We start from the raw sequence: 57,671 nt of genomic DNA, 5'->3' as shown, positions 1-57,671 counted from the left end.
TTTATTCCAAAATTTAATAACCAAAAAACAATGAAGAAACTAACCATATTAAGCGGTGCAGGAATTAGTGCCGAAAGCGGAATAAAGACATTCAGAGACGGAGATGGTCTCTGGGAAAATCATAATGTAACAGATGTGGCTAGCCCTGAGGGCTGGAGGAGGGACAGAGCATTGGTTTTGGAGTTTTACAATCAGAGACGCCGCCAGCTTCACGAAGTAGAACCTAATGATGCCCACCGGCTGTTAGCAGAGCTTGAGAAGTATTTCGATGTACAAATCATTACTCAGAATATAGATGATCTTCATGAAAGGGCAGGATCAACCAACATCCTCCACATCCATGGAGAATTGTTTAAGTCATGTTCGAGTCATAACAAAGACCTGATCTATGAGCAAAAAGATGATATTAACGAGGGTGATAAAGCCGAAGACGGATCTCAGTTAAGACCATTTATCGTTTGGTTTGGAGAAGATGTGCCTTTATACAATGTAGCAAGAGAAAAGGTAAAAGAAGCAGATATTTTAATTGTTATCGGAACTTCCTTGCAGGTATATCCGGCAGCAGGTCTGATCCATGAAATTAAAGATGATTGTCTTTTGATCGTTATCAATCCCAATGAAACGGAGTTCGGATACGGTAAAAGAGCTGTAGTGATGAAAGAAAGTGCAACAAGAGGAATGAAATTATTGTTTGATAAGCTTGTAAATATGGCATAATGGAGAATGTGGTAAAATCTGGAATTTTCGGCGTTTGTGTTGGAGATGCGTTAGGGGTTCCTGTTGAATTTAAGAAAAGAGAAGATTTAAGGAAATCACCGGTTACCGGAATGAAAGCGTTCGGAACACATAATCAACCAGCAGGAACTTGGAGTGATGATAGCTCGTTAACGCTTTGTCTTGCAGAAGTGCTTGTGAAAGGATATAATTTAGAAAAAATAGGCCAAGGTTTTGTCAGATGGTATGAACATGGACATTGGACTCCACATGGAAGAGTTTTCGATGTAGGGATTGCAACAAGACAAGCAATTCATAAGATAGGTAGAGGGAACGTTCTTCAACTATGCGGAGGCAGCAGTGAAAAAGATAATGGAAACGGCTCCTTAATGAGGATTTTACCCCTATTGTTTTATATAAAAGGTTTTTCTTTGGAGCAGAGGTTTGAAATTATAAAAGAAGTTTCTTCCATTACCCATGCACATATTCGTTCAGTAATTTCATGTTTTATTTACTTAGAATTTTTATTGGAAATATTACACAGAAAAAATAAACTGGAGGCCTATCAAAATATGTGTATTGTAGTAAATCAATTCTTAGATAATAATCCAATTTGCTCTCAGGCTGAAATGAATCTGTTTGAAAGAATTTTAAATAATAATATTTCGAAATGTGCAGAAGATGAAATTAAAAGCGGAGGATATGTTCTACACAGTTTAGAAGCTTCTTTATGGTGTTTTATGAATTCAGAAAGTTATTCTGAAGCGGTATTGAAAGCGGTTAACTTAGGTGAAGATACCGATACTACAGGGGCTATAACAGGAGGAATTGCTGGAATTTATTATGGTTTTGAAAATATTCCTGAAGACTGGATTTCAGAATTGGTAAGGAAGGAAGATATTGAAAAAATATGTGAAAAGCTGGAGACAAAATATTTTAGTAAGTAATAGAGCAATGAATATTATAAGTGAATATTTTAAAGTATAATTGAAACAACAGGAATTCAAGTAAGATCTGATCATGAAGAATATTATTGCTAAATAAAAAACATAATCATGAACGAAATAGAAAATAAAAGAATAAGTAAATTTTTAAGCCTGATTCTCCGTCATCAGCCAGAAACAATTCATCTGCATTTAGATGAAAATGGTTGGGCGGATGTGGAAGAATTGATTACAAAATCGGCCCGCAAAAGAGTGCATTTTACGATGGAGGAATTAGATGAGGTCGTAGAAACAAATAACAAAAAAAAGGTTTGCTTTTAACGAAGATAAAACGAAAATACGAGCTAACCAGGGACACTCTATTAATATAGATCTGGCATTGATTCCTCAGCAGCCTCCGGAATATCTCTACCATGGAACTGCAGAAAGTAATATCAGATCCATTATGGAAAAAGGGATTGAAAAAAGAAGCAGGCAGCATGTTCATCTGAGTGCAGATAAAGATACTGCTACAAAAGTGGGAATGCGTCACGGAAAACCTGTAATTTTGACCATCCGGACAGGCAAAATGTCTGAAGAAGGAATTCAGTTCTATCTTTCAGACAATGGAGTCTGGCTGACGGATTTTGTTGACACGAAATATATTTCAAAGTAAAAATGAAGAGAAAGTTAGTAATAGGTGATATTCATGGAGGTTTTAAAGCGCTGATCCAGGTTCTTGACCGGGCTCAGGTAAAAAGTGATGATCAATTAATCTTTCTTGGAGATTATGTAGACGGCTGGAGTGAATCTTCCCAGATTATTGCCTTTCTGATTGAACTTTCAAAAAAGCAGGATTGTATTTTTATTAAAGGAAACCATGATGCCTGGTGTGAAGACTGGCTTTCTTTCAGAGAAACTCCTGAAGTATGGCTCAATAATGGAGGGAGAAAGACTATCGAAAGTTATGATGCCTATTCCGAAATAGAAATACAGCAACATTTGGAGTTTTTTCAGCATATGAAAAACTATGATGTAGACGATCAGAACCGTTTATTTATTCATGCCGGATATTCTTCAATGCACGGCCCGGAAAGAGAGGTCTATTCCAGTAATTACCGATGGGATCGGACGCTTTGGGAAACGGCTGTTTGTATGGATAAAAAGCTGAGCAAGAACTCTGAATTATATCCTAAAAGGCTGCTTTTGTATAACGAGATATTTATTGGGCATACCCCTACTATTGACCTGGGAAGCAAAGAACCTCTACACAAAGCCAATGTCTGGAATCTGGATACCGGGGCTGCTTATACAGGATCATTGTCCATTATGGATGCAGACACCAAAGAGTTCTGGCAGAGTGATCCTCTTCCTGCTTTATATCCTGATGAGACAGGGAGGAATGGGTAGCTGCTAATCGAGAAATCAATGATAATCAGAGACATTCTTACTTCTTTAAAAGAAACCCCCGGTCTTTATGATTAACCAAAAGATTCATCAATAATTTCAGTAATTTTATAATCTGAAATTTTATCTTCATGAAACTTAAATTTGTTCTATTATTACTTAGTTCTTCATTGTTTTTTTCACAGCAATCTTTCCAGACGCCTTTTGAAAAAGGAAATGGCAACCAGACCGTTACCTATGATGAGATGAATAACTATTACCAGGATCTGGCTAAAAAATTTAATACAATTCAATACCTTAAAAAAGGGGAAGATGATAACGGAAAGCCCATCTATCTTGTTATCTATAATCCGTTTCCGGAAAAAGATATTGAAAAACTGAGAAAAGAAAAAGCAATCCTTTTTGTTAATAATGGAATCCATCCGGGAGAACCGGACGGAATTGATGCAACCATGATGCTCATTCGGGATCTTGCCACAAAAAAAAATAAAGACTCCACAGAATTTTATCATAGCAGCTATTTCAGCATATAACGTAAGCGGAATGCTGAACAGAGGGTCTTACTCCAGAGCGAATCAAAACGGTCCGGAACAATACGGATTCAGAGGAAATGCCAGGAACTATGATCTGAATAGGGATTTTATTAAAGCCGATTCTAAAAATGCCAGAAGTTTCCAGGAAATATACCAGTGGCTGAAGCCGGATGTCTTTATCGATAACCATGTAAGCAACGGGGCAGATTACCAATATACGTTTACTTATATTTCAACTTTTAAAGAACGTCTGGGAAATGTACTGGGAAATTATTTTTACAATGATTATCAGGCAAAGAACCTGCAGGATTTAAAAAAACTGGGATATGAGAGCACTCCTTATGTGAATATTCACGGGGATGTCCCTGAAATCGGATTTGCTGCCTTTGAAGATTCACCACGATACTCAACGGGATATACTTCTTTATTCAACTCATTGGGCACAGTTCCGGAAACGCATATGCTCAAACCTTACGACAAAAGGGTTGATGCAACGTATAAGTATATGCTTGTTAACCTTCAGAATCTGGATAAAGAGTATAAAAAGATCAAAGACTATCGTATTGAAAACCTAAAGCAATATCAGCCAGGAAAACAATATGGTATCCGCTGGAAGATTGATTCTACAAAATTTTCCACGATGGATTTTAAAGGATATGAAGGAAAATATAAACCCAGTGAAGTATCCGGAAAACCAAGATTGTATTACGACAGGACAAGTCCTTTTACAAAAAATATAAAATTGTTTACGACGGCTGTTCCTACGGGTTACATTACAATTCCAAAATATTATGTCATTCCGCAGTCTCAGTACAGGGTTATTGAAGAATTCAAAAGGAATAAAATAGAAATGAAACCGATTCAAAAGGACAGTGCAATAGCGGTGGAATCCTATAAGATCAATGATTTTAAAACGGTTAAAAATCCATACGAAGGACATTATCTTCATTATGAAACAACGGTTGATAAATCCGATAAAAAAGTGAATTTCCTGAAAGGTGATTATATAGTTTCTACACAGCAGCCGGGAGTTAAATACATTATTGAAACCCTTGAGCCGGAAGCATTGGATTCCTTCTTTAACTGGAATTTCTTTGATGGTATTCTGGCACAAAAGGAATATTTTTCAGCATATATCTTTGAAGATACCGCGGCTGAACTATTAAAAAAAAGACCCTAAACTGAAAAAGGAGTTTGAGGATAAAAAATCATCAGATAAAAAATTTGCAGATGATGGTGCTGCTCAGCTAGACTGGGTTTATAAACATTCTCCTTATTTTGAAGAAAAGACATTCAGGCAATATCCTGTGTATAGGATTTTGTAAAAAGTAAAGGCGTTTCAGATGAAACGCCTTTTTTTTATTTTGGTAAGCCTCTTTTTAAAGCATAGTTGGCTCGTTCAACAGCTTTTTTCTCTTTCCAGTCCATATACCTTTTTTTTGAAATTGGACTTCATGATATCATCAAATTTACGCTGTACCGTAAGATTCCATAAAGAGTGTGCTTTTACTGCCCAGGATTTATCCCAAGCCCTTAAGGAAATAGAGAAACTTCCGTCCAGATACTTCATCCAGTGCCACCATCCTGTAGGCATAAACAAGGTGTCTCCATGTTCAAGGAAGCATTCAATACCTTCCACTCCGTCAAGCGCCGGGAATTTAGTGAAATCAGGATTCTCAATATCGTAATCTTCCAGAGCATACGTAGCATAAGGAATCTGATAAAGTCTTTCTTTCCATTTGTAATCAAAGAGCATGATATGTTTTCTGCCGTTGAAGTGCGTATGGAAGATATGCGCCATATCGATATCAAAATGAAGGAAAGTAACGGAACCTTTTCCTCCAAAGAACATATTCGGATATTTATCAAGGAACCCTCCCATTAATTCTTTGGGAGAAATATAATCTTCAAGAAGTTTTGGAGCAAATTTGATCGGGTCAAAAAGGAAGATTCTAAGATCTGTAGGCTCTTTCTGAATCAAATCGATATAATCTCCAAATTTCATTTTGGCTGCAGATGCATTGATGGGAGCAGACGGGTCAGCCTTTGAGCTGTCATATAAGGGGACTTCTACATCACCTACCGTTTCCTTCATATAATCCATTGTCCATTTTTGATATGCAGGCCATTTTTTTGCCATGTTTTTGATGACAACGGGCCTTCTCGGCTTTAGATATTTTTCGTAGAAATCTTCTTTACTGATATCGTCTACAACATCTATAGGCTTTAAAATAATTCCCATTCTGTAAATTTTATGTTACAAAATTATTAAATTAAATAAATATAATATTGTGTTTAAGTTTTTTTTTAATCTATGATTCAAATCACTATCATAAATATTTAGACCAGATAAAAATAATAAAAAGAAGTGTAATGCAATAGTATTTTATTTATAATGCGTAATAATTAAAGGACTCCACAAAATTTAGAATTCAATACAAATAGTCTTAGTATCCAACAAAAAATTATGGGTTCCGATTGAATCAAAACCTATAATTAAGAATTTTGTAAAATAAGAATATTTACTTAGGCAGGCCTCTGCGTAAGGCTATTTCCGCTCTTTTTATGGCTATTTTTTCCTTCCAGTCCATGTATTTCTTCTTGAAATTGACCTTCATAATATCATCGAATTTACGTTGTACCGTAAGATTCCAGATAGAGTGGGCCTTTACAGCCCAGGATTTATCCCATGCTCTTAAGGAAAGAGAGAAACTTCCGTCCAGATATTTCATCCAGTGCCACCATCCTGTGGGCATAAACAAGGTATCCCCATGTTCCAGAAAGCATTCTATACCTTCGATCCCATTCAGTGCGGGAAATTTGGTAAAATCAGGATTTGAAATGTCATAATCCTCCAATGCATAAGTGGTATAAGGGATCTTATATAATCTTTCTTTCCATTTATTTTCAAAAAGAATAACGTGCTTTCTCCCGTTGAAGTGGGTATGAAAAATATGGGGAAGGTCTATATCGTAATGCAGAAAAGTAACGGACCCTGTTCCTCCGAAAAACATGGAAGGATATTTATCCAGGAAGCCGCCCATTAAATCTTTTGGAGAAATATAATCGTCCAGCAGCTTATTGGCATATTTAATAGGATCAAAGAAAAAAATACGAAGATCGGTAGGTTCTCTTTGGATCAGGTCTATATAATCGCCAAACTTCATTTTTGTAGTAGGGGTATTGATCGGTGCTGAGGGATCAGCTTTGGAACTGTCATATAATGGAACTTCTACGTCTCCTACTGTCTCTTTGATGTGGTCCATTGTCCATTTTTGATATGCAGGCCATTTTTTTGCCATATTTTTGATGACAACAGGCCTTCTCGGCCTTAGGTATTTTTCGTAGAATTCTTCCTTAGTAATGTCATCTACAATGTCAATAGGCTTTAAGACAATTCCCATTTTATAAATTTTATGTTACAAAACTATTAAATAAATATTGATATTAAGTAAATTAAGATTTATTTAACCTATGGCTTTAATCATTTATTTTATTTAGTCAAAATAAAATGAAGCAAAACTTATATCCCTAAAATACACAAACAAAAAAAACCAAAAAAAAATTATCACTAAAAACATAGTGAAAAACAGTGTTTTAACTTATTTGCCTGAAATGCATCTCTATAGATGTGTAACAAAAAACACCGAATAATAACTAATTAAGCAAATAACTAGAATTATGAAAAAGAATATTACTTTATTTCTGATGATTTTTCTTTCTGTGCTTACTTATGCACAAAAGACGATTACAGGAAAAATCACAGATGAAGATGGTGTTCCTATTCCAAGCGCAAGTGTAACGGTGGAAGAACCGGGTAAAGATGCGATCTTAGCTTATGGAATTACCAATTCAAAAGGGGAATATAAAGTAACTTTTACTACAGCAGAGTCTAATGTTGATTTGAAAGTAAAGGCATTTAACCAAAAACCATTAACTAAACAGATAAGCAACAGTGATCAGACGCTAAGTTTTAAAATGCAGTCTGAGGCTACCGAGATTAAGGAAGTTCAACTGAAAACCAAGATGATTACGGCGAGAGGGGATACCATTGCGTATGATCTTAAAGCTTTTGACAGTAAGAGTGACAGGACGCTGGCTGATGTGATGAAAAAGATTCCTGGTATTGAGGTTAATACGGACGGAACGATACTTTATCAGGGGAATGCGATCAATAAATTCTACGTTAATGGGAAAGACCTGATGGAAGGAGGATACGGAACGATTAATAATTCTTTACCAAAGGATGCTGTACAGAAAGTAGAAGTACTTGAAAATCACCAGCCTGTAAAAATCCTTCAGGATAAAGTACCTTCCGACCAGGCGGCAATCAATATTAAATTAAAGAATTCCGTTACCATGACTGGTAGAGGAGAAGTAGGAACAGGATTTGGAGAACCTTGGCTCTGGAATGTGAAACTGACCCCTATGTTCTTTGGACAGAAAAGCCAATGGGTAGTTAATTATAAAACCAATAATATGGGAGAGCAGGTTGAAAATGAAGGAAATATATTGGCTTTTGGAAACAGGTTCGAAGGAAAGAGGATTAATGCCTCACAAAATGACTGGCTCAATGTAGAAAATGCAGACACTCCCAGCCTTCCGGTAAAAAGATACTTATTAAATAATGTCCACTATTTATCCGCTAATTATTTAACCAATATCGATAAAAAGAAAGAATGGGAACTTAAGGCCAATGCCAACTATACAAATAATGCAGTAGAAAGAGAAGCTTACAACAGGAAAGATTATTTCGATGGAAGCTCCAATACAACTAATATTCTTAATAATTTTTATACGGATAAAGCTAAAGGAGAATTGATTTTTACAAAGAATGCAAAAAAAGGATTCTTCAAGAATACAACAAGCTTTTCTCAATACTGGAATGCAGACAGAGGACTGGTAGACAGAACCGACCTTACTTCCGGAAAACAAAGAAATGCAGGGGAAAGCCTTGAATCTCCTACGACATCATTTCAAAACTCCTTAAGTACGATTATACCATGGAAGGAAAAAATGGTGAACCTTTTATCCTATGTAAGCTATCAGACAGACAGGCAAACATTGGAAGTTTCTCCAACATCATATCTGGATATCCCTGGATTCAAAGTGTTACCGAATTCTGATTTTGTTACCCAAAACCTAAGGCTTAAAACTTTTGAGGCAAATCATTCTGCAAATATTGGATTTTCTACAAAGGGATGGACCTTTACTCCTGAAGTAGGATTTAATTTCAAAACAACGGATCTGGTTTCAGACCTGTATAACATTGAAACAATTCCATCCACGAATCCGAATGATCTACCGACACTTCCTACCGCATACAGCAATGACCTGAGATATTCCACAGCAACTCCTTATGGAAGCTTAGGTGTTAATTATAAAAATGATTCCTGGATGCTTTATGCCAACTTCCCGGTCAATTCTAATAATATTAAAGCGGAGGACCCGTTCAGAAATGTTTCTAAAACGATTAATAAAGTTACATTTGAGCCAAGTGTTTTTGCTCAATATACATTTGCTTCATTCTGGAAAGCGTCGGTAAACGCGAATATCAATAATAATTTTGGAGAAATTAATACAGCATATTCAGGATTCTTGATGACTTCTCCAAGTGGAATTAATGCAATGGATCCAAAAAATCCAATTCCTCAGAACAACAATAAATCAGCAGGAACAAGAATTGAATACAGAAACCCGCTGAATAATTTATTCTTTAATGTAAACTACAGGTATTCCGATGCGAAAAGAAACCTGATTTCCAATCCTACAATCAATGGTGCGGGATATACAATAATGAATTACAAAGAACAGGATAATCATGTATTGAATAATGGATACAGTGCAGAAGTTGGAAAGTATTTTCCAAAGTTTAAAACCAATGCCTCCCTTAGCTATAGTAACAACACCGTGAAATCAGACCTGTTTTTAAATAATGATTCCTATACCAACAAGAATAACAGCCAGTCGTACGGAATTAAATTCAATAATACTTATTTCAGCTGGATGAGTATAGATTATAACGCAAGTATTTCCCGAACAAAACAGACCAGTGTTGGAAAGGTTAGTTCTAACGCTACCAGAACAGGCTTCACCCATAATCTTGGACTTTTCTTCTATCCTATAGAAAATCATACGGTCGGGTTCAATTGGGATCAGGTGAATACAAATGCAGCTGAACAGAAGTACCATAACGGATTCTACGATGTGTCCTATCAGTTTACCTGGGCTAAGAAGAAAGTAGATTTCGAACTGAAGTGGATGAATATTGCGAATAAAAAGGTATTTGAAACCTATGATATTAATACGACCAATATTACCTATACGAGATATCAGCTTCGTCCAAGTCAGGTAATGTTTACCGTGAAATTTAACTTCAAATAATAAACTACATAAACAGAAAAAGCCAATCCCTTGGGATTGGCTTTTTCATTTAAACTATATTTTAAAAGCTTTGTACGTCTGCAGACGGACCGTAACTTCCCGGCAAAGGAATATCGTTGAGCCTGTAGTATACTCCCAGCTGAGCTCTGTGGTGGGTAATTTGATTTAAACTGTGGCGGATTGATGCATACTTGGTCCATTTTGCCAATTCATGCCCGTTATGTTTTAAAGCCCAGGTAGAATTCAGGTCATCTTCTTTTGCATTTTCCAATGCGTCGATACCCGATTTATAGTTCTCATCCAGTTTTTTTAATAAATCTTCTTTCGTAGCAGACGTGGTTGGATGTTGTGCGGTTCCAAAATCCAGTTCAGATGTTTTCAGCATGGTGTTGGGCCACTCAAAAACATCAGCAAGATGGTTGGCAAGCGATTTCATTTTCATGCTTTTTTCGTGAGGAGCATACTCATTTTTGTCATCGGGATAGAGGTCAAAAAATTTTCTGGTGGTTTGATACTCACTATCAAGTTCGGATTTTAATTGAGCTAATGTGTCCATATTAATTTTGTTTTTAGGTATTTAAAGTTAAAACTTTTATAGCTGTAAAGGTTTTGACGACATAATAATCTTTAAAAATGAATATGAAAAAAGAAGATGCCACTGAAAATAATTTTTTATATAGCTATTAACCTGGCGGAGCCATATTTCCGGGGTTTACCATAAAGAACTTATAAATAAAGAGAAAAAAGTTGTAACATTTTTGATACAATAGCAACTAATTAGTAAACATTATTACAATGAAAAAGTTGCTTTCAGTATTCTTAATTGCTCTTTTTGCTTTTGCCAATGCTCAGGAGTCTAAAGAAACTGCAAACCGTTTCTTTTACGAACTTACTTTTAAACCTAAAAAAGATTCTACTAAAATAGATAAGGTTATTACGATATTGGATATTACAGATAAAAACAGATCGATTTATCAGGATTATACCATTATCGCACAGGATTCGATCCTGAAGGTGGAAATAGAAGCAATGCAGAAGGCAGGTGTGATGAAAGACCTTTCAAAAACAATCAGACAGCCTAAAATTTCTGCCAGGGTTTATAAATTTTATCCAAGCATGAAAGTGCAGTATGTTGATAAAATTGCCAGTGGATTTACTCCAAGTAATATCGGATATAACGAGGAGCCGAAATTCAACTGGAATATTCTTACCGACAAACAAAAAATAGGAGCTTATAATACACAAAAAGCAACCACAGAATTCGGAGGAAGAAAATGGACAGCATGGTTCAGTACGGATCTGCCTTTCCCTGACGGTCCTTACAAGTTTTCTGGTCTTCCGGGTCTGATTGTCAAGATAGAGGACGATGCAAAAGATTATTCATGGGTGCTTCAGGGAAATAAGAAGGTGAAAGATTACACAGAATATTCATACGTAGAAAACCTGATGCAGGCGAAAGGAGGAAAGGTAAACGAACTAACCAGAGAAAAATTCGAAAAAACGTATAACGATTTCAAAAAAGATCCTTTTGCTACTCTGAGACCGATGATGACACAGGACATGCTTTCCAAGACCATACCGGGAATGGATGGAACTGTAGGTGATATGTTGAAGAAACAGGAAAAACAATACAAAGATTTCTTTAATGCCAATGATAACCCGATTGAGAAGGTTGAAATAACTGACAAAAAGAAAAAATAGACATTCAATTAACTAAATTATATTTTATCAAATGAACCCAAATGTTTTTACAGCATTTGGGTTTATTTTTTTTAAGACTAAGGTTATTTAGATTAAATTTAAATAGCGTACATTTGCATGTACAAAAAGCAGGCTTTGAAAGAGAAGGATTTACATAAATTAAGCGGATTCCCTAAGAACAAAATGGGGAAGATATTGGGTTATGATAATGATCATCTAAAGATGCCAAACAAAATTATAGAAATGGGTCTTTTACCGGAAACCGTTTTCAGGATTTTGTATCAGGCTCCATTTAGTGGTCCCATGTATGTTGAATTTGGAGATGAAAAAAGCCGTATAGCCCTCAGAGAAGAAGAAGGGGATTATATAATTGTACAAGAATGGGATTAATGCAGGAAAATAAGAAAAAAAAGGTACTTTTAGTTGGAAATCCGAATGTAGGAAAATCCACGGTTTTCAATACACTCTGTAATAAAAAACAGAAGACCGGGAATTATGCCGGTGTTACCGTAGCAAGCTATTCCGGACATTACAGCTACAAGGATGAGGAAGTGGAAGTGGTAGATTTACCGGGTTCTTACAGTATATATCCGAGCTCTGAAGATGAAGCTATTTTTTCAAAATTTCTGATCGATGAGCAGCAAAACTATGCCGGAGTTGTTTATATCCTTGAGGCCTTAAGTTTAAAAAGGGGGCTTCTTTTGTTTCAACAGATCCAGGATCTGGGTATTCCTCTTATTTTGGTAGTTAACCAGATCGACCAGGCTCAAAGACGCGGGATTGATATCGATATCCAGCAGTTCTCAAATGCTTTAAATATTAAAATTATCCAAACCAATGCTAAAGAGCAAATTGGAATAGATCAGATAAGGGAAGCTGTTTTTAATAATGATTTTAAAAAAACGGAAAAAACTTCTTTTGAAATTCCGAATGAACATAAAGATTTTATAGCAAAAATTGTGGCTCATAAGGGCTTGGATAGTGATTATGAAGCCTGGATGAGTATATCATCGGGAGTAGAACTCAGCAAAATAGAATCTGTTCATGATATTCTCAATAGTCCGGATGCTAAAAGTCTGGTTCCGAAGAGACTACAGGTTCAGGAGACAGTAAGAAGATACCAGAATGTTGATAAGATATTAGCGAATGTAATCACTAAAAAGCCACAGTTCAAAGAACTGCTTACCGAAAAGCTGGATAAAGTTTTGGTGCATAAGTTCTGGGGATATGTGATTTTCATGCTGATCTTACTTATTATATTCCAAAGCGTATTCTTCCTTGCGGAGTATCCGATGAACTGGATCGAAAGTTTCTTCTCATGGCTGTCCGCATTCACCGGCGAGCATCTTCCTGAAGGACCGGTAAATTCACTTGTTTCTAATGGAATTATCCCGGGATTAGGAGGGATTATGGTATTTGCTCCTCAAATCGGAATTTTGTTATACTTCTTATATCTGTTAGAAGATTCAGGATATATGGCAAGGGTAATCTTCCTGATGGATAGGTTTTTAAGGCCATTTGGACTCAACGGGAAAAGTATTGTCCCATTGGTTTCCGGAACAGCTTGCGCGATCCCTGCAGTGATTTCCACACGTAATATCGAAAACGTTAAGGAAAGACTACTGACCATTTTAGTAACTCCTTTCATGACCTGTTCTGCAAGACTTCCTGTATATAGCATCATTATCGGCTTGGTTATTTCAGACAAAAGCTTTTTAGGAATAAAGTATAAAGCTCTGGTATTAATGGGAATGTATTTGCTAGGATTTCTTGTCGCTTTATTTTCAGCAGCCATCTTAAAAAGATTTATTAAAGATAAAGGTAAAACATACCTTGTAATGGATTTGCCTACTTATAAAAAACCATTGTTCGGATATGATTTCAAAATGGTTTTAGGAAAGGTTTGGGACTTTATAACGGGAGCAGGAAAGATAATCTTTATTGTAAGTATTATCATCTGGTTCTTAAGTTATTTCGGACCGGCACAGAAGACCAATCAAATGGTTGCTACAGATGTTAAGCTGGATCACTCCTACCTTGCAAAAATGGGTAAGGCTATAGAGCCGGCCATTGCTCCTTTGGGTTATGATTGGAAAATGGGAGTAGGAATCATTACCAGTTTTGTAGCTAGAGAAGTTTTTGTAGGTACAATGTCTACCTTATACAGCCTGAGTGATGATGCTCCTGAAGTAAAAGTAATTGACAAAATGAGACACGATGTGAAACCAAACGGTGAAAAAGTGTTTAATTTTGCAACAGGAATATCTATCCTTTTATTTTATGCATTTGCAATGCAGTGTGTTTCCACACTTGCAGTAGTCTACAGAGAAACAAAAAGCCTTAAATGGACAGGCTTTCAGGTTGTTATGATGACTGGTTTGGCATATTTTGTGTCTATGTTTATTTATCAAATTCTAAAATAATGAACTCTTCATTAATTTTTCAATACATTATCGTACTACTCATTGTAGGATTCGCCTGTTACTCTCTTTTCAGAGTGATCAGAAAGAATTTTGCACCTAAAAAATTCAGTTCTAAAGGAGGAGGTTGTGATAAAGATTGCGGTTGTTCATAAATTTGTCACACAAATAATGTAAATAATTTCTAATTTTGCTCAGCCTTACGCAGAATATAAATAGAATTTAAACTTACAAAAGACCTACAATGTCATTAATTAAAAGTATTTCAGGAATCCGGGGAACGATCGGGGGAAAAGTAAATGATAACTTAACTCCACTTGATGTGGTAAAGTTTGCTTCCGCTTTCGGGACCTGGCTTCAGAACAATAAAAACAAAAAAAACTTAACGCTTGTTATAGGAAGGGATGCAAGGATTTCCGGTGGAATGGTTTCTTCTCTGGTAACAGCTACATTACAGGGACTGGGGATCAATGTTATTGATCTCGGACTTTCCACAACACCTACCGTGGAAATTATGGTTCCGGAACTGAAGGCGGACGGAGGAATTATCCTTACCGCTTCCCATAATCCAAAACAATGGAACGCCCTTAAATTGTTGAATGAAAAAGGAGAATTCATCAGTGGTGAGAACGGAGCAGAGATGCTGGCAATCGCTGAAAGTGAAGATTTCAACTTTGCGGAAGTAGACGATTTAGGGAATTATGAAACAAGGAACGATGCCTTTGATATTCATATCCAGCAGATCCTTGATCTTCCCATGGTAGATGTTGAAGCCATTAAAGCCAAAAAATTCAAAGTTGTTTTAGACGCTGTGAATTCTACAGGTGGAATAGCGATTCCGATGTTGCTGGATAAACTTGGATGTGAAACCATAAAACTGTATTGTGAGCCTAACGGACATTTTCCGCACAACCCGGAGCCTCTGAAAGAACATTTGGGAGACATCTGCGAACTGGTAAAAAAAGAAAAAGCAGATTTCGGAGTGGTAGTGGATCCTGATGTTGACAGGCTGGCTCTGATCGATGAAAAGGGAGAGATGTTTGGAGAAGAGTATACATTGGTTGCAGTGGCGGATTATTTATTAAAACATAAAAACGGAGTTGCCATATCCAATCTTTCTTCGAGCCGTGCATTGAGGGATATCGCCCGGAATCATAATTCTGAATATTTCGCAAGTGCGGTAGGAGAGGTAAATGTTGTTACCCTGATGAAAGAGAAAAATGCGGTTATCGGAGGAGAAGGAAACGGAGGAATTATTTATCCTGATCTTCACTACGGAAGAGACTCTTTGGTAGGCGTTGCCCTTTTCCTTACTTATCTGGCAAAAGAAAACAAAACCGTTTCAGAGCTGAGAGCAGGATATCCAAGCTATTTTATGGGGAAAAAGAAAATTGAACTTACCCCTGAAATCAACGTAGATGATATTTTAGCCAAAATGGAAAAAGAATATCAGAACGAAGAAGTTTCTACCATAGATGGAGTGAAAATAGATTTTGAAAACAACTGGGTTCACCTTCGTAAATCGAATACGGAACCTATTATCAGAGTCTATACTGAGGCCAAATCCCAGGAAGAGGCAGATCAGCTGGCAGACCAGATTATAGCGAAAATAAATAGCCTGATTTAAAAAGATGAAAGAACGGAACTTTATGTTCCGTTCTTTTTTTATATTTAAATATGTTTGAGCATCTAAAAGCAAAGTTTCCGTTTCCGAAAACAAAATGTGTCCGATTTATCAGGGAATTCAAACGCATTGAAGTACCGGCAAAGACCATTCTTTTAAAAGAGAATGAGGTGTCCTTGCATGCCTATTATATTGAAAAGGGATTGGCAAGAGCCTGGTATAACAATGACGGAAAGGATGTTACTTTTCAGTTTTTTACGGAGAATACCATGTTTTCTTCTTTGGAAAGCTTCAGAAAAGGTCTGCCGAGCATGGTTTCCTTTGAGACCATAGAACCTTGCATTTTATGGAAAATAGATAAGCCCACCGTTGACCGGATTTTAGCAGAAATATATAATGATCCTGAGCTGAGGGATCGCTTTATGGATTCAGTCTTTGAGAGAACATTTGATTATATGAAGCATTTCTTTTCATTTATAAAAGACAGTCCTCAGCAACGTTACCTTGATCTTGCAAAGGAGAAACCTGAAATTATTAAAAGAGTTCCCCAGCATTATATCGCTTCTTACCTCGGAATTACGACCGTCCACCTGAGCAGAATAAAGGCCAAAATCCTCAAAGGAGGCTAGCGAAGTAAACTGATAACAAATGTTATTGCAGCAGGGGTTTCCTTCATCATAATTTTGTATAAAAATTAAAAAGAATGAAAGCAGCAGTAGTATTTGAAAAAGGAGCAACTCCTCAATATGCAGATTTTCAGGATCCTCAAGTTACGAAGGACAATGAGCAACTCGTCTATGTAAAAGCAGCATCCATCAAACATTTGGATAGGGCCAGAGCAAGCGGAAAACACTATTCTACGGAAAATGAGGAACATCAGCCTAAAATTATAGGAAGTGACGGAGCCGGAATATTGGAAAACGGAGAAAGAGTATATTTTTTCAGTAAAAGAGGAACGGTTGCAGAAAAAGCAATAGCTGATAAACATATGACTGTTCCCATTCCTGATGGATTGGATTTCGCTACAGCATCAGCATTACCTAATGCGATTATGGGCTCAGCAATGGGATTAAGGTTTAAAACACAATTAAAAACAGGAGAAACGGTCCTGATTAATGGAGCAACAGGGGTAACCGGAATGATTGCTGTACAGATCGCAAAATTATACGGAGCTAAAAAAGTAATTGCCACGGGTAGAAATGAAGAAGCATTGCAGGCGCTTCGGGAGTTGGGTGCCGATGAGGTTATTTCCTTGAAAATGAATGATGGGGAGTTTACGCAGAAAATAAAGGAAATTCATAGCCAGACTCCTATTGATGTAGTACTGGATTACATCTGGGGTCATTCTATTGAGCTTCTTCTGTCCTCCATAAAAGGAGATGGAAATTTTTCCCACAAAACAAGATTGGTGTCCGTTGGAGGAATGAGCGGAGACACTATTCAGCTGTCGTCACAGATACTCAGAGGAACTGATCTTCAGATTTCCGGTTCCGGATTGGGAAGTTGGACTCCTGAAGAGTTTAAGTTGTTGCTTACGGAAATTATCCCTCAAATGTTCCAGGCTGCAGCAGAAGGAAAAATAAAAATGGAAACTGAAGTTATTGATTTAGAAGATATTGAATCGGTATGGCAAAATGAAATTCCTAACAGAAAAAGGTTAGTAGTGTTAATTTAATGTGAATCCCTCTTTTTATCCACATTTCTTTCATTATATTCTTCTTTTTACTATCTTTAGGATAGAAAATTACGAAAACATAATTCAAAAAAAAAGTCGCAAATTTGCAGTAATTTTGAATTAACAATCTCAGAAGTAGTATATTAATTAAATAAGTTTGCCGAGGTTCGCAAGTAAATTCGGGCGTTGGCTGACGGAGGAAACAGTATATTGGAAGAATATTTTGGAAATGAACTGGTAAAAAAGTTCGAAGAAATGATTGAAAATAATGATGAATTCTACTTCGATACAGAAGAACTGGAAGACATTATTGTTTATTATCTGGAGCTGGGCGATTTTAACTATGCGGATAATGCTGTTAACTATGGCCTAAAGCTTCATCCTAATTCATTGGACATCAAGATCAAAAAGCTTGAAGTTCTTTTGGAGTGGGAAGATTATAATACGGCAAAAGAGCTAATAGACGAGTTAAAGGCTTCATCTATGGAGCACACGGACTTTTTAGTTTGCTACGCCAAGTATTATTCGAATTTGGGAAATCCTAGAAAATCCATTGAAATTTGTAAAAAAGCATTAGAACTGAAGGAAGAAGAAAACTTTCTTCACAACTTTATTGCGGATGAATATGTGAACTTAGGAGATCCTTTCAACGCTCTTAAACATTACAGAAAAGCATTGAAAGAAGACCCAACGGATGAATATGCGTTGGAAAACTGTATGATCTGCTTTAATGATTTAAAAAAGAGCGAGGAGGCTATTGCCTTTTTGAATGAATATTTAGATGAATTTTCTTATTCTGAAACCGCATGGTATGAATACGGACAGTTCTATTTCAACAGAAAGAATTATGAAGAAGCGATTAAAGGGTTTGATTATCTTTTAGCGATCAATTCATCTTCTGTAGGAGTATATGCGAATAAAGCAGCTTGTTACGAAGCATTAGGGCAATATAAAAAAGCCATTGAAGTATATGAGGAAATGCTGGAGTTGGAATATACCAAAGCGTTTACTTACTATAAAATCGGATTATGCTATAAAGCAATGAAGCAGCCGATCATCGCATTGAACTCTTTTCAGAAATCATTGAGGGAAGATCCTCAGTTCTATCTGTCTATGATGGAGCAGTCTTATTTGTATGAGGAAATGGGGGGGAATGGCTGAAGCGCTTCATTTTGCAAAAGAGGCAACTCATCTGAATGACAGCAACCTTGATTATCAAAAAAGGCTTGCATTTTTATTTATTGATGCTGGAAAATTTGAAGAAAGCCTTTCCTGTTTGAAAAAGCTTGTAGCTTCAGAACCGTCAAGGTTTTACAACTGGTATGCCTACTCAGAAGTATTAATGCTTTTGGGTGAATACGAAGAAGCCGTTACGATTTTATACAAAGCTATAGAAAATCATAACAGGGCAGAATTGTATTATCAGCTAAGCAACTGCTATTTCAACCTTAGAGATCAGGAAAAAGGAATTGAAACCCTTCAGAAGGCATTAGATCTGGACCCGACTCTTGTTCAGGATATGCAGAAGAAATATCCTTTCATTAAAGATGGGGTAAAAAAGGCTAAAGCCAAAGTGAAGAAAAAGAATTAACGAATCAATAATGGTTCTTAAATAAAAAATCCTGCAGTAATGCAGGATTTATTTTTTTACGGCAGGTTTTGTCCTTAAAAAGATCAAACCTCCTATAATGATCGCTGCGCCTACAAACTGGAGGAAAGTTAATTTTTCGCCATCCAGAATGCCCCAGATAATGGCAACAATAGGCATCAGTAAAGTAACGGTTGATGCAAAGAGCGGAGACGATACTTTCAGGAGCCTGTAATTCATGGTCATGGCCAGTCCTGTTCCAAAAATCGACAATAAGCTTACAAAAAGCAATCCCGTCATATTGTCTTTTGAAAAACTAAACTCCGAGAAAAATCCTGTTAATGCTAAAGCAATGATCGAAGGAAAAAAGAGTATAAAAGAGAATATAAATGAGGATAAAATAACAGAAGACAATTCCATAAGCTTCGATTTTACAGTGGTCGTACTTATCGCATAGCATAATGTAGCCAGCAATAACAAAGCAATCGGAATCATTTTAAATTTCGCTCCGTCTCCTCCTCCGAAAGCGAGGATGCATACTCCCGCAAAACTAATACAAACTCCTATAATCTGATGTTTTGTGGTTTCAAATTTCCATACCAGTGCGCCTACGATAATCACGCAAATGGGCATCATAGAATTGATAATCCCTGCAATACTGCTGCTTACTTCTGTTTCTGCAATAGGAAAGAGGAACATCGGGATAAAATTCCCCGTGATCGCTGCCAAAATAAGCCACTTGATGTGTTTTTTAGGAAATAGTTTATACTTCGAAATTGCGATAGGTAATAATATGATCCCTGCTATAAGGACCCTTAATGCACCTACCTGAAAAGGATTAAAATGTTCTAAAGATTTTTTAATTAAGATAAAAGAAGATCCCCAAATGAGACTGAGCAGCAGTAAGAGAATCCATTTTTCATTGTGTGCTTTCATTATTTTTGTGTAAGTAGTGTAAGAATTGTTTTTTGGGGATCATCCTTGCGCCGAGGCTTTCCAGATGTTCTGTATGGGACTGACAGTCAATAAGATCAAGCTGGTCTTTATAAGTTTCCACAAAATGGATAAAACCTGCTTTGGAAGCATTGCTTACTTTGGCAAACATACTTTCACCACAAAAGACGTTACCGATCTGGAGGCCGTAAAAGCCACCTACCAGTTCACCCTCTTTCCAAACTTCTATGCTTCTTGCCAACCCATAGTCATGAAGTGTGATAAATGATTCCATAAGTTCATCGGAAAGCCAGGTTCCGGCCTGGTCGACTCGGTTTATCTGCTGGCAGTTTCTGATGACTCCCCGGAAGTCTTTATTCTCAGTAAAGGTGAAAACTTCGCGATTGAGTATCTTACGCATCGATTTCGAAACCTTTAGTTCATCAGGGAACAAAACAAAACGGGGATCAGGACTCCACCAAAGAATTTCCTCCCCCGGATTGAACCAGGGAAAAATGCCCAGCTGATAGGCAAACCAAATTCTTTCTACCGATAAATCCCCTCCGAAAGCTATAACCCCTTCGTGCCCGTCATAAAGTTCCGGATCAGGAAATGAAATCTCGTTTTCGTCTAATCGAACCATGTTGAGGAAAAAAAAATCCCACTTAAAAAGCAGGATCTATATTTTTAATCGTTGTATCTAATTAAAAAGGTAAATCATCATCTTCGTCTCCCGCAAATGGATTTTCATTTGAAACCGGAGATCCGGATTGTGAAGGAGCTGCCTGAGTAGGTTCTGATCCGTTATCAAAAACTTTTTCTACTCTCCATCCTGTGATAGAGTTGAAGTATTTGGTTTCACCCTGAGGAGATGTCCATTCTCTTCCTCTGATGTTGATTCCCACCTTTACATTTTCTCCTTCTTTAAGGTTGTCTAATAAACTGATCTTGTCAGACAAAAATTCTATGTTTATCGGCTGTGGATACTGCTCCTGAGTTAAAATAACCATTTCTCTCTTTTGAAATCCGCTTGCAAATGTCTGAGCATCAAAAAGTTTCTTTACCGTTCCTTGTAATTCCATATCGTATATATTAACGATGTAAAAGTAAGAAAATGAAATGTAATAAAAGGGGTCAGGAAAAAAAAAATGCAGAAATTTTAATTTTTTTTGAAAAAAAGCCTTGTGATTGTAGAAAATTGCCCTATATTTGCACTCACAAAAACGAAAGAAGTTCTTTTAAAATACAACTTAACCAAACAATGCGGATGTGGTGTAATTGGTAGCCACGCCAGACTTAGGATCTGGTGCCGTGAGGCGTGGGGGTTCGAGTCCCTTCATCCGCACAACGTTTGCGAAAATAGCTCAGCTGGTAGAGCACAACCTTGCCAAGGTTGGGGTCGCGGGTTCGAATCCCGTTTTTCGCTCCACTCCATGCCCTGGTGGTGGAACTGGTAGACACGCAGGACTTAAAATCCTGTGCCTCTTTTGGCGTGCGGGTTCAAGTCCCGCCTGGGGTACTAATCCTCTGTAACTTTGTTGCGGAGGATTTTTTTTTGTTTTTTTTTAAGTTGTATTTATTATATTTGTAAGAATAATGCTGAGGATATCTGTAGTTACAGATCAGCAGAACCAGCGGATGTGGTGTAATTGGTAGCCACGCCAGACTTAGGATCTGGTGCCGTGAGGCGTGGGGGTTCGAGTCCCTTCATCCGCACAACGTTTGCGAAAATAGCTCAGCTGGTAGAGCACAACCTTGCCAAGGTTGGGGTCGCGGGTTCGAATCCCGTTTTTCGCTCCATCCCACGCCCTGGTGGTGGAACTGGTAGACACGCAGGACTTAAAATCCTGTGTCCGCAAGGACGTACGGGTTCAAGTCCCGTCTGGGGTACAACCCTCCGTAACTTTGTTGCGGAGGGGTTTTTATTTTTAGAACATACCTCATTGCTACTTCTTATTTATTATACCTGAGGTTATACATATTTTATAATTAAAATTTAGAAAGAGAAAAGAAATAAGTAATTTCATATCTCAGTGTGAAGCTTAAATTGGATCACTCCAAACAAGAGTGAATCTATTATGGGAGTATAGTTTTTTTGATAGACAAATACATAAAAAATTGTGGGAAAAGACAATAATCTGAAAGAAGTTGCCGGTGTTTTCCTGAAACTGGGAGTTACAGCATTTGGAGGTCCTGCCGCTCATATTGCCATGATGCAGCAGGAAGTAGTAACAAAACGGAAATGGATGTCTGAGGAGCATTTTCTTGATCTGATCGGAGCAACTAACCTTATCCCAGGTCCCAATAGTACAGAAATGGCAATTCATATCGGGCAGGAAAGGGCCGGTTGGAAAGGACTGATTGTAGCTGGATTATGTTTTATATGTCCTGCTGTTATCATTACTTTATGTTTTGCATGGTTATATAAAGAATATGGGCAGCTTCCACAAGTTCAGCCCTTTATATATGGAATAAAACCTGCTATCATATCTGTAATATTATCGGCTGTTTTTCCCCTCGCAAAAAAATCTTTAAAAACCATCCCACTATGGATTATTGGTATTAGCGTGCTGATGCTTTCTTTCTTAGGAATTAATGAACTCTTTTTATTATTCGGAGCAGGTATAATCGCAATGCTATTTGCAATGATAAGACAGAAAAATACGACCAACTCACTTATTCCAATAACTTTACTACAGATTCCAGATTTTAGCTCTCTGTCACAAAGTAATATTAAATTATTTCTAATTTTCCTTAAAGTAGGAGCTATTCTTTACGGAAGCGGATATGTCCTGTTTGCTTTTCTTGATACAGAATTGGTGGGAAGAGGTTTATTAACAAGACAAGAACTATTAGATGCTATAGCTGTTGGACAATTTACACCAGGACCCGTCTTTTCATCGGTTACTTTTATTGGTTATCAAATAAATAACTGGTCAGGAGCTTTGGTTGCTACGTTGGGTATCTTTTTTCCTTCATTTATTTTTGTAGCATTACTTAACCCAATCGTAAAGATGATGAGGGGATCAAAAATATTCTCATCTTTCTTAGATGCAGTCAATATTGCGTCAATAGCTATTATTATAAATATATGTTATGAAATGGCAAAAGATAGTATCGCAGATTGGAAAACAATAATTATTGCTGTATTATGCATTATTTTGATGTTTACTTTCAAAAAAATAAACAGTGCATGGATTGTTATGCTGGGAGCTTTTTTAGGATATATTTTACAAAAGATGTAAGATATTCCCCAATTTTAGTAAAAATAATTTAGTAAATATAAGGCTGAAAATTACGAGCAAAATTGCATACACATTATAACTCAACTACGAACGAAAAACTAATGACAGAGAAATTTCCTACCATAAATAGCACGCTTTCACCAAATGAACTTGGTAAGTTTATTCAAAGAAATTATAAATTAACCGAGAAAACTGAATGCAAAGTATTCCGGCTTGCCATGAATCATTTATACATTGTTCATGATGACGAAAATAAATATGTTTTTAGAGTTTATACACATAACTGGCGATCTCAATTAGAAATTGAAGAAGAGCTAAAACTTTTAATTCATCTAAAAGAAGCAGGGCGACAAGTTGCTTTTCCCATAGCTGATCAATCGAACAATTTCATTCAGGAAATTGAAGCATCGGAAGGAACACGATTTGGTGTTTTATTTTCATATGCTAAAGGCATAAAAACAGCAAAATTCTCCCACCAAACAAGTTTTCTGATTGGACAGGCATTAGCAAAAGTTCACCAATCCACAGAAAATATTGAACTGAAGAGAATAACCTACAATGCTCAAAATTTGCTTAAGAATCCTATTATAAGAACTAAAGAATTTTATAGTAAAAATGTTAGCGAAAATGAATTTTTAAAAACACTTTCTGCTTTTTTAACGCAAAAAATGGATAGTACGGACAAACGTAAAATGAGATATGGAGCTGTTCATCTCGACGTTTGGTTTGATAATTTACATATTGATAATGAAAAAGAAATAACATTTTTTGACTTTGATTTTTGTGGCAACGGTTATTTATGCTTTGATATTTCCTATTTTCTATTTCAGTTGTTTACAACTCATTTGAACGAAGAAGAATATCAGGTAAAAACCGATAGTTTCATTAAAGGGTATGAAACTGTAACTAAAATTAGTAACGAAGAAAAAAAGTTTTTGCCCTACGCATGTTTAGCAATTATGACCTACTACATAAGTGTTCAGTGCGATAGATTTGAATATTGGACAAATATTTTCTTGAATGAAGATCATTAAAAAGGATGGTTGGGAATTTAAAACGATGGATCGCTTATCAAAAAATTGATATTAATAATTAAAAAAGGATCAATAATAACAGAGCTCAAAGATTAAAACCAGTATTAATACATGTGCCAACAAAAAATCCTACTTAAAAAGCAGGACTTTATATTTCAATTATCTTAGATAATTACTTTGGGGCTGATAATTTCTTCCGACTATAAATCAACACCTTCCTTCTACTGTAATTTTTGACCTTCAGCCAAAAACAAGAAAAGGTAAATCAGATTCTAAAAAACTGATTAATGAGATAAGAATTAAGTTTTTAGGAATGGGAAGTACTTTAAGGAAATATTTATAAAACTTCAAAACCTTTTTTATTCTTCGTTTGGTTTGTAAAGTATTGGCGGCTTTAACAATCTGTGTAAGGAAGTATTCCGAAGAAATTCCTGCCAGCCTAGAATACTCTGAACTGATCAGTTTAAGAATCTTCGGATCATTGGTTATCCGTGAGAAGTTTTTGATCCTTTTGGGCATTTCAAATTCAGTGTGGAAATTCATTCTGTTAAGGTCCACCATAAAAAAAACGATAAGCGCCGTTGATTTTTTTTATAAGAAAATTCCCCGGAGAATTATCAATAAACTCAATTCCCTGTTCGTGTAAATAATAGATGAGCTGGGTGTACTCTTTAATGACTTCTTTCAGGTTTTCAAAGGGGCTTCGTGCGTACATCACATCTTCCAGAGTATATATGTTTTCCAGTTGTTCACTGATATAATAACTGTTGGTAAGACCCAGCCAGTCGTGAAACTCTACATAAGCAATCGGCTGTGGGGTGTGAAGGTTTTTATCGATCAGCATATGGGCATATTCGAAAGACCGCCGTGCCTTGGATTTCCGGTAGTATTTGTAGACATGCCGGTTGATAAAATTATGCTGCTTAAATGATTTAAAATTGAATTTTTTTCCATTGATGGAAAATGACTTTACAATATTTCTGCTTCCGGGACCGATTAAAGTCCCCTCACTATGGAAATTTTTGATAATACGGATTATTTCATCTTGGTAATGAGCATAATCTGGTGCAAGAACAAGATTCATATGAGTGGTATAATTGTGGTGTGTGTTTGTGTGTTTTCAATATTAGTCAACGGTTATTGAAGGACCGTTTTTATTAAATCCGGTATTTCGGATTCCTTAACATTATTTGTATTAATGGAGAAGCTTTTATCGTTATAGGGTTTATATGCATTTTCATCCGTTACCATAAACAATCCTATTGTCGGTGTTCCTACGGCACTGGCTAAGTGCATTACACCGTTATCTGCGGCAATAAAAACACTGGTATTGGCTATAAAGGCACCCATTTCCCGGATGTCGGTACTGTAAAAACTGGGAATTTTGAAATCTAATCTGGAAATATTTTCTACCGGTAAAAGTTCAACAATATTATAATCTGGAAATGTCATTTTCAGGCTTTCATAGAATGATGCCCACCAGGTATTGGAATAGCATTTATCGCCTGTGGCATTGGTAAAGAGACAAATGGTTTTTTGATCGTTTTTAGTAATTCCTTCTAATTTCCTTTTACCCGTTTCTATTTCTTCCGGACTCAGCTTTATATTTAAAAAAGGAACCTTTCCCGTATTTTTTTCAAATCCCAGGTGGGTAAGAAATTTTCGCAAATTATAAATAGGATTTTTTGCCGCATGCGGATAATCCGGATATTCTGAATGAAGTTCATCATTCCATTCATTAAAGAACTTATAATCGCCATTGGCCAGTTGGGTGGATATTTTTCCCGATGACGAGCTATGGCTGGTATTGATCACTAAATCATACTTTTTCCAGCGAAGCAAACTCCAGCTCCGAATGTATTTCAGAAGATTGCTGAAAGGTTTCTTCGGAAGCTGAATGATCTGGTCAATATTTTTATAATTTTTAAAAATAATAGGTGATATACTTCCCTTTACAAATAAATCAATCCTGGCATCCGGAAAAGTATCGTTAACCTCCTGAACGATAGGGGACAGCAATAATAAATTCCCTAATCTATGGTTGGGGCGCGAAATCAATATTTTTTTTTATGATGACTTCTTTGCCGGGTTTAACGGTAGAATTCGACTGGCCCATATTTTTGGTAAGACCACGCATTACCTTCCTCCTGATCACATTGAGTTGTTTGGGTATTTTCATAGCTCAGCGGGGATCATGATGATCCCGATTTCGTATTAAACATTCCTTAAAAAAAAACCGTATGTATAAAATTAGCACAAAACAATCATTTGATTGATTATTTACTGAAAAGTTAATTGTGTTTATAAAATTTAATATGTATACAATTGAAAATTTCTTTGTAATGTTTGTAAAGTCCTTTATTCATAGGGATTTCAGGTTATGGACAATTGATGTTTTTTTAGATAAAAAATTAATAAAAGGATAAAAAGTCTTTAAAATAAAGAAAGCATAGAATCTACCTTTTCGATTTGAAAATTTATTTGAACCTTTCAAATCTCTGCAAAAGTATTTTCCGGATTTTAGCTGAAGGGTTTTCGATACCATACCGGTAGAATAACGCTCCGATAATACAAACCAATTCTTTTTAATAAATTTGCTGTACCCACAATAATAGTAAGTTCTGTATCTGTATCCTTTTAGCATTGTGTTTTAACTTTACATATCTAATGTAAACACTATGGAAACATGCTTTCTGCCTACAGGCAAACTTCAGTTTGATGAGGTTTATATTTCTGATCTGGTGCACTTGAAACAGATTTTTGTTAAAGAGAGAAATCTGAAGCAAGTGAATGAAGACTTTGGACTCCCGTTTGTAATGGCCAAAAAAACAGATGAAATTATAGCTTTTGCAAGTCTTATCATCAATGATCAGGATACAGTAGATTTTGTGATTTTTGAAGCCGGGAATATGGATGCAAAAGAAAAAGAGGCTTTCAAAAAGTATGCTGAAGATTGTTTTAAAAAAGCTCCTTCAGATAATTATAATGACCCCGGGCAATTGAAAAGCACCATCAGCAGGATCATAAACTGGATCAATATTTAAGGATGAATAGCTTTTTGCTTGCTTTATGTAAAACAATGATATTATGGGCAAAGAAGTCTTATATCTCAAAATAGCAAAAATAATGATGGAGCAGATCCAGACTGAAACCTTACAGTTTGGAGATAAACTGCCTTCCCTAAGAAGTGCCCAGAAGTTATACAATGTAAGCCTGAATACGATCAAACTGGCTTATATGGAATTGGAAAGCCGGTCTTTGATTGAGTCCCGACCCAAGTTTGGATATTATGTAAGCCACACTTCCCAGAGGAAACTGGATCTTCCATCTGTAACCAAAATGAAGGATTCCAAAATAGAGGGAACCAAAGAAGATCTTATAGATAAAGTATTCGGAACGATTTCAGATTCAGGAATTACCCAATTTGCTTTAGCTATACCCGGCAAGAATTTTCTGCCTTTGGCTAAGATGAAGAAATCCATCATTAATGTAATCAAAAGTAAAAATGATTTTGGAACGAATTATGAGCCGGTACAAGGGAATCATAATCTTCGCCGGGAGATTGCCAAATGGTCTTTAGTGATGGAAGGAAAAATTACAGAAGACGACCTGGTTATTACGTCCGGAGCAATGAATGCCATCTATAACAGTTTAATGGCAGTTACACAGCCCGGTGATTCTGTCGCGATTGAAAGTCCGGCCTATTTTGGGATCTTACAGGCTATTCAGCTATTAGGGTTGAAAGCCGTAGAAATTCCTACCCATCCGGTATATGGAGTAGATCTTGATGCCCTGAAAAAGGTATTGCCGAAATTATCGGCATGTTGTTTTGTGACTAATTTTAATAATCCGATGGGCTTTCAGATGCCCAATGAGCATAAAAAGGAATTGGTAAGATTAATTACTCATTACAATGTCCCGCTGATTGAAGATGACATTTATGGGAATTTATACTTTGGAGCAGAACGCCCCAAGCCCTGTAAATTTTATGATGAAGCAGGGCTGGTGATGTGGGTAGGCTCTGTATCCAAGACTATGGCTCCCGGATACCGGGTAGGTTGGGTCGCCCCGGGACAGTTTAAAGACAGGATCATCCGCCAGAAGCTGGTTCAGACGGTATGCAGTCCGTCATTATACTCTGATGTGATTGCTGATTTTCTTGAATATGGAAGGTATGATCATCATTTAAGAATGTTCAGAAATAAAGTCTATTCCAATTATTTGCAGATTCAGAGAGCGGTTACCTCCTATTTTCCGGATAATACCAAAATCTCGGAACCTAAAGGCGGGTTTATGCTTTGGCTGGAGCTCGATAAAAGGATATGTACCGAGGATCTTTTTGACGAAGCTTTTAGTCATAAAATCAATTTTGCTCCGGGAAGGATGTTTTCACAATATGATCAGTACCGGAACTGTATGCGACTGAATTATGCCCTCGAATGGACCGATAGGGTGGAAAGTGATATTGAAAAACTCGGAAATATGATAAAGAATAATATTTAATACTATAAAGAATATGAATGACCAGAATAATGAAGTAAAGATTGAGGCGTATCACCCTCAATACAAAGAAGCTTTTAAAGCATTGAATGAAGAGTGGATCAAAACATTCTTCGTGATGGAAAGCGGGGATTACAAATTGCTTGATAATCCTGAGGAATATATTATCAATAAAGGAGGTCACATTGTATTTGCCCTATTGGATAATGAAGTGGTAGGAACCTGTGCTTTAGTGAAGGCAGGACTTGAAATCTATGAACTTTCGAAAATGGCAGTAAGCCCCAAGGCCCAGGGTAAAAAGATAGGATATCTTTTAGGAAAGGCTTTGGTGGAGAAAGCAAAATCACTACACGCGGAGAAAATATTTCTGGAGACCAATTCTATTTTGGTGCCAGCGATTAAATTATATGAAAAGCTTGGATTTGAGCATATTCCGGTTACTCATTCGGCGTATAACCGTTGCGATACACAGATGGAGCTAAAGCTTAGGGAGTAAATAAAAAAAAAAGATATTAGAACCTGGAGTAATCCTAGTTCTAATATCCAATTTAAATCTACTAATGATATTGAAATTCTTTCTTATTTCTTAATAAAGCTTTTCGTTAGGGATTTCTGGACTCCTGTAACTTTTATAAAATAAACACCTGTTGGAGCCTTATGAATATCAAATGTCTCGTCATATTGTCCATCCGATGATTTCGATGTTTTAGACAAAACCACGGACCCTCGGGTATCGATGATTGTAAATGTCATTTCTTTCTCATCAGATTTGAATTTTATATTGATATTCTGATTTGCCGGGTTGGGATATATCTTAAAATCTTCTGCTGATCTTTCCGTGTTTTTTGCAGATAAAGTATTGCTCTGGCAGCTGGATAATCTGTTGGTACCATCAATTCCCCAGGAGCTTTCTACAGGAACACATAGCCAGTTCAGTACAGTTGGAAGATGATCTGTTTCTCTTGTAGTAGATAAATAATTATAGATTTTAAAGTTAGTTGTTGTATTGAGGCTACGGGTAGGACTTCCTGTAATCGTACTGTTATTACTGTTTGAACTTGAATCTGTCAGTGTATTGCCGGAAGTTTCATTGCATTTCCAATTAGCCAGTAATTGAGCATAATAAGGATGGGCAGAAGTGATATTTTGGGTAGCCCAATTAACTAAAACATCATTAGGAAGGGCTGATTTCCAGATCCTGATGTCTTTGTACGAAGCGGCCAGGTTCTGTCCATAAGTATTGGTTCCGTCCTGATTGATCGTTAACGGAAGCCCCGAATCAATATTTCCGATTGTATTCATTTTGGCAAAAGTAACAGGCACACCGTCCTCATAGAGAGTTACAAGACCATCCCTATCAAAACTTACTGCAATATGTTTCCACTTATTGGTTTCCATTTTTCCTCCTACCAGGTCAATTCTGTTCGTACCATCACCAATATTTACTTTATAGGTTTGTCCCGAATATCCTGAGATAACAAATCCTTTGTTTTTTCCGCTGTTCCAGTTTTTATTACTGATCATTACAGGATCACTCGAGAAGCTGGCATTAGGCTTTACCCAAAATTCAATCGTAAAGTCCTGATTAGCCCCAAAGTTAAAAGGAACCTGGTTGGTAGGCTTGGCATAAGTACCGGCAGGGAAGTTAAGTTGGTTGAAAGTGATATTCGAATCGATGTCCGTTTTACTGATCTGTTGTGGAGTAAGGTTCGGATTAGAGTAGATCGTAAAGATATTCCTTTCAGAGAGATTTCCTCCTCCATGACCATTATTTACTGCCCCGTGGTCTGTTGTCAGGACTACCAGCCAATCTTCATTGTTGTAAGTCGACCTGTTTTTCATCGCATTTACAATTTCTCCGATATAAGTGTCTGTTGTTTGCATTGAGGAAACGTATTGTGGTACGGTCGAAGAAAAACCATAAGAGTGGCCTGCGTGATCCACGTCATCAAAATCCACAAACAGAATATCTGGATTATCATTCTGCAATGCATCTACAGCAGCATTTTTTACCGCCAGATCTGTGCTGAAATTGGTCTTTACATCTGCATTTTTAATAATAATATCGTTAATAGGCGACCAATGTACGAGGGAGATTGTTCTTAAATTTGAATTATAGGCCTCTGCACGGGTAAGGAAATCGCAATAATTTACATAATTCGGGTTTGTAAAATTATTATCCTGAACATTGTGTTTTGTATGCCATACCCCAGTTAGCATGGTGCTCCATCCATTTCCACTCCAGGTTGTCGCAGCACAAAGGCCGTCAAGGGAATACACCGATTTTGTAATTAACGACTTAATATTAGGTGTATCGGAAGACATCATAACATCTGCCCGGCAACCATCGATTCCGATAAAAAGAACCTTTTTTGTCTGAGCACTTAAAAAGCAGCTCACCATAACTGCCATTGAAAATAGTTTTGTTTTCATAGAAATTTTTGTTTTTTGAAATGAAAATGTTTACAAATAGTAATTAATATTTTATTATTTGTAAAATTAATTTACTATTTGTAAACATGTGTGAACTTAAAGTTAATTAAAGGATAAAAAAACGATAAGAAACTGAGGCTGGATGATCAGTAGTAAGATGAAAGAATATGCTAGATAACTTCTTCAGCCTCAGATAGGGTATTGAATATATAATCAGGATTGGATTTTTCAAGTTCGGATCTTTTTTGAGCCCCAGAAAGAACGGCAATCGTTAATCCACACCCTGCATTTTTTCCTTCTTCAATATCAACCACCGAATCTCCTGCTTTCAGCACTTTTTGAGGATCAAGGATGTTGAATTTTTGCATGGCCAGATGAATCATTTCAGGACTTGGGCGGCTTTCGGATACATCATTAGCCGTAATAAGCGCATCATAATATACATTCTCCTTCCATCCCAGCTTATCCAGAAGCTGCTGCGCAATTTCATAGGTATATCCGGTATTAAGAATAATTTTTTTGTCTTTCGACCTCATTTTTAGCAGAAAATTTTCAATCCCTTCGATTGGCTTTACATCAAGGTTCTGATACGCTACTTTTAGCTGATCAGAGAAATTTTCAAAAATGGGAAGGGAATCATTTGCGTCGCCTCCTATTTCATTAAGCAAACCACTGATGGCTTCTAATTTTTCCTTTCCTGCGCAGCTCGATAATACCTTTTCCAGAGTAACATTATAACCGTAATCATTTACTGCATGCATTAAAGTTTTATAAACTACATTGTCTTCATTAATTGTTGTTCCGGCCATATCCAGAACCAATAATTCTATGTTCTTCATTGTTTTATGCGTATATTTTATCTATGTTAAATTTTGAGAATCCACCGCTTGCGGTCATACCCTTGCCACCGATACCTGTAATGATATGAATGTTGGGAGATGGATTATGTTCGAAAATATCTTTTGTTTTACATTGAGAATAGATCCCAAACCATCTTCTCTGAATTTCATAGGTTGGAAGATCAATGATCTTTTTGGCCTCGCTGATCATAAACTCATCGATTTCCATATTCAGGTCATATCCCAGGGCATCCGAATCTTTTGCACTTGCATATTCATGAGAATCGCCTAAAATGATAGATCCATCAAGAGCCTGTTTAAATAGAATATGGACCCCATATCTCTTTTCGAAAGAATCAGGGGTTTCTAACGCCTTGATTTCCTGAAAGGAAGGACATTCCTGGAATGACTCGTATCTTCTGATGGATAACCCGGTAAGGATATTTCCCTGTAAGGAATAAATACCCTGAGCTTTGGTTTGTAGCATCTGTAGTTTCGTGACCACTAAATCGCTTTCATTGAATACGTTAGGGTATAAGGTTTTAAACTCATGACCTCCGCAGATGATTATTTTTGCAGCCTGTAACTGCTGTCCGTCTGATGTCTGGGCAACACATTGATTATTATCTTCATACGTTTCAATTACGGTCGTATTATTATAGATCTTTAAATCCAGTTTTTCCTGTAAAAGTTTATGAAGTTTGACGATCATTTCCCCCGAATCTATAGAAAGTTCCTCCGGAAAGAATAATCCGCCTTTACAATAATCTGAACGAAGTCCATCAAATTTCTTCATACAATCGTTTTTTGAGAGAAGAACAGACTCGTAACCATTTTTCCGGTTGATGTCATAAAGTTCATTGATAAGCTTAAGTTCTTCTTCATTGGAAGCAAGGTAAACAGAACCGTTTTTTCGTATTGTTAGATCTGTTTGGGATTGCAGCTCATTGTATATGGCCAGACTCTCTCTTCCGAAATTTTGCCATTTAAGATCCATTCCCGATGGAACCACCTGCCCAAAATTTCTTACCGTAGCTCCCTGAGGCTGTGCATTTTTCTCTACCAAAGCTACTTTAAGGTTTCTTTTTAGTGCATGATAAGCGTGGAATGTTCCCAGAATTCCACCACCCACAACAATAAGATCAAATTTTGTTGTCATTTTACTTTTGTTTTAAACCATTTTCGAAGCATCGAAATGGATGTATTGATTTTTATTTAGTTTAGGTTTGGATTTTTTTTTTGAAAGCTAGGAAAGCAATCACTGAAGAAATCAAAACCGTAATTACGATGAAATAGTTAAGGTGAATATAAAAATTCAGCCATGTTGTTTTGGAAGATCCGAAATTCTTATAAAGTAAGATCAGAACGCTGCCCAGATAACCAAATGAATCTACAAAATAAATCAGAAACCCTACATTTCCTTTGATTTCAAAGGCCGCAATCATCCTGTCAAAATAAATTCCGTTGAATGGAATATAGCAAAGATACATTCCCATTCCGGAGACCATCATCCATAGAAACGGAGACATCATATGATGCTGAAAGCAATACGTTGAAAATCCTACCGTTAGTATTCCCGCAAAAAGAATGTAATGATAATAGGCAAAAGCTTTTTTATTGTTTTTTACCCTTACCATAAGGCTTAAAATTAAAAGCACTACAATGGCGATCGGAATTTCCGTCAGGGTAAAAACAGAGCTGTCTGTTGTAAAGCTAAGTGCATCCCAGATCTCACGGTTGAAATTGTCTCTGAAATCCCGGAGAATGGTTAAACTGATATACACAACTGTAATGCACATCATAGGAATGAAGAAACGGCGGATTAATGCCCTTCTTGCAGGCTTGTCTAATGGTTGTCTTTTATTCTTTAATAAAATGTCCTCTGCTGATGGCTTGGGAATTTTATTTAACATGATGCCGAAAATGACCAAAGGAATAATAAAAACCAATCCTGCTGTAAAAGGCATCCAGAATTCTGAAACAGCAAACGTATCCATTATAAATTTTCCGACAGATTTGGTAAACCCGGACGAAACGACAAAGCTTGAGCATAAAAACAAGCCTATGATCTCCGTCGTTTTTCTTCCTTCAATATAGGAGAAAACAATTCCCCAGATCAATCCTAACGGAAAACCGTTAATGAACATAAAAATAATGTTGTAAGGTGCCGGGCAGATTGCAAAACCCAGTAATGCAAGCTCTGCAATAGCAATAAAGCTTAACAGGTAGAAGATTCTTTTCGCGGGTTTTAGTTCAGAAATAAATCGGATTCCAACGAATTTTGAAATAAAATATCCCATAACCTGGGCAATGATTATCAGGACCTTATAATCCACTCCGAAGTATGCAAGGCCTTCGAAGGAAGCTACCGTAAAAGGCTTTCGGAATCCGTACATGCAGAAGTAAACACCGAAAGCAGAAAATGCTGCCTTCAGTGTTACCATTCTATTTTTATTGGTGTTGCCTTCCATTTTGACCCTTCTAGAAGTTAAGTTTAATTCCCATATTGAACCTTACACCATAATATTCCACCTGTTCAGGACGATTTTCATTTTTACCGAAATGATAGATCAAAGGCTTATTCAGGATGTTATTTACATCTGCATACAGCGTCAGAAATTTTGTAAACTGATAGGATCCTCCAAAATCTAAGCTGCTGTACTTTCCATAATAGGTATCATTGATATCATCTTCAGCGTATTCCACGGCGTATTTTCCTTTATAGTTATAAGCCAGTCTTGCATTGAATCCCTTTTTTTCGAAGAATAACTGTATGTTGTATAGTTCTTTTGCCTGATAAGGAAGGGCAACCTTTCTACCACTGGGTTTCTCCATTTTTGAAGTCATGAAAGTAGCGTTTAGCTGTGTTCCGAAATATTGCAGGAATCCCGGAAGGAAGTCGAATCTTCTGTTCAGGCCAAGCTCAAGACCTCCCAATGACGCTGTTTTTCCATTATTGGGTGCTGTAAACTGAACTCCCGGATTTCCATTATATGAACCTACAAAAGAATCCTGGAAAATGGGGTCTGTGATGGATTTGTAAAAGATCCCTCCGCTTAAAATACCTACATTGGAGAAATAGTATTCTCCCATCAGATCAATGTTTAACGAATACGTCGGATTAAGATTAGGATTTCCTCCTTTAAACTCATTGTCGGCCTCAATATAAGTTCCTCCAGGTGTCAGGTCCCCGAAATTGGGTCTTGAAAAAGTTCTTGTTGCTGCAAAACGAAAATTTGTTTTGTCGTTTAATGCATACTTGATGTGTAGCATGGGTAAAACGGCCAGGTATTTTTTAGTATTTTCTACCGGAACCAGTTTATCATCAATTACGTTATAACCTTTTACCTTCGTATTGGTATTAGACAACCTGATTCCTCCCAATATTGTAATTTTATCATTCAGTTTATATGTTCCCATTCCATATGCGTCGGCATGTTTTTCAAATACATCGAAGTTTCTACCCAATGCTTTATTGTATTCCAAAGATTCGGAATCTGCGGGATTTATTTTTAAATTTCCCTGATTCTGGAACCAGAACTGGTCCATTCCGGTAGTCGATAAAACGGGACCGAAACTGTTGCCAATATGGGCATTCATTTCACTTAAATATTTTGGACCGTTAGGCTGCGTAGTAATGTATTGCCCGTAGTCAGAAAGGAGGGGAGCTGTTCCGTTGTTCCAGCTATAGAAAATATCTGAAAATTTTGCATTACGCTCTTTATCCCTGTATTTAAAACCATACTTGAAGGTCAGTTTATCCGACGCGTAAATCTCATGGTTGAAGGCCGCTACAATTTTGTCTTTTTCTTCAACAAAAACTTTGTAGAATTCAAGATCTGTGAATCTCATTTGAGAAGCATCCATTTTGAAATTAGTATCACTGTAGAACCCAAATAATGCATCAGGATCTTTATAATCCAATTTTCCGCCATCGGCTTTCCAATACGCTCTAGGCCCATTTCCGCGATCTGCAATATAATTAGGATCAATGCCAACTCCGGACTGAGTGTATTTGATCACATAATAAGAATTGTTTTGTTTGTCCGGAATGTTTCCATATTTGAACCGGTTATCATAGTAGGACAAGTCCCAATCTATTTTTCCTTTATTCAATTGATGGATCCCTCCCAGAGACACAGAGGTTAGCTGCGTAATCAGAAGATTATGGATATTCTGTAATTCCACTCTTGCCGTATTGTTGGTAGAACTGAATTTATCGAATCTTATTCTGTGCTTGTAGTGGGTTTCATCATCTGCTAACGTTCCGTACATTCCTTTTAAATAAAGAGTGCTCTTTGGAGACAACACGTATTCAAAAGCTGTATTGATCCCCGTGGTCTTTCTTACCCCATTGTAATCCCGCAACTCCAATCTGAAGACTCCCTGGTCACCACTTCTTCTCGCCTCAAAATTATCTGTAGACCAGTTTCTCGTAAAGTGGGCAATATTAAAAAGGTATCCCAGCTTTTTATCCTTTGTTCTTCCTCCGTACAATAAGCCCAGATTATAAACTCCCTTGTCGGATTTTGCATTGTAACCACTTCCAACCGTGATCTTTAGCTCTTGTTTCATAGGAGGGGTTTTGGTAATAAAATTCACACCGCCTCCTATTCCATCAGCTTCCATATCCGGAGTAAAAGATTTATTGACATGCACGTAGGAAATAAGCTCTGTTGGGAAGAAGTCAAAAGCAGTTGCTCTTGAAGTGGTTTCTTCCTCTGCCGTTGGAAGCCTGTTTCCATTAATCGTTGTTGAAGCCCAGAACGGAGGAAGTCCTCGTATAGATACAAATCGTCCTTCTCCCTGGTCTCTTTCAATAGAAACACCTTGGACCCGTTGAACGGTTTCTGCAGCATTTCTGTCCGGAAGTTTTCCGATACCATCCGAAGCAATTACATTGGTCATGTTGATTGCATTCTTTTGAAGATTTAAAGCTCTTGCTTCGCTGTTTTTTAATGTGGCGGTAACAATTACTTCGTCAATATTTTTATGTTTTTGTTGTAATCGGATTATGCCCAGATCAGTATTTTCTTCGGATTGAATGCTTACAGGAAGAGTAGTGCTTTCATATCCTATATAGCTTATCTGCAAATTATATTCACCTGCCTTAAGATCATTAATGGTGAATTTACCATCAATATCGGTAACCATATTTTTAGATAATCCTTTTATTTTGATCGTGGCTCCGGGAAGAGGTTGATTCTCGTCAGATACAACTCCCGTAATCGTTTGTTTTTGGGCGGATGCCCATCCAATGAAACAAAGAAACATAAAGGGGAGTAATTTCTTCAATCTTGTTTTCATTTTTACAAATATTAAATTTTTATGCAAAACAAGCTAATAATTTTAATATATGTAAATATTCGGTATTAAGTAATGATTAACAAATAACACCATATTGTTAAGGGTGTATTACGTAAAATTGTCGTTAAAAAATAAGATTAATTGATAATTAGTGCTGTAAAACAGAGGGTTTGGTTGTTTTTTTTTAAAGAGAGTATCTTAAAATGTGAATACACATGAAAGGAAGATAAGTTCATTTTGCATTCATTTTATTAGAGCCGTAAAAAGTAAAAGTTGAATATTTGTAAACTTTTTAATAAAAAAACAGATTATAATTAACTCCGGATATGGGCAGGAAAAATAAGTGGTTTACTTATCTGAGTAAAAATAAAGGACCAGCATAATACAGCTTTCATTGCTGATACTTACAGGAACGTGAGGTAACTTCCCGTTAAAATATAGAGAATCACCTTCATGTAGAATCACTTCTTCATTATCGATGAGGTATTTTACTTCTCCTTTCAGGATATACTTGAATTCCCAGGCATCCGTAATTACTTTTTCTCTTTTGGAATTAGGTTCAAGGGTTAATAAAACCGCTTCAAAGCCCAGAGAATGAAGACTTTTACTGAAAATATGAACATATTTAAAGCCTTCCGCTTCTACTTCTTTTTCTATAAGTTGCTGACTGTCTTTAGGAAGATAGATGAATTTGGCATTTGATTTTTTTTCAACGCCTTCGAAGAAAAAACTGGCATCGATTTCCAAGGACTGGATGAGGTCCAACAAAACCGGAAGAGACGGAATTGTTCTCCCATTTTCAATCCTGGACACAAGTCCATTGCTTACATTGGCTTTAAAGGCCAGCTCGTTGATGGTTAAATTATTTTTCTTTCTAATATCTTTTAATCTTTTGCCTATTCCTATTAAAAAATCATTCATACTTTAAAAATTTAACCTAAACTTTTTTCATTAGTTGCTTATCACAGCAAATGTAATATTATTCTCTATAGTTTTCACCAACTTTACCATCATTTCATTGAAAAACTCATGATTCATGCATTCCTTCCGTTTCCTATCTTTTTGCTATTTTTGTGAAATTCGTTACTTATGAAAAAAATTATTCTGATCGAAGACGAAACCAGTGTAGTATCTTTTATAAAAAAGGGACTTCAGGAAAAAGGCTATGAGATTTCTGTAGCTTTTGACGGACGTACAGGAGTACAGCTGGTAGAAGCCAATGATTTTGATCTGGTAATTTTGGATATTATGCTGCCCGAAATGAATGGGCTTGATGTCTGTAAGGAAATAAGAAAGACCAATCAGCATGTTCCTATTCTTTTTCTAACTGCATTGGGAACCTCCGAGAATATTGTCCTTGGCCTGGAGAGTGGCGGAGATGATTATCTGGTAAAACCTTTTAAATTTATAGAACTGGTTGCCCGGGTAAAATCCCTGCTGAGAAGAAGCGTTAATAATACCGCGACCCAAGAAGCGGTAGAGCCGGATGCGGATAGTGAATATATTTATCAGGTTTCCGATCTGATCGTGAATGATTATACTAAAAAGGTAACCCGTGCAGGAGAAGAAGTTTCCCTTACTTCCACAGAATATAAGCTGTTGATGTATTTTCTGAATAATACGGAAAAAGTAATTTCTCGGGCAGAAATTCTGGACGCCGTGTGGGGCGTGAACTATGAGCTGGGGACCAATGTGGTAGATGTATACGTTAATTATCTTAGGAAAAAGCTCGACAACCAGGATGATCAAAAGCTGATTCACACGGTAATCGGGATGGGATATGTTTTAAAAAAACCTTAGTGGATGTTTAATAAAGTTGTTACTACCCAAACCAAAACAATGATACTTTTAATGGTGGTTTTTACTACCATTATATTACTGTTTGGAGGGCTGGTGTACTTCTCTATTGTCAATTTTTCACATCAGAGGTTTTATGAATTGCTTAAAATCCGGACAACAACGATAGTACAAATCGAAAAAGGAAAAGAACATCTGGACCTTCCGGAAAACTACATCCTGAACAGCCTGAATGACGAAGAGCTTCCCATGGAAAAGGACTATGTATTTATGGTTCCTGCAGATTCCAATTTCAGGAAAATATCCCAGGAAGTTCATATTCCGGATACCTTTTTCAAGAACATCATGAAAAAAGGGGAGGACAATTATAATGATAAAGAGTTTTATTATATAGGACAGTCATTCAGATTTCATGATAAAGATTATATAGCAATAGCTTCTGCGAAAAACCATTACCTGATTTATTATCTGGGATTCCTAAAGAGGACATTGGTTACCTGTATTATCCTTTCTTTGTTCTTCAGCATGATCTTTTCATTTTATTTATCCAAAAATTTATTCAAACCTATTTTAAAAATTACGGGGAAAGTAAAAGAGATCAGTTCGGAGAATCTTCACTTAAGATTGGAGTCCCATCCCGATAATAAAGAATTGAATGAACTGGCAGATACTTTCAATGATATGCTCAACCGGATTGAAACTTCATTTGAAACCCAGAATCATCTGATCGGAAATGTTTCACATGAATTGAGAACTCCGCTTACTTCTATTATGGGAGAAGCAGATGTTGCTCTCTCAATCAACAGAACCGCCGAAGAATATAAAGAAACACTGGAGATCATTCTCGATGAAGCCGAAAAACTGGATAAGAAAATCAAAGCCTTGCTTATGATTGCTCAAACCGGATTTGATGGTAAGATCCAAAAGATAGATAAAGTAAGGATCGATCAGCTCCTTTGGGATGTTATTGAAACCCTTAGAAGGATTGATACGAGGAATAATATTTATTTGGATATCAGCATGTTGCCGGAAAATCCAAAGAAGCTGAAAGTTCAGGGTAATGAGCAATTGTTGCATCTTGCTGTAGCCAATATCATCAATAACGGGTGTAAATATTCCAATTTCCAGCAGGTAAAGGTTTCTTTAGGCGCCACGGATACCGATGTTTATATTATTATAAAGGATAATGGTATCGGAATTCCTCAGGAAGAAATGAATAAAATCTACGATCCGTTCTTCAGAGCCTCTAATACGAAAAACTATGAGGGCTATGGAATCGGCTTACCACTGGCAAGAAATATTGTAAGAATGCATCACGGAGAACTGATTGTAAGCTCCCATGAAAATCAGGGGACTACCGTCCAGCTTCGTTTTCCTAATTTCTATGTGATGCAGGCAGAAAACCAGGGATTGGGGGCGAAATCTTAAACTTGAAAGATCGTAAGATTCTTTTGGAGTTGAGGGGGATGGCTTAATTTATTTTGTTCTGTAAATGAATAGGTTGAAATTCTACTATTCACTCTTTTTTACCCATTCATTTTTCTATATTAAATTCTCTTAACAATTTTCTAATCTCATTTTAATCTCTTTAATGACATTTTAATTCCATTCCAAAGATCCTCTAATTTGGTCACTATAGTTTTGTATTATCAAAATCAGATAACACTAAAATCGAAGATATGACCAAAACAATTTTAATTGCCACCGATTACTCCCTTGAGTCATTAAATATATTAAAAAAAGTACTTAAGGAAAAAGACGGGAAACATGACGAAACAAAATATAACATCATATTCGTGTCGGGATATGACATGGGAGATTCTATCAGAGATCTTTTATTCACGACGAAGAGTACCATATTCGGTAAAATAAGATCCCATGAATTTTGTGACGCATTCAGCATCATAAAAAACAAATATCCTCACCTGATTAATAAAATGACCTGCGATATTTTCACAGGAAGTTTTCAAAGAACATTTAATAATTACATAATAACAGAAAAAATTGACGAGGCTTATTATTCGCCATCGATTAAAAGTAAAGGGAAGGGGAAGTTCGACATCATTCCGTACATCAAAAAATGCAAAGATCTTGAATCACATGAGATTACTCTTGAGATTTCTGAGAGCCTTCCGGAAAGAGGAAGACTTGCTGAGATTTTTGTCGAGGTCTAAAAAAAAACACACAATTCAATTATTTAAATTAATAAAAATGTTAAGAAATTATAGTAACAGCAGGACATTGGGAGACAACATCAGGTTGGGGACGCTGACGGCCTTTACGGCGGGAACTATAAATATAGCATCTCTCTTAATTTTTCTCTCTTTTACCTCAAACGTAACAGGACACTATGCCATTTTTGCTGCAGAGATCAGTAAAGGAAACTGGACGCAGGTGGCAGTGGTTGGTGCATGGATATTCCTTTTCTTTTTCGGAAGTTTTGTAGCGAACTTCTTCGTTATTAATTTTAATAAAAAAAGTAAATACTTTGCCCATGCGATGCCTATTGTGCTGGAAATTATGTGTTTGCTTTTTGTAGGGATCTACGGACAGGTTTTCTACAGGAAAACAGTAGAAGAAACAGAGTATCTGGTTGCCCTTATGCTTTTTGCAACCGGTTTACAGAATGGGTTAACGGCAAGTATTTCCAATTTCTCGGTAAAAACAACACACCTTACCGGTACCACTACCGACCTTGGAATCCTGGCGTCTATGTTTACCCAAAAAAAGTACAGGAGAAATCCGGAACTGATTGCAAGGGCAAAACTGCTTTCGAGTATCATGCTGGCTTATGTATTAGGAGCTGTGTTCTCAGGATTAACCTATTATTATCTGGAATTCAGAGTGTTTTATGTAATCAGTATATGTTTATTAGTAGTTATTGGGTATGATTTCTATACGATCCATGTCCGCCACTTTAACACGCGGTACAGATACAGTAAGATCTATAAAAAGCCCAGCCTTCTGGCCAACCTGTATGATAAGATCCATGGAAAATCTAAAACCAAAGAAAAAAGAAGACTTGTATTTGATGATTAAAATACAAGAATAAATAAAGAAACTATCAGTATTAATTTTGTGTAAACAAGCTGTGAATCAATCCTCTATTTGTGTCGTACATTTAGGGGATTGTATTTTTTAGAAGGATGAAAAATAAAGGGATTATTATATAAATCATAAAAGGCAGAATTTTTGCATATTGATAATAAAATTTTAATTCGCGTTTTTATTGTTTTTATTCCCATTTTCATTGACTATTTTTGTAAGTTGATTTAACGTTTTTTATGTCAGATATTATTCAGCTTTTACCGGATCATGTAGCCAACCAAATTGCGGCGGGAGAAGTGGTGCAGAGACCTGCGTCCATTGTGAAAGAATTATTGGAGAATGCTATCGATGCAGAGGCTTCTAAAATTGAACTGATCGTAAGGGACGCCGGAAAAAATCTGATACAGGTTGTTGATGATGGAAAAGGAATGTCCGAAACGGATGCCAGAATGGCGTTTGAAAGACATGCTACTTCAAAAATCAGAGGGACGGAAGATATTTTCAGAATTGCGACAAAGGGATTTCGTGGAGAAGCATTAGCTTCTATTGCGGCTGTATCTCAGGTAGAACTCAGAACCAAACAAAAAGATGCCAAAATAGGAACCAATATTTACATTGAAGGTGGAGTTTTCCAGTTTCAGGATCCTGTGCAAACTTCAGAAGGCTCTAATTTTTTGGTGAAAAATCTTTTCTTTAATGTTCCTGCAAGAAGAAAATTTCTTAAAAATAATAATATTGAATTCAGGCATGTTATTGATGAATTCCAAAGAGTTGCTTTGGCCCATGAAAATTTGGAATTTTCATTATTCCATGATGATGAACCGGTTTTCCGCTTAAGGAAAGGAAGCCAGATGCAGAGGATCGTAGATATCTTCGGACGAAAGTTGCAACCACAGCTTATTCCGATCAAGGAAGATATTATATGGTGTAAACTGCACGGTTTTGTTGCCAAGCCTGAAGGGGCAAAAAAGACAAGAGGGGAACAATTTATTTTTGTCAACGGAAGATTCTTTAAGAGCCCTTATTTTAATAAAGCGGTTCAGGAAGCATTCGAAGGACTGCTTTTGCCTGGCTATATTCCTACCTTCTTTCTCTTTTTAGAGCTGGATCCCGAAAAAATAGACGTTAATATTCATCCGCAAAAGACAGAAGTGAAATTTGAGGATGAGCATCTTATTTTTGCACTGATCCGTTCTACAATAAAAAGATCTCTCGGAATTTACAATGTGGCTCCAAGTCTTGATTTTGAGAAAGACCCACAGCTGGATGAGCTGATGCAAAAAACTTTTCCTGGAAAGACAAATAGCGGAGGGGTTATAAAGATGCCGGAAATTGTAGTCGATAAGGATTATAATCCGTTTTTGGAAGAAAGAGGTGTAAGACAGGCTGAAATTCAGAATCTTGCAGAAATGTACCATCAGAATATATCTGCGGAACCTTCCAAAATAAACCTTTTTGAGGATGAAGATTTTGATGAAGATCTGATGAGGCTTCCCAACGGGTATTGGCTGTTCAATAAAGGGGACAGAACCCTGATGCTTGATCTGGGAAGAATGCACAGGCTTTTTGTTTCAGAAAATAATAAGCCGACAAAAAAAGGAACCATAAACAGTCATGCACTTCTTTTCTCTTTGGAGTATCATATGAACGAGATTGAGAAAACAAAATATAAATCAATCAAAAAATATCTTCCTGAGCTGGGATTCGACATGAAAGTGGCCCACGAAAGTGTATTGAGGATAGATGCGGTGCCTGAGGGGTTAAAAGAGACTCAGGTTATGAAGTTCCTTGAAGACTTGTTTGAGATCCTGGATTATAAAACAGATGAGGAATTCAACCAGTATTATCAGAATCAATGGACGAAGATGCAGTCTAAATCCAGATTTGACTTTATTTATAAAAAGGATGCTGAACAATTGATCAAGGACTTTACGGCATTAGGTTTTCCTGAGTTTTTACCTAACGGGAAACGATGCTTTTATGAAGTTCCTTTCAATGATTTTAAAAACAAATTTTAAAAATGTTTAACAATATACCACCGATTACAAGAAATATAATTATAATAAATATTGTTGTATTTATTATATCGTATATTTTTCCACAACTGTATAATACACTTTCTGCGTATTATCCTTTTTCTCCCAACTTTAGGTCCTGGCAGATCATCACCCATATGTTTATGCACGGAGGATTGATGCATATTTTATTTAATATGCTGACTTTGTGGAGTTTTGGGCCGATATTGGAACAGTCTTTAGGTGAAAGAAAGTATCTGATCCTCTATTTTGTAAGTGGTTTGGGTGCATTTTTCTTATTCAATCTTTGGAATTTTATAGAAATTCAGCAGATTACCTCCAGCCTGGAAAGCTTAGGCTTAAATGCGGCTGAAATTTATAAGAAAGCGGCAATAGGATATACGGGAGACATGAATATAAGTGCTACGACAGAAGAAGGAAAGGAGCTTTCCCAAAGTCTCTATAATGCATTAAGAACTCCTATGGTCGGTGCTTCGGGAGCCATATTTGGAGTTATTGCTGCTTTTGCTACCCTTTATCCGGATTCAAAGATCGGGATTATGTTTATTCCGGTTCCTGTTAAAGTTAAATACCTTTTACCCATACTACTTGTTATTTCAATTTACTTAGGGGTTTCAGGAAATGTAGGAGGTATTGCCCATTTTGCGCACGTGGGAGGGGCTATTGTAGGCTTTCTCCTGGCTTTACTATGGAAAAAGCATTTGTATAGATTTCGTTAATACTATCCTGTGAAAGTTGTTCGCCTAATATTTTTAATTGTACATCTGGGAATCTTGTTTCTTTTGTTGGGAACATTAATGAATGCTTATGTACCTCCTAGAATATATCCATGGTTTAATCTTTTATCATTAGGCTTTCCTGTTTTAATCACTGCTTATGTATTGCTAACTGTTTTCTGGGTTTTCGCCTGGAAAAAAAGGGCTATAGTATTTGCTGCGTTCGGACTGCTTTTTTTGAACCCTGTTAAGAGATGGGTCAACTATTCTGCTGAAAAAAAGGAGACATCTGATCTGAAAATCATCTCATTAAATGCAAAAGGAGGAACGATGGGGATTAAAAATATTGAAGATTATGTAGATTCTCAAAATGCGGATGTGGTTCTGTTACAAGAACATGTTCGGGATTACAATTTTAAAGGAATGGGAAAAGGAAGAGGAGATGTTATTGTCTCAATCTCTTCAAAATATAAGATCATTGATCAGAAAGAACTTATTGAGAGTAATTCAGAGACCAATAATGCCTACGCCAATCAGACGGATATTGAGATCAAAGGAAATACATATCGTTTTATCAATGTCTACCTTCAGCCTTTTAAATTTGAAAAAAGCATGGTAAAGCTTAAGGGAAATAGTGATGAAGATGAACAAAAGCTGAAAGATATCGTTAAAAGGCTGATCCCGACTTTCAAAATGCACCAGGATCAGGTTGCTGCGGTAAGAAAAGGGATTGATGAGTCTCCTTATCCGGTAATATTAGTAGGTGACTTCAATTCTGTGCCTAACTCTTACGAGTATTACCATCTTGGAAAAGGGTTAAAAGATGCCTTTGTAGAAGCAGGTAGAGGAAGTGCTACCAGCTTTCATGACTACAAATTCCCAATAAGAATCGACTACGTTTTTACATCGGAATCCATACAACCTCTAAGTTATAAAGTTGACCGTTCTGTCAGAATTTCAGATCATTATCCGGTGGTTGCAACTTTCAAATTAAAAAAATAATATTCATAAAATACGTTAAAGCTTTTCATATTGGTAGGATTTTTGATTAAAAAAAGACTAGACCGTTTTTTTCATGAAGCCGAACCAGATATTGTTGTTTTTGCATATTGCAATTATCGTATTATTACTGTGCACCTTAGGGAATGCATGGATACCGCCCAACATTATTGGGGGCTTGAATCTTCTTTCATTAGGGTTTCCCTATTTAATTTTATTACATATTTTATTAACGCTGGTCTGGATCGTTAAAAGAAATAAAATCGCCATTGTTTTTCTGTTAAGCACTTTTGTTTTTTATAATCCTATAAGACGGTGGGTGAACTTTTCTCCTAAAACTGAAAACTATAAATCAATACGGGATGTTAAAATATTGACATTCAATGTGAAATATGGTGAGTTTGGCTGGGATAAAGTTTCAAAATATATCAAGGATCAGAATGCTGATATTATTCTTGTTCAGGAAAAAGATACAAACCGGGCAATACGAAAAGATATGATTAAGTATCCGGTAGTGAGCCTGAAGACAAAACATAAAATTGTAAGACAGGAAGAGTTAATTGAAGATAAATCAAGAGGAAATTCTTTTTATGCGGATATTGATATTAATGGAAAAATCATACGAATAGTAAATGTATATCTTGAACCATTCCGTCTGAACAAATCGATGTTTGATTTTAATAGTCTTGGAAAAGGATCTAATAAACTCCATCTTCTTCTTTCTCACATGACACCCACATTCAGGGCTCATGAAGATCAGATAAAAAAGATCAGAAAAGCAATCGACTTTTCTCCTTATCCGGTTATACTGGCGGGCGACTTTAATTCCGTGCCTAATTCTTATGAATATTATAATCTTGGGAAAAATCTGGATGATGCTTTTTTAACAGTCGGGAATGGTATTTCTACCAGTTTTCATGATTATAAAGTTCCTTTGAGAATCGATTATATTTTCACCTCTAAAGACATAAGACCCATAAGCTATAAAATAGATCAGTCCGTAAAATTATCAGATCACTATCCTGTAATTGCGGAATTTCTGTTAAATTAGTTCCATGAAAAATGTATTTTTTTTTAGCAGCGGTTTTTTCTATTCTGATTACTTCCTGTTCTAAAAGAGAACCTGTTCGTGTAGAGACGGATCAGGTGACGAAAGTGGATTATGATACAACTGCCATAGATTCCTTTTCTAATGGTGCCATATCCGTAGATATTGCAAGAAAGATCAGAATGTCTTCCCAGAAGTATCAGGATTCTTTAAAAGAGGCTCTGAGAATCCAAAAGGAAGAGCAACGTATTAAACAGGAGCTGGAAAAAGAAAACAAAAAGAAACAGGAAGAGGAGAAAAAGAATAAGGAAAAAGAAGGAAAGGCGAAAGAGGAAGCAGGAAAAACTTCTCCCTGAACAATGAAAACTATACGGAAGTTTTCATAAATTTGAATACATTCTTAAAAAATATCAATATGAAAAAACAAATTGTAACAGCACTTATGGTAGCCGGATTGGTAGTTTCCTGCACCAAATCGACAACAAAAACTGAGCAGGTTGAAAATCCGGACGGATCTATTACAACAACCAGCACTACAGTGACGCAAAGCCCGGCAGATATTGTAGATACTACTAAAATTAACAAGGCAAAAGAAGACGTTAAAGCTAAAGTGGATGCTACCGGAGATAAAATAGATAATGCAGCGCATAAGGCAAAAGCAGACCTTAATGAAGCTGGAAAAGATATTAAGGCAGGGGCGAAGGAGCTTGGACAGGATGTAAAGGATGCTGCAGCTAAAGGCGCTGGAAAAGTAGAAGAGGGAGCTAAAAAAATTAAAAGAAGATCTGAAAAGTAAATAAAAAAGAACCGCAGTAAAAACTGCGGTTCTTTTTATTAATTCTTATTGAGTTCTAATAAAGGGTCTATATATTCCCGGTCATTGCTGAGTCTTGGTACCTTGTTTTGTCCCCCGAGCTTTCCTTTGGACTCCAGCCACGAATAGAACAAGTTGGGTTTGGCTATATGAACAATAGGTTTTTTTAATGTAATATTATTATACCTCTTCGCTTCATAATCCGAATTAATTGCCTTCAGGCATTCATCGAAGGCATTGATAAAACAGTCGAGATCGTCCGGCTTTTTACTGAATTCAAAAATCCATTCATGAGCACCACTTTCATTTTCTTTCATGAAAACAGGAGCTCCTGTAAAGTCTGTAATGGCTGCATTTGTCTGTTCACAGGCTTTTGTAAGTGCAAGCTCCACATTGGTGATCATTAATTCTTCTCCAAAAGCATTAATATAATGTTTGGTTCTTCCTGAAATTTTTACCCTGAACGGATTAACGGATGTAAAGACAACCGTATCACCGATGAGATACCTCCATAATCCTCCATTGGTGGTAATGACCATGGCGTAATTTTTTCCGACTTCAACATCCTCAAGGCTTACAACCGGTGGATTCGAGAAATGGAATTTATCCATAGGAATGAATTCGTAGAAAATACCATAATCCAGCATCAAAAGCATTTCGTCACTATTTGATCTGTCCTGAATACCAAAGAAGCCTTCTGAGGCATTGTAAATTTCGTAGTAATTGATGTTTTTTCCGATGATCTGGCTGTATTGCTCCCTGTAGGGCTTAAAACTTATTCCGCCGTGAAAAAAGACTTCCAGATTAGGCCAGAGCTCAGAGATATTCTGAACATCCGTTTCTTTCAGAACCCTCTGGAGTAAAACAAGCATCCAGCTTGGAACCCCCAGTAAACTTCCGACATCTTCATTTTTAACCTCTGATATAATGGCTCTCAGTTTACTCTCCCACTCGGACATGAGTGATACCTTTTTGCTGGGGGTTGTTGTAATCTCCACCCAAAAAGGAAGATTGTCAATAAGGATAGCAGAAAGGTCTCCGAATTTTGTGTTAAAATCGGCATAGAGTTCGGAGCTGCCTCCCAGACGTAAATTTTTATTCGTAAAAAGCTGATTTTCCGGATGGTTATTGGCATAAATTGATACCATGTCTTTTCCGGCTTTCATATGGCAATATTCCAGGCTCTCGGCAGAGATGGGAATAAATTTGCTTTTAGCGTTCGTGGTTCCTGAGGACTTTGCAAAATGTTTGATATAGCCAGGCCAGCTTACATCTTTATAACCTTGTCGTGCTCTCTCGATATAAGGTTCGAAATCTTCATAGGTAACAATGGGAACTTTATTTTTAAAATCCTGATAACTCGAAATAGAATTAAAACCATACTTCTTCCCATATTCTGTATCCTCGGCATGAAACAACTGGGAAAATAGTATCCCTTTCTGTGTTTCAATCGGATGATTCATGAAATTCTGGATCTGGTCTATCCTTTGACGGATAAACCAATTCACCACAGTATTGAAAAGTGCTTTCGTTGCCATTTCAACAAATATAATGATATTTGATTTTTCAGAGAATTTTTTATGGCTTAAAATAAAAAACCGTTACAAATATTGTAACGGTTGATTATCTGGATATATTGTTTTCTAGCAATATTCGTCGTAAGCTGCCTGAAGGTTTGCAGCAATTGCTCCTGCAGGATTTCCTTCAATGTGGTGTCTTTCCAGCATGTGAACCAATTCTCCATCTTTGAAAAGAGCTACGCAAGGTGAGCTTGGAGGAAACGGAGCTAGATGTTTTCTCGCTTCTGAAACAGCTTCAGTATCATATCCTGCAAATACGGTTGTCAAGTGATCGGGTTTTTTATCTCCGGTCAAAGAGTAAACAACTCCCGGTCTTGCAGCTCCTGCAGCACACCCGCATACTGAATTGATCACTAATAGGGTAGTTCCTGATTGCTTTAATGCTTCTTGTACCTGAGAAGTTGTTGTCAAGTCTTCAAAGCCTTTATCTGTAAGTTCAGCCTTCATAGGCATTACTAAATCTGTTGGATACATTTTTTGTTTTTTTAAATCTGTACAAAGGTAAAAAATTATTTATGTTTCATCAACTTATAAAAACTATTGACGCATTAGGAAAAGTGCATGATATGTAACATGGTGATATGTAAATATTTCAACAATATTTGAAGAAATGTAAATAAAAGCAATGAATAATGAAAAATAATTATTAAATTTGAAATGATTCTAAAAACAACCAACCATGAAAAGGCATTTTTTACGTCATTCCCTCGACTTAAAAGATGCAATTAGTTAAGTCTGTAATTCACAGACACCTCAAGCATCTTAATGCATAAAATGAAGCCCGAAATTAATTTCGGGCTTCATTAATCAAATCGATATGCAAAGGTTGAATATCCTTAGTAAACGGGTTCAATGATCTTACTCTGGACCTGTGTCCGGATTGAAGACCAAATACCCTTTAAGAAAGCAGCTTTTTAGCCATCTCGGAAATGCTTTTTCCGTCAGATTTACCGGCTAACGCTTTTGATGCCATTCCCATTACCTTTCCTAAATCCTTTATAGATTCAGCGCCGGTCTGTGAAATGATATTTTTAATTTCTGTTTCCAGCTCCTCAGCAGTAAGCTGTTGAGGTAAGAATTTTTCGATGACCTTCATCTGGGCTTCTTCGACGTCTGCGAGATCCGTTCTTCCCTGAGCAGCAAACTGGTCGTAAGAATCCTTACGTTGTTTGATCATTCTTTGTAAAATAGCGATCTCCTGTTCTGCTGAAACTTCTGCTCCTCTGGCTTCTGTTTTCAAAAGCAGGATCTGGGACTTTACTGCACGGAGAGAGTCCAGAGCCACTTTGTCTTTCTCCCTCATAGCGGTTTTTATCGCTTCGCTGATTGTATTTTCTAAACTCATATATTATGATTTGAAAATTTGAGAATGAAACAATTTGAAAATAGTAAAAGGTAATGGATGTATAATTTCCAGTGGATCAATTTTCAAATTCACAAATTATTTCATTTTCAAATTAAATTTAGTCTACGTCTTTATTTAAAAATCTGTTTTCTCTGATTTGCATAGAACCATTATTATCAGATAAATATGTATTTATATTCTGATCTGATGCGTTGGTCCCGTCAATAGAAATATTCTTTCTTTTGAATGCAGGCACAGATTCGAACTCATTAACATTATCAAAACTCTGATAACGTGAATTGAATTCTTTTAATTTATTTCTTCTTTCAACCACTCTCTCCTGGTCAATAGTTTTGTTCACAAAAGTGAACTCACTGTCTGATGCCTTTGGAGCTTCGGTTTCCGTTTTATTTTCAACAACCGGTTTGCTTTCATTGGCCGGAACTTCTTTCACCGGCTGGAAGAAACTTTCCATTTTCTGAAGAGGTTCTTCTGTAATCTGGCTTACCGTATTGGCTGAAGTGGTAAACTCTGCTTTTGGCTGTCCATAATCCGTTTTTGGCTCATTAACAGGCTCATTGACAAAGAAGCTGAATTCAATCGGTTTTTCTTCGGAAAAAGAAGGAACAGAAGAGTTTTTAGCCGGTTCTTCTTTCCTGTCTTCTGTTTCAAAAGAAAAAGACTGTATTTCCAGGTCATTCGGGTCGTTATCTTCATCGAAAGAAAATAAGTTATAAGCATCCTGATCCTCTTCTTCGTTTCTCCAGTCCTGAATTGGGCTGTCTACCGTATCTTGCTCTCTATCAGAGAACTTTATTTCTGTTTTTACCTCTTCATCCTCAATAATCATTTTTTTTTTCAGTAGATGTCTTAAACTGAGGATTATCCTGGTCTTCATCATCAAGTCTGAAAAGGTTCTTTCCTCCGAAAGTATAGCCTTCTTCAGGGCTCATTTCTCTTTCTTCTCTCGTTTTAAAAGGAGAAGTTTTGTGAGAATCCAGTTTGTCATTTAAACCAATTCTTATTTTTTCAGTTGGCCCTGCAAATTTTTTGTCCTCATTGGAGAAACCTGTAGCAATTACAAGAACGCTTACTGCATCTCCCAGTTCTTCATCCGCTCCAACCCCGAAAATAATATCCGCGGTGTTTCCCGCTTCTTTCTGAATGTGGTCCATGATGATACCTATTTCATCCATGGTAACTTCTTCTACACCACTTCTGATCAATAGTAATACATTTTTAGCACCTGTAATCTTATTGTCATTCAATAATGGGGAATCCAGAGCCTTTCTTACGGCCTCTTCTGCTTTATTTTCTCCGGAAGCAGTGCCTGTAGACATCAATGCAGTACCGGAGTTCTGAAGCACAGATTTAGCATCTCTAAAGTCAATGTTTACATCGAAGTAACCGGTAATAACCTCTGCCATACCTTTTGCTGCATTGGTTAACACTTCATCGGCCTTTGAGAATCCTTGCTTGAATCCAAGGTTACCAAATTGCTGTCTTAATTTATCGTTGTTGATGACAATCAGTGAGTCAACATTATTTCTCAATTTATCAAGTCCGTTTTCTGCCTGCTCAAGCCTTCTCTTCCCCTCGAAGCTGAATGGAACAGTAACGATACCTACCGTTAAAATTCCCATATCTTTAGCTACTTTAGCAATAACAGGAGCGGCACCCGTTCCGGTTCCACCTCCCATCCCGGCAGTAATGAATACCATCTTGGTATTTTGTCCCATTGCAGCCTTGATCTCTTCAATACTTTCAATAGCTGACTTTTCTCCAACCTCAGGATCAGCACCTGCTCCAAGTCCTTCGGTGATGGAAGTACCCAACTGAACTTTATTGGAGACGGGGTTATTATCTAAAGTCTGAGCATCCGTATTACAGATCACGAAATCAACACCGTGAATCCCTTTCTCGTACATGTGTTTAAGGGCGTTGTTTCCACCGCCACCAACACCAATTACTTTGATGATTGATGAATTTCCTTTTGGTAAATCAAATGAAAACCCTTGTGTACCTATATTTTCCATAACTTATATTTTTTAAAATTGACTCATGATAAGTGATAAGGAATAGCCGTGTATCGCTTATCATTCATCATTTTATAATTATTCTACTTCTTCAAAGAATTTTTTTACTTTTTCCATTAGCGACTGTCCGAATGTGAGCCTTGCCGCTTTTTTATTTTCCTGTTGCTCTCTTACCACTTCCTGCTCCTGAACAGGAGTCGCCTGCTGTGTAGCAGTTGGGGTTTCAGCTGTATTGGATACTACTTCCGGTTGTTGCTTCTCCTGAACGGTTTCTTCTTCTACGATCGTCTGCTTTTTGTCGCGGATTTTCAAACTTTCCATCAGTAACCCGATAGATGTTGCAAATTCAGGACCTTTCAGGTATTGGTTTTTGTCATTGGCGATATATTCGTTAGCAAAACCAATTCTGCTGTCGAAACCTGTAGTATAATTAGCAAGCTGGCGTAAGTGCTTCAAATTGGAACCACCTCCTGTAAGAACGATTCCCGCAATCAGCTTTTTCTTCTGTTCGAATGCACCATAGGCTTTAAGCTCGGTGTTCACCATTTCAAGGATTTCTTCAACTCTCGCGTTGATGATCTGTGCCAGAGTTTTAAGAGAAATTTCTTTGTCCGGTCTTCCATGTAAGCCAGGAATGGTTACAAAAGTGCTGTCTTTTTCAAGCTCAGGAACTGCAGATCCGAATTTTACCTTCAGTTGTTCTGCATGTTTTTCTATAATCGAGCAGCCTTCTTTAATATCTTCTGTAATGATTCCGCCACCGTAAGGAATTACACAGGTATGGCGAATGATATTGTCTTTGAAAATAGCAATATCCGTAGTACCACCACCTATATCTACGATTGCAACTCCTGCTTCTTTTTCTTCTTTTGTAAGAACAGCTTCAGAAGATGCCAGTGGTTCTAAAGTAAGGGCTTCCATTTCCAGTCCGGCTTCTCTTACACATCTTGCAATGTTTCTGATACTGCCCATTTGTCCTACGACAACATGGAAATTAGCCTCTAAACGTTTTCCGTGCATACCGACAGGTTCCTGTATCTCACCTTCAGAATCCACTTTATATTCTTGAGGAAGTACATGAATAATTTCTTCACCGGGTAGCATGACCAGTTTTTTTACCTGATCTTTCAATGCTTCGATGTCGTCGTCTGTAATAAACTTGTCTGGATGCTCTCGCATAATATAATCGGAATGTTGCAGAGAACGGATATGTTTTCCTGCAATACCAACCGTGACTTTGCGGATAGGAACTCCTGCACTGGATTGTGCTTCAGACACAGCCGCCTTGATTGAATTAATGGTTTGTGAGATGTTATTCACAATACCTTTATGAACCCCAAGACTTTTGGCCTTTCCTACACCGAGAACTTCTATTTTCCCGTGTGCATTCCTCCTTCCGACAATCGCGACTATCTTTGTTGTCCCGATGTCCAGACCTACTGAATACTCTTGATTTTCCATTTGTTTATATCGATTTGATTTTTATTCTATTTTAACTTTTGCTTTTGGCTTTGTAGCCTTTTTCTCAGTTGTTTTCTTTGTCTCCTTTGGTTTGGTTGTCGTTTTTGGCTTTTTATTTTCCTTTGGCTGAGATACAGAATTTTGCTTTTTTATCTCTGCTGGTTTTTTAGTTTCCGGTTTCTTTATCGTTGCCGGTGCAGGAGCTTTTGCCAGCTCTTTACGTCCTGCAGTCAAAATACTGTCATTTTCTTTAAAAGCAGGATTTAAAGTGGTTACAATCTGGTTCTGATATTTTACAGAGATCATATTGTACTTCTGAGGATCCTGATACACAAGATATTTCTCAACAAACGCTTTAAAACCTTTTACTTTGAATTCAATATTATCCAGGTCTCCGATTTCTACTTTATAGTTTCCTTCACTTGTCAAAAGATTATAATCATCCTTTACTTTTGAGATTCCTATAAAGTATCTTTTGCTGAAGTCATCCTTATCAATCTTTTCAACCAGTTCAGCAAGCTTTTCATATTCGTCAGGTTTTACATTTCCTGTTACCAGCATACAAGGATGCGAATAGGTTTTTGAGATGGGAAATTCAACTCCTTTTTCATCCACGTAAAAATCCCTGCCGTCTTTATTCAGCCTGAATACTGGAACCCTTTGTTTAATATCCAGATTGAGCTTTCCGTTTAGATTTAAATAAACATTGGCACTATCCACAGCCGGAAGAGCATTGATCTTTTTTTCGAGGGATGGAATATTCAGATCACCTACTTTTCCTGAAGGGTTTTCTTTTTTTACAATATCCCTGATGTCTTTTTCATCAACGAAATATACCGGAGTCTTTTCGCTTAATTTTACAGAAATCTTATTATCGGTAATCTTCTGGCCACTGAATTTCTTCAAAGAGAAACTCAGCAGGAAACCAAGCAGGATTACTGTGATAGCAATTTTTAATATTCTGTATTTATTTTTCATATTCTATTGTATTCATGTATTAAAGTAAAATGTATTCATGATTATCGTGGATTACATTACTTACATACACTACTACTATTTATCTTTTAAACTTAACCATTCACAAATCGGGTCATATAGGGTGTCTATATTTCCTGCACCTACGGTGATCAGAATGTCAAAATCTTTTTCTTTTATCTTTTCAAAGGCTTCCATTAAAGTGGAGCCTTCTTTTTTATCCAGGGTTACTTTTTCCAGTAACCATGTTGAGGTAATCCCCTCAAAGTTTTCCTGAAGCTCTCTTGCCGGATAAATATCCAGTAAAATGAGTTCATCTGCATTGCTTAAACTTTCTGCAAAGCCATCAGCAAAATCTCTTGTTCTGCTGAATAAATGCGGCTGAAATGCAACCAGTAATTTTTTATCAGGGTAAAAGGTCTTGATGGAACCTACAACAGCATTGATCTCTGTCGGGTGGTGGGCATAATCATCAATATATATTTTACCGTTCTTATAAATATGTTTTGTATATCTTCTTTTAATTCCTTTGAAGCTGGCAATAGCCTTTTTCAGGGTGTCAAAATCCACTCCTAAATTATGCAGGATGGCTAATGCAACGGTGGCGTTTTCCACATTATGGATCCCCGGAATTTCCCAGACAAAATCTTTTACAGACTCAGCGGGAGTATGAAAATCAAAATAGATCTTATCGTGATCCATACGCAGATTATCGGAGTAATAATCCGCTTTTTCGTTTACAGCATAAGTCTGATGGTCTCTTCCGATCTCAATACCTTTTCTTACAAAGAGTTTTTTATCTTCCGGAACCAGAGCTGCAAATTGGCGGAATCCTTCTTCAATATGACTTTTGTCTCCGTAAATGTCCAGGTGATCTGCGTCGGTAGAGGTAATCACTGCCCAGTCCGGAGAAAGATTGAGAAAGCTTCTGTCGTACTCATCAGCTTCTACCACTGAGTATTCTGAACCGTTATATAAAAAATTGGATTTGAAATTTTCCGAAATACCTCCTAAAAAGCATGAAAATGGCAGGTCCGCTTCTTTACATAAATGGGAAACCAAGGTAGACGTTGTTGTTTTACCATGTGTTCCGGCTACGGCAATACAATCTGTGTTTTCCGTAATTAATCCTAACACTTTTGCACGCTTTAAAATCTCAAAACCATGTTCATTGAAGTAATCAAGAATTCCAAGCTTCTTAATAGCCGGAGTATAAATTACTAAGGTGTTATCCTTTTGAAGTGTGGTTATTTGTTCATCGATGAGATCTTCAAAAACAATATCAATTCCTTCACTCATCAATTGTTGAGTAAGTTTGGTGTTGGTTTTATCATAACCTGAAACTTTTTTACCTGAAGCTTTAAAATAACGTGCAAGGGCACTCATGCCAATTCCGCCGATCCCCACAAAGTAAAAAGTATGATATGTTTCTAATAATTTCATCTTCTATTTTAGTTATTGATAATTGAATATCTTTTCTTTATCCAGTCCATACGAATCTCCCTGATACAAAAAGAATTCCATTACTGCATCTTCAAGGGTCTCATATGTAAATCCGTTGGTAATCCAGAAATAATATTTAAAACCGATTGAATTCTGACTTGGCAGATATTCTGCTTTTATCATTGCAAGCTTATTGATCTCGTTCAGCAGGGTATCAATTTTGTCTTTGCTTACCCCTTTATTCAGTAGGATATTTACATTAAGGTTAATGTATTTTTTCCCTGCATCCACATCCATAAAGAGTGTGGCTTTGTCTTTATTTCCTATTTTAATAAAAGTTTCCTCCTGCTCCAGGATATCATATCCTTTTCCTTTCAAATAGTTGCCCACTGCTGCAATTTTAAAGTCAGCGGGTTTTATCAGGGTTTGTGCCGTTACCCAGTGGGTAAAGAAGCAAATGAGCAATACTGTTAGTAATTTAGTTTTCATACTTTATAGTGTTGGTTATTGTAGCTTTATAAAAATTTCATCAACAATTTCCTTTGCAGCATTGGGTTTGGCAAAATATTCCAGGTTTTCAGACATCTCTTTTCTCATCGCTGCGCTGTCGCAAACCTCCATAAGTGTGTTCCAGAATTTTTCTTCCATTTCGGAATCTTTGACCATTTTTGCCGCATTCTTTTCAACCAGATTCAGTGCATTTTTGGTCTGATGATCCTCTGCCGCAAACGGGAAAGGAATCAGTAAAACCGGTTTTTGTGCAACAGCCAGTTCTGAAATGGCAATAGCTCCTGCTCTTGAAACAATGATATCTGCTGCCGAGTATGCTTTCTCCATATCTTTTATAAATTCAAGAATCTGAATATTCTGGCTTTTCTTATCTTTTGTTTCTTCTATAATATCTTTATAATCGAGCTTTCCTGTCTGCCAGATCAGCTGATAATCTTTGTTGATGAGTTCATCAAAATGTGATCTCCATGCATTATTTAAAGTTCTGGAACCCAGTGATCCACCAACAGAAAGGATTGTCAGCTTTTCCTTATTTAATCCCATTTTTTCTTTTGCCTGAGAAGATTCTTCCATTCCCAGAATGATATTCTCGCGAATAGGATT

49 protein-coding genes, 6 tRNA genes and 5 pseudogenes (2 of these 60 only partly in view) are annotated in these 57,671 nt (G+C 36.7%); 36 read left to right on the top strand and 24 right to left on the bottom strand.

The window, feature by feature from the left end; translation table 11 throughout:
* The 6 genes and pseudogenes from ACJ5H0_RS12190 to ACJ5H0_RS12165 all read left to right on the top strand — a co-directional run.
* Positions 1-34: the 3' end of a TIGR02452 family protein gene (locus ACJ5H0_RS12190; RefSeq protein ID WP_411249725.1), read on the top strand. It extends 566 nt beyond the left edge of the window; 34 of the gene's 600 nt are visible here — the last part of the coding sequence; the start codon falls outside the window, past its left edge; the stop codon is at positions 32-34.
* On the top strand, positions 31-717 hold the full coding sequence (locus tag ACJ5H0_RS12185; protein WP_411249722.1) for an SIR2 family NAD-dependent protein deacylase: 687 nt from the start codon (positions 31-33) through the stop codon (positions 715-717). The genes ACJ5H0_RS12190 and ACJ5H0_RS12185 overlap by 4 nt, the downstream gene beginning before the upstream one ends.
* Positions 717-1,661, top strand: coding sequence for an ADP-ribosylglycohydrolase family protein (locus tag ACJ5H0_RS12180; protein ID WP_411249721.1), 945 nt, complete (start codon positions 717-719; stop codon positions 1,659-1,661). The genes ACJ5H0_RS12185 and ACJ5H0_RS12180 overlap by 1 nt, the downstream gene beginning before the upstream one ends.
* A gap of 108 nt (positions 1,662-1,769) precedes the next feature.
* Positions 1,770-2,313: pseudogene (locus ACJ5H0_RS12175) on the top strand (RNA 2'-phosphotransferase).
* Between the two features lie 2 nt (positions 2,314-2,315).
* Positions 2,316-3,047, top strand: a complete 732-nt coding sequence (locus tag ACJ5H0_RS12170) for a metallophosphoesterase family protein (protein ID WP_411249718.1) — start codon at positions 2,316-2,318, stop codon at positions 3,045-3,047.
* A 128-nt stretch (positions 3,048-3,175) separates the two neighbouring features.
* Positions 3,176-4,902: pseudogene (locus tag ACJ5H0_RS12165) on the top strand (M14 family metallopeptidase).
* Positions 4,903-4,936: 34 nt separating this feature from the next.
* On the opposite strand, the pseudogene ACJ5H0_RS12160 reads toward ACJ5H0_RS12165, so the two are convergent.
* A pseudogene (locus tag ACJ5H0_RS12160) lies at positions 4,937-5,819 on the bottom strand (cupin-like domain-containing protein).
* A 280-nt stretch (positions 5,820-6,099) separates the two neighbouring features.
* On the bottom strand, positions 6,100-6,981 hold the full coding sequence (locus ACJ5H0_RS12155) for a cupin-like domain-containing protein (protein WP_172281630.1): 882 nt from the start codon (positions 6,979-6,981) through the stop codon (positions 6,100-6,102).
* A 277-nt stretch (positions 6,982-7,258) separates the two neighbouring features.
* Between ACJ5H0_RS12155 and ACJ5H0_RS12150 the strand changes: the two genes are divergently transcribed.
* Entirely contained in the window at positions 7,259-9,961 is a 2,703-nt protein-coding gene (locus ACJ5H0_RS12150) for a carboxypeptidase regulatory-like domain-containing protein (RefSeq protein ID WP_411249714.1), read from the top strand.
* A gap of 61 nt (positions 9,962-10,022) precedes the next feature.
* Here ACJ5H0_RS12150 and ACJ5H0_RS12145 read toward each other — a convergent pair whose 3' ends face one another.
* Positions 10,023-10,517, bottom strand: coding sequence for a DinB family protein (locus tag ACJ5H0_RS12145; protein ID WP_172281626.1), 495 nt, complete (start codon positions 10,515-10,517; stop codon positions 10,023-10,025).
* Positions 10,518-10,756: 239 nt separating this feature from the next.
* On the opposite strand from ACJ5H0_RS12145, the gene ACJ5H0_RS12140 reads away from it, so the two are divergent.
* The 8 genes and pseudogenes from ACJ5H0_RS12140 (at position 10,757) to ACJ5H0_RS12105 (ending at position 18,972) form a co-directional block, all read left to right on the top strand.
* Complete coding sequence (locus tag ACJ5H0_RS12140; protein ID WP_273650231.1) at positions 10,757-11,662, top strand: GLPGLI family protein; 906 nt, start codon at positions 10,757-10,759, stop codon at positions 11,660-11,662.
* 135 nt (positions 11,663-11,797) lie between these two features.
* Positions 11,798-12,052 (top strand): FeoA family protein, encoded by a 255-nt coding sequence (locus ACJ5H0_RS12135; protein ID WP_262888831.1) that lies wholly within the window; start codon positions 11,798-11,800, stop codon positions 12,050-12,052.
* On the top strand, positions 12,052-14,085 hold the full coding sequence (feoB, locus tag ACJ5H0_RS12130) for a ferrous iron transport protein B (protein ID WP_172281621.1): 2,034 nt from the start codon (positions 12,052-12,054) through the stop codon (positions 14,083-14,085). Before ACJ5H0_RS12135 ends, feoB begins: the two co-directional genes overlap by 1 nt.
* Positions 14,085-14,237 (top strand): hypothetical protein, encoded by a 153-nt coding sequence (locus ACJ5H0_RS12125; protein ID WP_273650229.1) that lies wholly within the window; start codon positions 14,085-14,087, stop codon positions 14,235-14,237. The genes feoB and ACJ5H0_RS12125 overlap by 1 nt, the downstream gene beginning before the upstream one ends.
* 89 nt (positions 14,238-14,326) lie before the next feature.
* The gene (gene glmM, locus ACJ5H0_RS12120; protein WP_411249712.1) at positions 14,327-15,709 is read left to right on the top strand and encodes a phosphoglucosamine mutase; all 1,383 of its coding nucleotides are present in this window, start codon (positions 14,327-14,329) and stop codon (positions 15,707-15,709) included.
* Between the two features lie 50 nt (positions 15,710-15,759).
* Positions 15,760-16,335: a Crp/Fnr family transcriptional regulator gene (locus tag ACJ5H0_RS12115; protein WP_345991220.1), complete on the top strand. Its 576-nt coding sequence runs from the start codon at positions 15,760-15,762 to the stop codon at positions 16,333-16,335.
* Between the two features lie 74 nt (positions 16,336-16,409).
* Complete coding sequence (locus ACJ5H0_RS12110) at positions 16,410-17,381, top strand: quinone oxidoreductase family protein (RefSeq protein ID WP_411249711.1); 972 nt, start codon at positions 16,410-16,412, stop codon at positions 17,379-17,381.
* 210 nt (positions 17,382-17,591) lie between these two features.
* Positions 17,592-18,972, top strand: a pseudogene (locus ACJ5H0_RS12105) (tetratricopeptide repeat protein).
* Positions 18,973-19,020: 48 nt separating this feature from the next.
* Here the strand turns inward: ACJ5H0_RS12105 and ACJ5H0_RS12100 are convergent.
* From ACJ5H0_RS12100 to ACJ5H0_RS12090, 3 genes are all read right to left on the bottom strand, one after another.
* Positions 19,021-19,905: a DMT family transporter gene (locus tag ACJ5H0_RS12100; protein ID WP_172281611.1), complete on the bottom strand. Its 885-nt coding sequence runs from the start codon at positions 19,903-19,905 to the stop codon at positions 19,021-19,023.
* Positions 19,889-20,545: a leucyl/phenylalanyl-tRNA--protein transferase gene (gene aat / locus ACJ5H0_RS12095; RefSeq protein WP_273650225.1), complete on the bottom strand. Its 657-nt coding sequence runs from the start codon at positions 20,543-20,545 to the stop codon at positions 19,889-19,891. Before aat ends, ACJ5H0_RS12100 begins: the two co-directional genes overlap by 17 nt.
* 61 nt (positions 20,546-20,606) lie before the next feature.
* Positions 20,607-20,984 carry a DUF3127 domain-containing protein gene (locus ACJ5H0_RS12090; protein ID WP_172281607.1) on the bottom strand — a complete coding sequence of 126 codons (378 nt, stop codon included), beginning with the start codon at positions 20,982-20,984 and terminating at the stop codon, positions 20,607-20,609.
* A gap of 181 nt (positions 20,985-21,165) precedes the next feature.
* Here ACJ5H0_RS12090 and ACJ5H0_RS12085 point away from each other — a divergent pair.
* From ACJ5H0_RS12085 to ACJ5H0_RS12050, 8 genes are all read left to right on the top strand, one after another.
* Positions 21,166-21,247 (top strand) — tRNA-Leu (locus ACJ5H0_RS12085).
* Positions 21,248-21,255: 8 nt separating this feature from the next.
* Positions 21,256-21,331: transfer RNA gene (locus ACJ5H0_RS12080), tRNA-Gly, on the top strand.
* 6 nt (positions 21,332-21,337) lie between these two features.
* Positions 21,338-21,421, top strand: a tRNA-Leu gene (locus ACJ5H0_RS12075).
* A gap of 115 nt (positions 21,422-21,536) precedes the next feature.
* Positions 21,537-21,618 (top strand) — tRNA-Leu (locus tag ACJ5H0_RS12070).
* Positions 21,619-21,626: 8 nt separating this feature from the next.
* Positions 21,627-21,702: transfer RNA gene (locus ACJ5H0_RS12065), tRNA-Gly, on the top strand.
* Positions 21,703-21,708: 6 nt separating this feature from the next.
* Positions 21,709-21,792, top strand: a tRNA-Leu gene (locus tag ACJ5H0_RS12060).
* A 230-nt stretch (positions 21,793-22,022) separates the two neighbouring features.
* Positions 22,023-23,147: a chromate efflux transporter gene (gene chrA, locus ACJ5H0_RS12055; protein ID WP_411249710.1), complete on the top strand. Its 1,125-nt coding sequence runs from the start codon at positions 22,023-22,025 to the stop codon at positions 23,145-23,147.
* Between the two features lie 101 nt (positions 23,148-23,248).
* Positions 23,249-24,181, top strand: coding sequence for a phosphotransferase (locus ACJ5H0_RS12050; RefSeq protein ID WP_411249709.1), 933 nt, complete (start codon positions 23,249-23,251; stop codon positions 24,179-24,181).
* 240 nt (positions 24,182-24,421) lie between these two features.
* On the opposite strand, the gene ACJ5H0_RS12045 is transcribed toward ACJ5H0_RS12050, so the two are convergent.
* Genes ACJ5H0_RS12045 through ACJ5H0_RS12035 form a run of 3 tightly spaced genes read right to left on the bottom strand, consistent with a single transcriptional unit; the run spans position 24,422 to position 26,239 of the window.
* Entirely contained in the window at positions 24,422-24,724 is a 303-nt protein-coding gene (locus tag ACJ5H0_RS12045; protein ID WP_411249708.1) for a hypothetical protein, read from the bottom strand.
* Positions 24,725-24,728: 4 nt separating this feature from the next.
* Positions 24,729-25,265 (bottom strand): hypothetical protein, encoded by a 537-nt coding sequence (locus ACJ5H0_RS12040; protein ID WP_411249707.1) that lies wholly within the window; start codon positions 25,263-25,265, stop codon positions 24,729-24,731.
* Between the two features lie 53 nt (positions 25,266-25,318).
* Entirely contained in the window at positions 25,319-26,239 is a 921-nt protein-coding gene (locus ACJ5H0_RS12035; protein ID WP_411249706.1) for a glycosyltransferase family 9 protein, read from the bottom strand.
* A gap of 620 nt (positions 26,240-26,859) precedes the next feature.
* On the opposite strand from ACJ5H0_RS12035, the gene ACJ5H0_RS12030 reads away from it, so the two are divergent.
* Genes ACJ5H0_RS12030 through ACJ5H0_RS12020 form a run of 3 tightly spaced genes read left to right on the top strand, consistent with a single transcriptional unit; the run spans position 26,860 to position 29,177 of the window.
* A complete protein-coding gene (locus ACJ5H0_RS12030) occupies positions 26,860-27,225 on the top strand; it encodes a hypothetical protein (protein WP_273650219.1) in 366 nt (121 codons plus the stop codon).
* Between the two features lie 43 nt (positions 27,226-27,268).
* A complete protein-coding gene (locus ACJ5H0_RS12025; RefSeq protein WP_411249705.1) occupies positions 27,269-28,684 on the top strand; it encodes an aminotransferase-like domain-containing protein in 1,416 nt (471 codons plus the stop codon).
* Positions 28,685-28,697: 13 nt separating this feature from the next.
* A complete protein-coding gene (locus ACJ5H0_RS12020; RefSeq protein ID WP_411249704.1) occupies positions 28,698-29,177 on the top strand; it encodes a GNAT family N-acetyltransferase in 480 nt (159 codons plus the stop codon).
* Positions 29,178-29,260: 83 nt separating this feature from the next.
* On the opposite strand, the gene ACJ5H0_RS12015 is transcribed toward ACJ5H0_RS12020, so the two are convergent.
* The 6 genes from ACJ5H0_RS12015 to ACJ5H0_RS11990 form a co-directional block, all read right to left on the bottom strand.
* Complete coding sequence (locus ACJ5H0_RS12015; RefSeq protein WP_411249703.1) at positions 29,261-31,114, bottom strand: alkaline phosphatase family protein; 1,854 nt, start codon at positions 31,112-31,114, stop codon at positions 29,261-29,263.
* 170 nt (positions 31,115-31,284) lie between these two features.
* Positions 31,285-31,953 carry an HAD hydrolase-like protein gene (locus tag ACJ5H0_RS12010; protein ID WP_411249702.1) on the bottom strand — a complete coding sequence of 223 codons (669 nt, stop codon included), beginning with the start codon at positions 31,951-31,953 and terminating at the stop codon, positions 31,285-31,287.
* Positions 31,954-31,957: 4 nt separating this feature from the next.
* On the bottom strand, positions 31,958-33,112 hold the full coding sequence (locus ACJ5H0_RS12005) for a TIGR03364 family FAD-dependent oxidoreductase (protein ID WP_411249701.1): 1,155 nt from the start codon (positions 33,110-33,112) through the stop codon (positions 31,958-31,960).
* 61 nt (positions 33,113-33,173) lie between these two features.
* Entirely contained in the window at positions 33,174-34,424 is a 1,251-nt protein-coding gene (locus tag ACJ5H0_RS12000) for a DUF5690 family protein (protein WP_411249700.1), read from the bottom strand.
* Positions 34,425-34,434: 10 nt separating this feature from the next.
* Positions 34,435-37,260, bottom strand: a complete 2,826-nt coding sequence (locus ACJ5H0_RS11995) for a TonB-dependent receptor (protein WP_411249699.1) — start codon at positions 37,258-37,260, stop codon at positions 34,435-34,437.
* Between the two features lie 348 nt (positions 37,261-37,608).
* Positions 37,609-38,181, bottom strand: a complete 573-nt coding sequence (locus ACJ5H0_RS11990) for a helix-turn-helix domain-containing protein (RefSeq protein ID WP_172281576.1) — start codon at positions 38,179-38,181, stop codon at positions 37,609-37,611.
* A 168-nt stretch (positions 38,182-38,349) separates the two neighbouring features.
* Here ACJ5H0_RS11990 and ACJ5H0_RS11985 point away from each other — a divergent pair, with 168 nt between their 5' ends.
* The 10 genes from ACJ5H0_RS11985 to ACJ5H0_RS11940 all read left to right on the top strand — a co-directional run bounded on the left by ACJ5H0_RS11985 (position 38,350) and on the right by ACJ5H0_RS11940 (position 47,700).
* The gene (locus ACJ5H0_RS11985; RefSeq protein WP_172281575.1) at positions 38,350-39,060 is read left to right on the top strand and encodes a response regulator transcription factor; all 711 of its coding nucleotides are present in this window, start codon (positions 38,350-38,352) and stop codon (positions 39,058-39,060) included.
* A 3-nt stretch (positions 39,061-39,063) separates the two neighbouring features.
* Positions 39,064-40,485, top strand: coding sequence for a sensor histidine kinase (locus ACJ5H0_RS11980; protein WP_172281573.1), 1,422 nt, complete (start codon positions 39,064-39,066; stop codon positions 40,483-40,485).
* A gap of 251 nt (positions 40,486-40,736) precedes the next feature.
* The gene (locus ACJ5H0_RS11975) at positions 40,737-41,231 is read left to right on the top strand and encodes a hypothetical protein (RefSeq protein ID WP_411249698.1); all 495 of its coding nucleotides are present in this window, start codon (positions 40,737-40,739) and stop codon (positions 41,229-41,231) included.
* Between the two features lie 37 nt (positions 41,232-41,268).
* Positions 41,269-42,096, top strand: a complete 828-nt coding sequence (locus ACJ5H0_RS11970; protein WP_172281570.1) for a YoaK family protein — start codon at positions 41,269-41,271, stop codon at positions 42,094-42,096.
* A 245-nt stretch (positions 42,097-42,341) separates the two neighbouring features.
* Entirely contained in the window at positions 42,342-44,123 is a 1,782-nt protein-coding gene (gene mutL, locus ACJ5H0_RS11965; protein WP_172281568.1) for a DNA mismatch repair endonuclease MutL, read from the top strand.
* A gap of 2 nt (positions 44,124-44,125) precedes the next feature.
* Positions 44,126-44,860, top strand: a complete 735-nt coding sequence (locus ACJ5H0_RS11960; RefSeq protein ID WP_273650211.1) for a rhomboid family intramembrane serine protease — start codon at positions 44,126-44,128, stop codon at positions 44,858-44,860.
* Positions 44,861-44,938: 78 nt separating this feature from the next.
* Positions 44,939-45,859, top strand: coding sequence for an endonuclease/exonuclease/phosphatase family protein (locus ACJ5H0_RS11955; RefSeq protein WP_194304261.1), 921 nt, complete (start codon positions 44,939-44,941; stop codon positions 45,857-45,859).
* Between the two features lie 73 nt (positions 45,860-45,932).
* A complete protein-coding gene (locus ACJ5H0_RS11950; protein ID WP_172281562.1) occupies positions 45,933-46,907 on the top strand; it encodes an endonuclease/exonuclease/phosphatase family protein in 975 nt (324 codons plus the stop codon).
* 11 nt (positions 46,908-46,918) lie between these two features.
* Positions 46,919-47,260, top strand: a complete 342-nt coding sequence (locus ACJ5H0_RS11945; protein ID WP_411249697.1) for a hypothetical protein — start codon at positions 46,919-46,921, stop codon at positions 47,258-47,260.
* 59 nt (positions 47,261-47,319) lie between these two features.
* Positions 47,320-47,700: a hypothetical protein gene (locus ACJ5H0_RS11940; protein ID WP_411249696.1), complete on the top strand. Its 381-nt coding sequence runs from the start codon at positions 47,320-47,322 to the stop codon at positions 47,698-47,700.
* A gap of 38 nt (positions 47,701-47,738) precedes the next feature.
* Here ACJ5H0_RS11940 and ACJ5H0_RS11935 read toward each other — a convergent pair whose 3' ends face one another.
* From ACJ5H0_RS11935 to murG, 9 genes and pseudogenes are all read right to left on the bottom strand, one after another.
* The gene (locus ACJ5H0_RS11935) at positions 47,739-49,256 is read right to left on the bottom strand and encodes a GH3 auxin-responsive promoter family protein (protein ID WP_172281558.1); all 1,518 of its coding nucleotides are present in this window, start codon (positions 49,254-49,256) and stop codon (positions 47,739-47,741) included.
* A gap of 105 nt (positions 49,257-49,361) precedes the next feature.
* Positions 49,362-49,772 carry a BrxA/BrxB family bacilliredoxin gene (locus tag ACJ5H0_RS11930; protein WP_172281556.1) on the bottom strand — a complete coding sequence of 137 codons (411 nt, stop codon included), beginning with the start codon at positions 49,770-49,772 and terminating at the stop codon, positions 49,362-49,364.
* A 424-nt stretch (positions 49,773-50,196) separates the two neighbouring features.
* A complete protein-coding gene (locus ACJ5H0_RS11925) occupies positions 50,197-50,643 on the bottom strand; it encodes a GatB/YqeY domain-containing protein (RefSeq protein ID WP_172281554.1) in 447 nt (148 codons plus the stop codon).
* Positions 50,644-50,761: 118 nt separating this feature from the next.
* Positions 50,762-52,679 (bottom strand): annotated as a pseudogene (gene ftsZ / locus ACJ5H0_RS11920) (cell division protein FtsZ).
* 78 nt (positions 52,680-52,757) lie between these two features.
* The gene (gene ftsA, locus ACJ5H0_RS11915; protein WP_172281551.1) at positions 52,758-54,140 is read right to left on the bottom strand and encodes a cell division protein FtsA; all 1,383 of its coding nucleotides are present in this window, start codon (positions 54,138-54,140) and stop codon (positions 52,758-52,760) included.
* Between the two features lie 21 nt (positions 54,141-54,161).
* A complete protein-coding gene (locus ACJ5H0_RS11910) occupies positions 54,162-55,118 on the bottom strand; it encodes a cell division protein FtsQ/DivIB (RefSeq protein ID WP_273650207.1) in 957 nt (318 codons plus the stop codon).
* Between the two features lie 75 nt (positions 55,119-55,193).
* The gene (murC, locus tag ACJ5H0_RS11905) at positions 55,194-56,558 is read right to left on the bottom strand and encodes a UDP-N-acetylmuramate--L-alanine ligase (protein ID WP_411249695.1); all 1,365 of its coding nucleotides are present in this window, start codon (positions 56,556-56,558) and stop codon (positions 55,194-55,196) included.
* A 12-nt stretch (positions 56,559-56,570) separates the two neighbouring features.
* Positions 56,571-57,047 (bottom strand): hypothetical protein, encoded by a 477-nt coding sequence (locus tag ACJ5H0_RS11900; RefSeq protein ID WP_172281545.1) that lies wholly within the window; start codon positions 57,045-57,047, stop codon positions 56,571-56,573.
* Positions 57,048-57,062: 15 nt separating this feature from the next.
* On the bottom strand, positions 57,063-57,671 hold the 3' portion of the coding sequence (gene murG, locus ACJ5H0_RS11895; RefSeq protein WP_172281543.1) for an undecaprenyldiphospho-muramoylpentapeptide beta-N-acetylglucosaminyltransferase. The gene runs 492 nt beyond the window's last position; the window shows 609 of its 1,101 coding nt (coding positions 493-1,101); its start codon lies off the right edge, out of view; its stop codon occupies positions 57,063-57,065.

Origin of the sequence: Chryseobacterium proteolyticum (assembly GCF_046591535.1) — a bacterium.
GTDB classification, from domain to species: Bacteria; Bacteroidota; Bacteroidia; order Flavobacteriales; family Weeksellaceae; genus Chryseobacterium; species Chryseobacterium proteolyticum.
Note: the sequence above shows the minus strand (reverse complement) of the source record. Positions and strands in the feature narration are given on the sequence as shown.

Excerpts from the sequence above, each read along its gene's own strand:
- ACJ5H0_RS12185 (WP_411249722.1), top strand. The coding sequence starts at position 31 with ATGAAGAAACTAACCATATTAAGCGGTGCAGGAATTAGTGCCGAAAGC.
- ACJ5H0_RS12180 (WP_411249721.1), top strand. The coding sequence starts at position 717 with ATGGAGAATGTGGTAAAATCTGGAATTTTCGGCGTTTGTGTTGGAGAT.
- ACJ5H0_RS12170 (WP_411249718.1), top strand. The coding sequence starts at position 2,316 with ATGAAGAGAAAGTTAGTAATAGGTGATATTCATGGAGGTTTTAAAGCG.
- ACJ5H0_RS12155 (WP_172281630.1), bottom strand. The coding sequence starts at position 6,981 with ATGGGAATTGTCTTAAAGCCTATTGACATTGTAGATGACATTACTAAG.
- ACJ5H0_RS12150 (WP_411249714.1), top strand. The coding sequence starts at position 7,259 with ATGAAAAAGAATATTACTTTATTTCTGATGATTTTTCTTTCTGTGCTT.
- ACJ5H0_RS12145 (WP_172281626.1), bottom strand. The coding sequence starts at position 10,517 with ATGGACACATTAGCTCAATTAAAATCCGAACTTGATAGTGAGTATCAA.
- ACJ5H0_RS12140 (WP_273650231.1), top strand. The coding sequence starts at position 10,757 with ATGAAAAAGTTGCTTTCAGTATTCTTAATTGCTCTTTTTGCTTTTGCC.
- feoB (WP_172281621.1), top strand. The coding sequence starts at position 12,052 with ATGCAGGAAAATAAGAAAAAAAAGGTACTTTTAGTTGGAAATCCGAAT.
- ACJ5H0_RS12125 (WP_273650229.1), top strand. The coding sequence starts at position 14,085 with ATGAACTCTTCATTAATTTTTCAATACATTATCGTACTACTCATTGTA.
- glmM (WP_411249712.1), top strand. The coding sequence starts at position 14,327 with ATGTCATTAATTAAAAGTATTTCAGGAATCCGGGGAACGATCGGGGGA.
- ACJ5H0_RS12115 (WP_345991220.1), top strand. The coding sequence starts at position 15,760 with ATGTTTGAGCATCTAAAAGCAAAGTTTCCGTTTCCGAAAACAAAATGT.
- ACJ5H0_RS12110 (WP_411249711.1), top strand. The coding sequence starts at position 16,410 with ATGAAAGCAGCAGTAGTATTTGAAAAAGGAGCAACTCCTCAATATGCA.
- ACJ5H0_RS12100 (WP_172281611.1), bottom strand. The coding sequence starts at position 19,905 with ATGAAAGCACACAATGAAAAATGGATTCTCTTACTGCTGCTCAGTCTC.
- aat (WP_273650225.1), bottom strand. The coding sequence starts at position 20,545 with ATGGTTCGATTAGACGAAAACGAGATTTCATTTCCTGATCCGGAACTT.
- ACJ5H0_RS12090 (WP_172281607.1), bottom strand. The coding sequence starts at position 20,984 with ATGGAATTACAAGGAACGGTAAAGAAACTTTTTGATGCTCAGACATTT.
- ACJ5H0_RS12050 (WP_411249709.1), top strand. The coding sequence starts at position 23,249 with ATGACAGAGAAATTTCCTACCATAAATAGCACGCTTTCACCAAATGAA.
- ACJ5H0_RS12045 (WP_411249708.1), bottom strand. The coding sequence starts at position 24,724 with ATGAATTTCCACACTGAATTTGAAATGCCCAAAAGGATCAAAAACTTC.
- ACJ5H0_RS12040 (WP_411249707.1), bottom strand. The coding sequence starts at position 25,265 with ATGAATCTTGTTCTTGCACCAGATTATGCTCATTACCAAGATGAAATA.
- ACJ5H0_RS12030 (WP_273650219.1), top strand. The coding sequence starts at position 26,860 with ATGGAAACATGCTTTCTGCCTACAGGCAAACTTCAGTTTGATGAGGTT.
- ACJ5H0_RS12025 (WP_411249705.1), top strand. The coding sequence starts at position 27,269 with ATGGGCAAAGAAGTCTTATATCTCAAAATAGCAAAAATAATGATGGAG.
- ACJ5H0_RS12020 (WP_411249704.1), top strand. The coding sequence starts at position 28,698 with ATGAATGACCAGAATAATGAAGTAAAGATTGAGGCGTATCACCCTCAA.
- ACJ5H0_RS12015 (WP_411249703.1), bottom strand. The coding sequence starts at position 31,114 with ATGAAAACAAAACTATTTTCAATGGCAGTTATGGTGAGCTGCTTTTTA.
- ACJ5H0_RS12010 (WP_411249702.1), bottom strand. The coding sequence starts at position 31,953 with ATGAAGAACATAGAATTATTGGTTCTGGATATGGCCGGAACAACAATT.
- ACJ5H0_RS12005 (WP_411249701.1), bottom strand. The coding sequence starts at position 33,112 with ATGACAACAAAATTTGATCTTATTGTTGTGGGTGGTGGAATTCTGGGA.
- ACJ5H0_RS12000 (WP_411249700.1), bottom strand. The coding sequence starts at position 34,424 with ATGGAAGGCAACACCAATAAAAATAGAATGGTAACACTGAAGGCAGCA.
- ACJ5H0_RS11995 (WP_411249699.1), bottom strand. The coding sequence starts at position 37,260 with ATGAAAACAAGATTGAAGAAATTACTCCCCTTTATGTTTCTTTGTTTC.
- ACJ5H0_RS11990 (WP_172281576.1), bottom strand. The coding sequence starts at position 38,181 with ATGAATGATTTTTTAATAGGAATAGGCAAAAGATTAAAAGATATTAGA.
- ACJ5H0_RS11985 (WP_172281575.1), top strand. The coding sequence starts at position 38,350 with ATGAAAAAAATTATTCTGATCGAAGACGAAACCAGTGTAGTATCTTTT.
- ACJ5H0_RS11980 (WP_172281573.1), top strand. The coding sequence starts at position 39,064 with ATGTTTAATAAAGTTGTTACTACCCAAACCAAAACAATGATACTTTTA.
- ACJ5H0_RS11975 (WP_411249698.1), top strand. The coding sequence starts at position 40,737 with ATGACCAAAACAATTTTAATTGCCACCGATTACTCCCTTGAGTCATTA.
- ACJ5H0_RS11970 (WP_172281570.1), top strand. The coding sequence starts at position 41,269 with ATGTTAAGAAATTATAGTAACAGCAGGACATTGGGAGACAACATCAGG.
- mutL (WP_172281568.1), top strand. The coding sequence starts at position 42,342 with ATGTCAGATATTATTCAGCTTTTACCGGATCATGTAGCCAACCAAATT.
- ACJ5H0_RS11960 (WP_273650211.1), top strand. The coding sequence starts at position 44,126 with ATGTTTAACAATATACCACCGATTACAAGAAATATAATTATAATAAAT.
- ACJ5H0_RS11955 (WP_194304261.1), top strand. The coding sequence starts at position 44,939 with ATGAATGCTTATGTACCTCCTAGAATATATCCATGGTTTAATCTTTTA.
- ACJ5H0_RS11950 (WP_172281562.1), top strand. The coding sequence starts at position 45,933 with ATGAAGCCGAACCAGATATTGTTGTTTTTGCATATTGCAATTATCGTA.
- ACJ5H0_RS11945 (WP_411249697.1), top strand. The coding sequence starts at position 46,919 with ATGTATTTTTTTTTAGCAGCGGTTTTTTCTATTCTGATTACTTCCTGT.
- ACJ5H0_RS11940 (WP_411249696.1), top strand. The coding sequence starts at position 47,320 with ATGAAAAAACAAATTGTAACAGCACTTATGGTAGCCGGATTGGTAGTT.
- ACJ5H0_RS11935 (WP_172281558.1), bottom strand. The coding sequence starts at position 49,256 with ATGGCAACGAAAGCACTTTTCAATACTGTGGTGAATTGGTTTATCCGT.
- ACJ5H0_RS11930 (WP_172281556.1), bottom strand. The coding sequence starts at position 49,772 with ATGTATCCAACAGATTTAGTAATGCCTATGAAGGCTGAACTTACAGAT.
- ACJ5H0_RS11925 (WP_172281554.1), bottom strand. The coding sequence starts at position 50,643 with ATGAGTTTAGAAAATACAATCAGCGAAGCGATAAAAACCGCTATGAGG.
- ftsA (WP_172281551.1), bottom strand. The coding sequence starts at position 54,140 with ATGGAAAATCAAGAGTATTCAGTAGGTCTGGACATCGGGACAACAAAG.
- ACJ5H0_RS11910 (WP_273650207.1), bottom strand. The coding sequence starts at position 55,118 with ATGAAAAATAAATACAGAATATTAAAAATTGCTATCACAGTAATCCTG.
- murC (WP_411249695.1), bottom strand. The coding sequence starts at position 56,558 with ATGAAATTATTAGAAACATATCATACTTTTTACTTTGTGGGGATCGGC.
- ACJ5H0_RS11900 (WP_172281545.1), bottom strand. The coding sequence starts at position 57,047 with ATGAAAACTAAATTACTAACAGTATTGCTCATTTGCTTCTTTACCCAC.